The 55,603-nt window shown below is 61.0% G+C and carries 56 protein-coding genes and 2 pseudogenes (1 of these 58 cut by a window edge); 33 read left to right on the forward strand and 25 right to left on the reverse strand.

From position 1 onward, the window contains the following. On the forward strand, positions 1-249 hold a 249-nt coding region (locus BM026_RS27495), incomplete at its 5' end, for a transposase (protein ID WP_139217553.1). 177 nt (positions 250-426) lie between these two features. Here the strand turns inward: BM026_RS27495 and BM026_RS29730 are convergent. Both BM026_RS29730 and BM026_RS29735 read right to left on the reverse strand, forming a co-directional pair. After that, a complete protein-coding gene (locus BM026_RS29730) occupies positions 427-1,290 on the reverse strand; it encodes a methyl-accepting chemotaxis protein (RefSeq protein WP_370636473.1) in 864 nt (287 codons plus the stop codon). Between the two features lie 39 nt (positions 1,291-1,329). Continuing rightward, positions 1,330-2,346 (reverse strand): annotated as a pseudogene (locus BM026_RS29735) (methyl-accepting chemotaxis protein); the annotation flags it as partial. A 265-nt stretch (positions 2,347-2,611) separates the two neighbouring features. Between BM026_RS29735 and BM026_RS27505 the strand changes: the two are divergent. Continuing rightward, positions 2,612-3,229: a BamJ family beta-barrel-assembly machinery protein gene (locus BM026_RS27505; RefSeq protein ID WP_003176055.1), complete on the forward strand. Its 618-nt coding sequence runs from the start codon at positions 2,612-2,614 to the stop codon at positions 3,227-3,229. A 60-nt stretch (positions 3,230-3,289) separates the two neighbouring features. Here BM026_RS27505 and BM026_RS27510 read toward each other — a convergent pair whose 3' ends face one another. The 3 genes from BM026_RS27510 to BM026_RS27520 form a co-directional block, all read right to left on the reverse strand. Then, a complete protein-coding gene (locus tag BM026_RS27510; RefSeq protein ID WP_056858344.1) occupies positions 3,290-3,547 on the reverse strand; it encodes a PA4570 family protein in 258 nt (85 codons plus the stop codon). 161 nt (positions 3,548-3,708) lie between these two features. Then, the gene (locus BM026_RS27515; protein ID WP_024077373.1) at positions 3,709-4,050 is read right to left on the reverse strand and encodes a zinc ribbon domain-containing protein YjdM; all 342 of its coding nucleotides are present in this window, start codon (positions 4,048-4,050) and stop codon (positions 3,709-3,711) included. 114 nt (positions 4,051-4,164) lie between these two features. After that, positions 4,165-5,133, reverse strand: coding sequence for a polyprenyl synthetase family protein (locus tag BM026_RS27520; protein WP_058425717.1), 969 nt, complete (start codon positions 5,131-5,133; stop codon positions 4,165-4,167). A gap of 239 nt (positions 5,134-5,372) precedes the next feature. On the opposite strand from BM026_RS27520, the gene rplU reads away from it, so the two are divergent. The 7 genes from rplU to BM026_RS27555 all read left to right on the forward strand — a co-directional run bounded on the left by rplU (position 5,373) and on the right by BM026_RS27555 (position 10,959). After that, on the forward strand, positions 5,373-5,687 hold the full coding sequence (gene rplU / locus BM026_RS27525; RefSeq protein ID WP_007950961.1) for a 50S ribosomal protein L21: 315 nt from the start codon (positions 5,373-5,375) through the stop codon (positions 5,685-5,687). A gap of 34 nt (positions 5,688-5,721) precedes the next feature. Continuing rightward, positions 5,722-5,979, forward strand: coding sequence for a 50S ribosomal protein L27 (gene rpmA, locus BM026_RS27530; RefSeq protein ID WP_003176049.1), 258 nt, complete (start codon positions 5,722-5,724; stop codon positions 5,977-5,979). A 193-nt stretch (positions 5,980-6,172) separates the two neighbouring features. After that, on the forward strand, positions 6,173-7,396 hold the full coding sequence (cgtA, locus tag BM026_RS27535; RefSeq protein ID WP_010206489.1) for an Obg family GTPase CgtA: 1,224 nt from the start codon (positions 6,173-6,175) through the stop codon (positions 7,394-7,396). 112 nt (positions 7,397-7,508) lie between these two features. Continuing rightward, entirely contained in the window at positions 7,509-8,627 is a 1,119-nt protein-coding gene (proB, locus tag BM026_RS27540) for a glutamate 5-kinase (protein WP_003176047.1), read from the forward strand. 15 nt (positions 8,628-8,642) lie between these two features. Beyond that, positions 8,643-9,107 (forward strand): CreA family protein, encoded by a 465-nt coding sequence (locus BM026_RS27545; RefSeq protein ID WP_015885841.1) that lies wholly within the window; start codon positions 8,643-8,645, stop codon positions 9,105-9,107. 101 nt (positions 9,108-9,208) lie between these two features. Then, the gene (locus BM026_RS27550) at positions 9,209-9,691 is read left to right on the forward strand and encodes a glutathione peroxidase (RefSeq protein ID WP_071489177.1); all 483 of its coding nucleotides are present in this window, start codon (positions 9,209-9,211) and stop codon (positions 9,689-9,691) included. Positions 9,692-9,855: 164 nt separating this feature from the next. Then, complete coding sequence (locus BM026_RS27555) at positions 9,856-10,959, forward strand: NADH:flavin oxidoreductase (RefSeq protein WP_093513852.1); 1,104 nt, start codon at positions 9,856-9,858, stop codon at positions 10,957-10,959. Between the two features lie 335 nt (positions 10,960-11,294). On the opposite strand, the gene BM026_RS27565 is transcribed toward BM026_RS27555, so the two are convergent. After that, entirely contained in the window at positions 11,295-12,473 is a 1,179-nt protein-coding gene (locus tag BM026_RS27565) for a glycosyltransferase family 4 protein (RefSeq protein WP_093513854.1), read from the reverse strand. A gap of 54 nt (positions 12,474-12,527) precedes the next feature. Further along, positions 12,528-13,295 (reverse strand): sulfate transporter CysZ, encoded by a 768-nt coding sequence (gene cysZ, locus BM026_RS27570; protein ID WP_093530771.1) that lies wholly within the window; start codon positions 13,293-13,295, stop codon positions 12,528-12,530. Positions 13,296-13,578: 283 nt separating this feature from the next. Between cysZ and trxB the strand changes: the two genes are divergently transcribed. Further along, positions 13,579-14,541 carry a thioredoxin-disulfide reductase gene (gene trxB / locus BM026_RS27580; RefSeq protein ID WP_016976180.1) on the forward strand — a complete coding sequence of 321 codons (963 nt, stop codon included), beginning with the start codon at positions 13,579-13,581 and terminating at the stop codon, positions 14,539-14,541. A gap of 63 nt (positions 14,542-14,604) precedes the next feature. Here the strand turns inward: trxB and BM026_RS27585 are convergent, their stop codons facing one another. The 6 genes from BM026_RS27585 to BM026_RS27610 are packed head-to-tail and all read right to left on the reverse strand — an operon-like array spanning position 14,605 to position 17,542. Beyond that, the gene (locus tag BM026_RS27585) at positions 14,605-14,946 is read right to left on the reverse strand and encodes a HopJ type III effector protein (protein ID WP_093530774.1); all 342 of its coding nucleotides are present in this window, start codon (positions 14,944-14,946) and stop codon (positions 14,605-14,607) included. After that, a complete protein-coding gene (locus BM026_RS27590) occupies positions 14,939-15,235 on the reverse strand; it encodes a DUF1244 domain-containing protein (RefSeq protein WP_092249369.1) in 297 nt (98 codons plus the stop codon). The genes BM026_RS27585 and BM026_RS27590 overlap by 8 nt, the downstream gene beginning before the upstream one ends. A 23-nt stretch (positions 15,236-15,258) precedes the next feature. Continuing rightward, on the reverse strand, positions 15,259-15,630 hold the full coding sequence (gene folX / locus BM026_RS27595) for a dihydroneopterin triphosphate 2'-epimerase (RefSeq protein ID WP_003194073.1): 372 nt from the start codon (positions 15,628-15,630) through the stop codon (positions 15,259-15,261). A 2-nt stretch (positions 15,631-15,632) separates the two neighbouring features. After that, positions 15,633-16,193, reverse strand: a complete 561-nt coding sequence (gene folE / locus BM026_RS27600; RefSeq protein ID WP_024077360.1) for a GTP cyclohydrolase I FolE — start codon at positions 16,191-16,193, stop codon at positions 15,633-15,635. Between the two features lie 20 nt (positions 16,194-16,213). After that, positions 16,214-16,924: a dihydromonapterin reductase gene (folM, locus tag BM026_RS27605; RefSeq protein ID WP_093530776.1), complete on the reverse strand. Its 711-nt coding sequence runs from the start codon at positions 16,922-16,924 to the stop codon at positions 16,214-16,216. A gap of 57 nt (positions 16,925-16,981) precedes the next feature. After that, positions 16,982-17,542 carry an antibiotic biosynthesis monooxygenase gene (locus tag BM026_RS27610; protein ID WP_092249363.1) on the reverse strand — a complete coding sequence of 187 codons (561 nt, stop codon included), beginning with the start codon at positions 17,540-17,542 and terminating at the stop codon, positions 16,982-16,984. 217 nt (positions 17,543-17,759) lie between these two features. Here BM026_RS27610 and BM026_RS27615 point away from each other — a divergent pair, with 217 nt between their 5' ends. Further along, positions 17,760-18,710 carry a MerR family transcriptional regulator gene (locus BM026_RS27615; protein WP_071489187.1) on the forward strand — a complete coding sequence of 317 codons (951 nt, stop codon included), beginning with the start codon at positions 17,760-17,762 and terminating at the stop codon, positions 18,708-18,710. A 4-nt stretch (positions 18,711-18,714) separates the two neighbouring features. Here BM026_RS27615 and BM026_RS27620 read toward each other — a convergent pair whose 3' ends face one another. After that, positions 18,715-19,320: a hypothetical protein gene (locus BM026_RS27620; protein WP_071489188.1), complete on the reverse strand. Its 606-nt coding sequence runs from the start codon at positions 19,318-19,320 to the stop codon at positions 18,715-18,717. A gap of 63 nt (positions 19,321-19,383) precedes the next feature. Beyond that, positions 19,384-19,851, reverse strand: a complete 468-nt coding sequence (locus BM026_RS27625; RefSeq protein WP_071489189.1) for a PAS domain-containing protein — start codon at positions 19,849-19,851, stop codon at positions 19,384-19,386. A 133-nt stretch (positions 19,852-19,984) separates the two neighbouring features. On the opposite strand from BM026_RS27625, the gene BM026_RS27630 reads away from it, so the two are divergent. Next, entirely contained in the window at positions 19,985-20,440 is a 456-nt protein-coding gene (locus tag BM026_RS27630; protein WP_092249360.1) for a flavodoxin, read from the forward strand. Here BM026_RS27630 and BM026_RS27635 read toward each other — a convergent pair. Beyond that, complete coding sequence (locus BM026_RS27635; protein WP_093530778.1) at positions 20,421-21,317, reverse strand: LysR family transcriptional regulator; 897 nt, start codon at positions 21,315-21,317, stop codon at positions 20,421-20,423. The two genes, BM026_RS27630 and BM026_RS27635, sit on opposite strands and share 20 nt — an antisense overlap. 98 nt (positions 21,318-21,415) lie before the next feature. On the opposite strand from BM026_RS27635, the gene BM026_RS27640 reads away from it, so the two are divergent. The 8 genes from BM026_RS27640 to BM026_RS27675 all read left to right on the forward strand — a co-directional run bounded on the left by BM026_RS27640 (position 21,416) and on the right by BM026_RS27675 (position 31,640). After that, a complete protein-coding gene (locus tag BM026_RS27640) occupies positions 21,416-21,787 on the forward strand; it encodes a CidA/LrgA family protein (RefSeq protein ID WP_071489192.1) in 372 nt (123 codons plus the stop codon). Then, entirely contained in the window at positions 21,777-22,463 is a 687-nt protein-coding gene (locus BM026_RS27645; RefSeq protein WP_071489193.1) for an LrgB family protein, read from the forward strand. Before BM026_RS27640 ends, BM026_RS27645 begins: the two co-directional genes overlap by 11 nt. A gap of 149 nt (positions 22,464-22,612) precedes the next feature. Beyond that, complete coding sequence (locus BM026_RS27650; protein ID WP_093513857.1) at positions 22,613-23,395, forward strand: class II aldolase/adducin family protein; 783 nt, start codon at positions 22,613-22,615, stop codon at positions 23,393-23,395. Beyond that, the gene (locus BM026_RS27655; RefSeq protein ID WP_092249352.1) at positions 23,395-24,297 is read left to right on the forward strand and encodes an alpha/beta fold hydrolase; all 903 of its coding nucleotides are present in this window, start codon (positions 23,395-23,397) and stop codon (positions 24,295-24,297) included. Before BM026_RS27650 ends, BM026_RS27655 begins: the two co-directional genes overlap by 1 nt. A gap of 117 nt (positions 24,298-24,414) precedes the next feature. Continuing rightward, complete coding sequence (locus BM026_RS27660; RefSeq protein ID WP_093530780.1) at positions 24,415-25,326, forward strand: SDR family oxidoreductase; 912 nt, start codon at positions 24,415-24,417, stop codon at positions 25,324-25,326. A 482-nt stretch (positions 25,327-25,808) separates the two neighbouring features. Next, positions 25,809-27,599 carry a DUF1302 domain-containing protein gene (locus BM026_RS27665; protein WP_058426769.1) on the forward strand — a complete coding sequence of 597 codons (1,791 nt, stop codon included), beginning with the start codon at positions 25,809-25,811 and terminating at the stop codon, positions 27,597-27,599. Positions 27,600-27,625: 26 nt separating this feature from the next. Further along, positions 27,626-28,984: a DUF1329 domain-containing protein gene (locus BM026_RS27670; RefSeq protein WP_071489197.1), complete on the forward strand. Its 1,359-nt coding sequence runs from the start codon at positions 27,626-27,628 to the stop codon at positions 28,982-28,984. 160 nt (positions 28,985-29,144) lie between these two features. Further along, a complete protein-coding gene (locus tag BM026_RS27675) occupies positions 29,145-31,640 on the forward strand; it encodes a LuxR C-terminal-related transcriptional regulator (protein WP_093530781.1) in 2,496 nt (831 codons plus the stop codon). Here BM026_RS27675 and BM026_RS27680 read toward each other — a convergent pair. Beyond that, on the reverse strand, positions 31,637-32,512 hold the full coding sequence (locus tag BM026_RS27680; protein WP_093128292.1) for a helix-turn-helix domain-containing protein: 876 nt from the start codon (positions 32,510-32,512) through the stop codon (positions 31,637-31,639). The genes BM026_RS27675 and BM026_RS27680 overlap by 4 nt on opposite strands. Positions 32,513-32,650: 138 nt before the next feature. On the opposite strand from BM026_RS27680, the gene BM026_RS27685 reads away from it, so the two are divergent. Beyond that, positions 32,651-33,553 (forward strand): DMT family transporter, encoded by a 903-nt coding sequence (locus BM026_RS27685; protein ID WP_093530783.1) that lies wholly within the window; start codon positions 32,651-32,653, stop codon positions 33,551-33,553. Between the two features lie 111 nt (positions 33,554-33,664). On the opposite strand, the gene norR is transcribed toward BM026_RS27685, so the two are convergent. Further along, the gene (gene norR / locus BM026_RS27690; protein WP_093128297.1) at positions 33,665-35,188 is read right to left on the reverse strand and encodes a nitric oxide reductase transcriptional regulator NorR; all 1,524 of its coding nucleotides are present in this window, start codon (positions 35,186-35,188) and stop codon (positions 33,665-33,667) included. A 147-nt stretch (positions 35,189-35,335) separates the two neighbouring features. Here norR and hmpA point away from each other — a divergent pair, with 147 nt between their 5' ends. From hmpA to BM026_RS27735, 8 genes are all read left to right on the forward strand, one after another. Continuing rightward, positions 35,336-36,517, forward strand: a complete 1,182-nt coding sequence (gene hmpA, locus BM026_RS27695; RefSeq protein WP_093530785.1) for an NO-inducible flavohemoprotein — start codon at positions 35,336-35,338, stop codon at positions 36,515-36,517. Positions 36,518-36,730: 213 nt separating this feature from the next. After that, complete coding sequence (locus BM026_RS27700) at positions 36,731-37,237, forward strand: disulfide bond formation protein B (protein WP_058426762.1); 507 nt, start codon at positions 36,731-36,733, stop codon at positions 37,235-37,237. A 790-nt stretch (positions 37,238-38,027) separates the two neighbouring features. Next, positions 38,028-38,969, forward strand: coding sequence for a ubiquinol oxidase subunit II (cyoA, locus tag BM026_RS27710; RefSeq protein ID WP_071489203.1), 942 nt, complete (start codon positions 38,028-38,030; stop codon positions 38,967-38,969). A 3-nt stretch (positions 38,970-38,972) separates the two neighbouring features. Continuing rightward, positions 38,973-40,991 (forward strand): cytochrome o ubiquinol oxidase subunit I, encoded by a 2,019-nt coding sequence (gene cyoB / locus BM026_RS27715; protein ID WP_071489204.1) that lies wholly within the window; start codon positions 38,973-38,975, stop codon positions 40,989-40,991. A gap of 3 nt (positions 40,992-40,994) precedes the next feature. Then, a complete protein-coding gene (locus tag BM026_RS27720) occupies positions 40,995-41,621 on the forward strand; it encodes a cytochrome o ubiquinol oxidase subunit III (RefSeq protein WP_058426759.1) in 627 nt (208 codons plus the stop codon). Continuing rightward, positions 41,621-41,962 (forward strand): cytochrome o ubiquinol oxidase subunit IV, encoded by a 342-nt coding sequence (gene cyoD, locus BM026_RS27725; protein WP_016979640.1) that lies wholly within the window; start codon positions 41,621-41,623, stop codon positions 41,960-41,962. Before BM026_RS27720 ends, cyoD begins: the two co-directional genes overlap by 1 nt. Before the next feature lie 11 nt (positions 41,963-41,973). After that, on the forward strand, positions 41,974-42,861 hold the full coding sequence (gene cyoE, locus BM026_RS27730) for a heme o synthase (protein WP_003194050.1): 888 nt from the start codon (positions 41,974-41,976) through the stop codon (positions 42,859-42,861). A 144-nt stretch (positions 42,862-43,005) separates the two neighbouring features. After that, positions 43,006-44,091, forward strand: a complete 1,086-nt coding sequence (locus BM026_RS27735; protein ID WP_093530787.1) for a pyoverdine biosynthesis transaminase PtaA — start codon at positions 43,006-43,008, stop codon at positions 44,089-44,091. Between the two features lie 310 nt (positions 44,092-44,401). On the opposite strand, the gene BM026_RS27740 is transcribed toward BM026_RS27735, so the two are convergent. Beyond that, complete coding sequence (locus BM026_RS27740) at positions 44,402-45,121, reverse strand: hypothetical protein (RefSeq protein WP_071489206.1); 720 nt, start codon at positions 45,119-45,121, stop codon at positions 44,402-44,404. Between the two features lie 253 nt (positions 45,122-45,374). Between BM026_RS27740 and BM026_RS29740 the strand changes: the two are divergent. Then, positions 45,375-45,458, forward strand: a pseudogene (locus BM026_RS29740) (hypothetical protein); the annotation flags it as partial. On the opposite strand, the gene BM026_RS27745 reads toward BM026_RS29740, so the two are convergent. Together BM026_RS27745 and BM026_RS27750 are read right to left on the reverse strand one after the other, a co-directional pair. Continuing rightward, positions 45,455-46,702: a 2-aminoadipate transaminase gene (locus BM026_RS27745; protein ID WP_093530789.1), complete on the reverse strand. Its 1,248-nt coding sequence runs from the start codon at positions 46,700-46,702 to the stop codon at positions 45,455-45,457. The pseudogene BM026_RS29740 and the gene BM026_RS27745 sit on opposite strands and share 4 nt — an antisense overlap. 83 nt (positions 46,703-46,785) lie before the next feature. Beyond that, positions 46,786-47,685 (reverse strand): LysR substrate-binding domain-containing protein, encoded by a 900-nt coding sequence (locus tag BM026_RS27750; RefSeq protein WP_071489208.1) that lies wholly within the window; start codon positions 47,683-47,685, stop codon positions 46,786-46,788. Between the two features lie 144 nt (positions 47,686-47,829). On the opposite strand from BM026_RS27750, the gene BM026_RS27755 reads away from it, so the two are divergent. Further along, positions 47,830-48,858: an amino acid ABC transporter substrate-binding protein gene (locus BM026_RS27755; RefSeq protein ID WP_093530791.1), complete on the forward strand. Its 1,029-nt coding sequence runs from the start codon at positions 47,830-47,832 to the stop codon at positions 48,856-48,858. An 11-nt stretch (positions 48,859-48,869) separates the two neighbouring features. Here BM026_RS27755 and BM026_RS27760 read toward each other — a convergent pair whose 3' ends face one another. The 3 genes from BM026_RS27760 to BM026_RS27775 form a co-directional block, all read right to left on the reverse strand. After that, complete coding sequence (locus BM026_RS27760) at positions 48,870-49,883, reverse strand: diguanylate cyclase domain-containing protein (protein WP_256575435.1); 1,014 nt, start codon at positions 49,881-49,883, stop codon at positions 48,870-48,872. Between the two features lie 139 nt (positions 49,884-50,022). Next, entirely contained in the window at positions 50,023-51,912 is a 1,890-nt protein-coding gene (locus BM026_RS27765; RefSeq protein ID WP_093530793.1) for an alkaline phosphatase D family protein, read from the reverse strand. Positions 51,913-52,345: 433 nt separating this feature from the next. Beyond that, positions 52,346-53,143, reverse strand: coding sequence for an MlaA family lipoprotein (locus BM026_RS27775; protein ID WP_093128321.1), 798 nt, complete (start codon positions 53,141-53,143; stop codon positions 52,346-52,348). Positions 53,144-53,309: 166 nt separating this feature from the next. Between BM026_RS27775 and BM026_RS27780 the strand changes: the two genes are divergently transcribed. Then, a complete protein-coding gene (locus BM026_RS27780) occupies positions 53,310-54,020 on the forward strand; it encodes a response regulator (protein WP_093128324.1) in 711 nt (236 codons plus the stop codon). Further along, the gene (locus BM026_RS27785; RefSeq protein WP_093128326.1) at positions 54,017-55,336 is read left to right on the forward strand and encodes an ATP-binding protein; all 1,320 of its coding nucleotides are present in this window, start codon (positions 54,017-54,019) and stop codon (positions 55,334-55,336) included. Before BM026_RS27780 ends, BM026_RS27785 begins: the two co-directional genes overlap by 4 nt. A gap of 62 nt (positions 55,337-55,398) precedes the next feature. Here the strand turns inward: BM026_RS27785 and BM026_RS27790 are convergent, their stop codons facing one another. Next, positions 55,399-55,603, reverse strand: the end of a protein-coding gene (locus BM026_RS27790) for an ATP-binding protein (RefSeq protein ID WP_093128329.1). Its footprint extends 2,039 nt past the window's final position; the window shows 205 of its 2,244 coding nt (coding positions 2,040-2,244); its start codon lies beyond the right edge, outside the window — the gene reads right to left on this strand; the stop codon is at positions 55,399-55,401.

A 55,603-nucleotide genomic window follows, 5' to 3' on the forward strand; every position in this document is an offset into this window, starting at 1 on the left:
TTTGTTTTCCCGGCGGGCATCCGCAAAGTGGTTTACACGACCAATGCCATCGAGAGCATCAATGCCCAGTTACGCAAGATCATCAAGACTCGAGGGCACTTCCCGACCGATGAGGCCGCGACGAAACTGATATGGCTTGGGTTGCGCAACATCACCGCCAACTGGGGTCATGCGGCACACGACTGGAAAGTGGCAATGAATCAATTTGCGATCCTGTACGGAGACCGATTTACCAGACCGAGCTGGTAAAACAAGGGCCTGCCTGACGGCAGGCCCTAACCAGCCCGAACACAAAAAAACTGATACTCCCCTGCGTAGCAGCCCCAAGCATTCACTGCGCTCTCAACTTCAAATCTGCATCAACTTGATCAGGGCCGCTTCGCGCCCCAACGGGAGCAAGCTCCCTCGCCACAGGGACTGCGGTTCTTAAACCCGGAAGTGGCTGACCATCTGCTGCAACTGGCTGCCCAACCGCGCCAGTTCCACACTCGACTTGGCCGTCTCGTCACTCGCCGTAGCGGTCTGCTCCGACACATCACGCACATTCACGATGCTACGGCTGATCTCTTCAGCCACGGCGCTTTGCTGCTCGGCGGCGGCGGCGATCTGCTGGTTCATCGACTGGATATTCGACACCGTACGGGTGATGTTTTCCAGCGACACACCCGCCTTGCGGGTCAGCTCGACACTGCTGTCGGTGAGGCTGCGGCTGTTGTTCATCACATTGGCCACTTGCTGGGTGCCGTTCTGCAAACCGGCGACCAGGCCTTCGATTTCTTCGGTGGATTTTTGCGTGCGCTGGGCCAGGCCACGTACTTCATCGGCCACCACGGCAAAACCACGCCCGGCTTCACCGGCACGCGCTGCTTCGATCGCCGCGTTGAGGGCCAGCAGGTTGGTTTGCTCGGCCACGGCCTTGATCACGTCCATCACACTGCCGATCTTGTTGCTCTCTTGCTGCAGGTGGGTCATGGCGTCGGTGGAGCGCGCGACTTCGGCGGCCAGGCGTTCGATCTGGGCGATGGCCTCGGCGACCACCTTGTCGCCGGCACGGGCTTGACCATCGGCGTCGGCAGCGGCGAGGGAGGCTTGTTCGGCGTTACGCGCGACTTCCTGCACGGTGGCGGTCATTTCGTGCATCGCCGTGGCAACCTGGTCGGTCTCGATTTTCTGGCTGTTCACGCCAGCGCTGGTCTGCTCGGTCACGGCCGACAGCTCTTCGGCGGCGCTGGCGATCTGGGTCACGCCGTCGCGGATGCCGCTGATCAATTCGCGCAGGGTGGTGCCCATGCGCTGGATGCCTTGTTGCAGCACGCCCAGCTCATCGCGACGGGTAATCTGGATATTGTGGCTCAGGTCGCCGGAAGCGATACGTTCCACCACTGCCAGGGTTTCCTGGATCGGGCGCGTGATCTGGCGCGTGATAACCAGCGCGGCAATCACGCCGACCAGCAGGGCCAGCAAGGTGCTGATCAATTGCAGGCTGCGGGCCTGGGCGCTTTCGGCGTCGCGACGGTTCAGCTGAATGTCGTACAGCTTGTCGCTGATGGTCACGATATCGGCGCCTTGGGTGGTCATTTCGGCCCGGGCGGTGACGATGTTGGCATTGGCCGCCTTGTAGTTCTGCACGGCAGTGCGGTAGGCGCCCAGAGCGGTTTCCAGCGAGGTCAGTGCGTTCTGTTGGCTGCTACCGAAAGCGGCGCTGAGGTCTTTCAAGCCGGCGATGGTTTTTTCAATCTGTGCGGCGGCACGGGCTTCGGTGTCCGGGTTGACGTTGCCGGTGTAACCGCGCACTTCGTAACGCGCCAATTGGAATTGCAGCTTGGCGTCGGCCACGGCCTGGAACTGGGCTAGGTGCTCCGCACTGTCAGGCATTTGCTTGACGCTGCTCTCCAGCGCATTGATCTGGGCGTTGGCGATGTCGGCTTTGTCGCCCATCACCTGGCGAGAGGCATTGCCGTTACGGTAGGCCTCGCGCATTTTGGTCAGCGACTGTTGGTAAGCGGTGATGATCGCTTTCTGCTCGTTGAGCAGCTTGAGGTTTTCCGGGCTCTTGAAGCTGTCGAGCAGTTTCTGTTGCTGGGCAGCAAAGGCATCCAGGTTGGTCTGTACGTTCTGGGCCACGGCCTCGTCGCCGTTGGCGAGCATGTATTGCAGGCGCACGATGCGCAGCTTGGTCAGGGACGCGTTGAGCTGGGTGATGTCGCTCATCCAGTTGCTGCGGTCGATCAGGCCGCCCAGGCTGGTCCAGCCGGTGAGGGCCAGGATCGAGGTGAGGACCAGCACCAGGCCGAAGCCCAGGCCGAGTTTGAGGTTGACGCTGATGTTACCGAACCAGCTGTTCATCGAATGCTCCGCAAAAGTGATGTCTGTCTGCTGGGCGGTGTTGTTGTTTGAGCCAGCCAAGATGTGTAGGGCTGTATCGGCGGACGAGTTGGAATCTGAAACTTTTTATTCGTGCATCAACGGGTAACCCCCCCTGACCGACCAACGCAAGCCCGCAGGCATGAGGCGCGGGGTTCATCGTGCATGCCGGTTTTATGCTAGTCTGCGGGCCCTTTTAGTTTTGGATGGCGCAGGAAACTGTGTCGCCCTACAGCGGAGCCTCTTCATGTCCGAAGTTAATCTGTCCACCGACGAAACCCGCGTCAGCTACGGTATCGGCCGTCAGTTGGGCGACCAACTGCGCGACAACCCGCCACCGGGCGTGAGCCTGGATGCAATCCTGGCCGGCCTGACCGACGCCTTCGCCGGCAAGCCAAGCCGTGTTGACCAGGAGCAAATGGCTGCCAGCTTCAAGGTGATCCGCGAAATCATGCAGGCCGAAGCCGCTGCCAAGGCTGAAGCTGCGGCGGGTGCCGGCCTGGCGTTCCTGGCTGAAAACGCCAAGCGTGATGGCATCACCACCCTGGCTTCCGGTCTGCAATTCGAAGTGCTGACCGCCGGTGATGGCGCCAAGCCGACCCGTGAAGACCAAGTGCGTACTCACTACCACGGCACCCTGATCGACGGCACTGTGTTCGACAGTTCCTACGAGCGCGGCCAGCCTGCAGAATTCCCGGTGGGCGGCGTGATCGCCGGCTGGACCGAAGCCCTGCAACTGATGAATGCCGGCAGCAAATGGCGTCTGTACGTGCCGAGCGAACTGGCTTACGGCGCTCAAGGCGTTGGCAGCATCCCGCCGCACAGCGTTCTGGTGTTCGACGTCGAGCTGCTCGACGTTCTGTAAGGCCTGCTGATTACCTGTGGGAGCGAGCCTGCTCGTCCCCACAGTGTTTTGCGGTTGTGCTCATGGATGGAACTTGCCATTGAGCTCCGTGGCCGGGCGCAACGCTCGGGCATAGCAGAACAGAAACAGATTGCGCACCACCTCCTTCAACACCCCAGGTTCACTGGAACTCAGGCCATTGACGTCCAGGTCGCCCTGATCCTGCAGTTCACTCAACGCTTCTTCTTCCAGTACCGCACAGACTTCACCGGTTTCCCGATGCAGGATCCGCAGGTAAGGGTGTGGGCGGTCCAGCCAGGCATCTATCAAATAAGTCATGGGTCGCATCTCCTTGATGGGTTTCAATGAGAATAATTCTTATTCGTAGAATAGCAAGTGCCTATTGGCGATTTCCGGGTTTTTCTGTGTGGATATTGCGAGAGGTCAACGCAGAGGGCGAAACGCCATCCCGCGGCGGGCGCGGGATGGATACAGCGGGTTCAGACTTTACGCACGAACTCGGACTTGAGCTTCATCGGGCCGATGCCGTCGATCTTGCAGTCGATATCGTGGTCGCCGTCACACAGGCGGATGTTCTTGACCTTGGTACCGACCTTGACTACCAGGGAGGTGCCCTTGACCTTGAGGTCCTTGATCACGGTGATGGTGTCGCCGTCCTGCAGGACGTTGCCTACAGAGTCTTTCTTCACGGTTTCATCGCCGGCCGCTTCGGCCTCGCCAGTGGCGGACCACTCATGGGCGCATTCCGGGCAGATCAGCTGGGCGCCATCTTCGTAGGTGTATTCGGAATTGCATTTCGGGCAGGGTGGCAACGTGCTCACTAAAGCTCCTTGAAAGTCAGGATGGCTAAAAGTCGCACATTATATAGGGATTTGTGGTCTTACAGGTTGTATGAAATCTAAATGTGGGAGGAGCGCCTCCCACATGGGCCCGCATCAATGGGTACGGGCGACCGCAAACTCACTCAGTTCAACCAGGGCGTCCCGGTATTCGCTGGCTGGCAGGGCTTCCAGGCACTGGATGGCTCGGGCCACGAAATCACGCGCCAGCTGCGCGGTGTAGTCCAGGGAACCCGACGCTTCGACAGCGGCGCGGATGGCTTCCAGATCTTCGATCCCGCCTTTCTGGATCGCCTTGCGCACCAGGGCGGCCTGTTCCGGCGTGCCTTCGCGCATGGTGTAGATCAGCGGCAGGGTCGGCTTGCCCTCGGCCAGGTCATCACCGACGTTCTTGCCCAGGGTTTCGGCGTCGCCACGGTAGTCGAGCAGGTCGTCCACCAATTGGAACGCCACGCCCAGGTGATCGCCAAAGGTGCGCAGCGCTTCGGCCTGTTCGGCGGTGGCGTTGCACAAGGCTGCGGCGCTGTGGGTGGAGGCTTCGAAGAGCATCGCGGTCTTGCCGCGAATCACTTCCATGTAGGTTTCTTCGGTGGTGCTGGCGTCGCGGACCTTCGACAGTTGCAACACTTCGCCTTCGGCGATGATGCGTGTGGCCTGTGAAAGAATCTTCATCACCGGCATCGAGCCGAGTTCAACCATCATTTCGAACGAGCGCGAGTACAGGAAGTCGCCCACCAATACGCTGGGGGCGTTGCCCCACATGGCATTGGCGGTCTCACGGCCACGGCGCATGCCGGACATGTCGACCACGTCGTCATGCAGCAGGGTGGCGGTGTGCAGGAACTCGATGGTGGCTGCCAGCAGGCGCAGGTCATCGCCTTCACGGCCCAGGGCCTTGCCGCACAGCAACACTAATAAAGGACGCAGGCGCTTACCGCCCGCCGACGTAATATAGTCGCCAATTTTGGAGACCAGCGGCACTTTAGAAGTCAGCTGCTTCTTGATGATGCCGTCGACGGCGCTAAAATCGTCCGCGACCGCGCGGTAGAAAGCTTGGGGTTGCATCAGCGACAGTCGCTCCAGAAGGGTTGCGCGGCATGCTAGGACCCAGGCCCCCGGGTGTCAAGGCGCGATGGACGGCCACTTGCAACACCCCTTTACCTTGCGTACAATCGCGCACCCTGAACTTCCTGGGCAGCACCTGCCTTACGCAATTGCATTCGGGACGTCCATCCCATGCAGCCATGCCAGCCAATACCTCTTCTTATAAAGCGCTGGGTGAGCAGGATTATCGGAGAAATACCATGTCGTACGCAGTAATTGTTACTGGTGGCAAGCAATACAAAGTCGCCCCAGGTGAATACCTGAAGATCGAAAAACTGGAAGTCGCTACCGGCGAATCCGTTACTTTTGATCGCGTTCTGTTGGTCGCCAATGGCGATGACGTGAACATCGGCGCTCCAGTTGTTGCTGGCGCTACCGTTGTGGCTGAAGTGATCTCCCAAGGTCGTCACGATAAAGTCCGCATCATCAAGTTCCGTCGTCGTAAGCACCACATGAAGCGTATGGGCCACCGCCAGTGGTACACCGAGATCAAAATCACCGGTATTCAGGCTTAATTTCAGCCTAATTCCTCACTAGGAGAATTGACTCATGGCACACAAAAAAGCTGGTGGTAGTACCCGTAACGGTCGCGACTCAGAAGCCAAACGCCTTGGCGTTAAGATGTATGGCGGCCAGAAAATCATTCCGGGCAACATCATCGTGCGTCAGCGCGGCACCCAATTCCACGCCGGTTACGGTGTAGGCATGGGTAAAGATCACACCCTCTTCGCGAAAATCGAAGGCGTGATCAAGTTTGAAGTAAAAGGCGCGTTCAACCGCCGTTACGTGAGCGTTGTCGCAGCTTAATTGCGAGATCGCTGGAAAAGCCCTGTCTTGCGACGGGGCTTTTTCGTTTGTGGGGTGAGTCTCTTGCAAAGCTGTTTGTAATGAGCTCAAGCGCTGGTTTTGCGGTCGCTGGTTGAGGTCGCTGCGCTCATTTTTGCAAGAGTCTTATGTCTTGGTTTCTTAAGCTCGTCCAAGCGGCGAGAGGCGTTTTGTTATGAAGTTCGTTGATGAAGTTTCCATCCGAGTAAAAGCAGGCGACGGCGGTAACGGTTGCATGAGTTTCCGTCGCGAAAAATTCATCGAAAATGGTGGCCCCAACGGCGGTGACGGCGGTGACGGCGGTTCCATCTACATGATGGCCGACGAAAACCTCAACACCCTGGTCGACTACCGTTACACCCGGCACTTCGATGCCGAGCGTGGCTCCAACGGCGGCAGCACCGACTGCACCGGTAAAAAAGGCGAAGACCTGGTACTGCGCGTACCGGTCGGCACCACGATCATCGACTCTGCGACCCAGGAAGTGATTGGCGACCTGACCAAGGCTGGCCAGAAGCTGATGGTAGTGCAGGGCGGCTGGCACGGTCTGGGTAACACCCGATTCAAGTCCAGTACCAACCGTGCACCGCGCCAGACCACGCCAGGCAAGCCGGGCGAGCAGCGTGACCTCAAGCTGGAAATGAAGGTGCTCGCCGACGTGGGCCTGCTTGGCCTGCCGAACGCCGGTAAAAGTACCTTCATCCGTTCGGTCTCGGCCGCCAAGCCGAAAGTCGCCGACTACCCGTTCACCACTCTGGTGCCGAACCTGGGCGTGGTCAGCGTCGACCGTTGGAAAAGCTTCGTGATCGCCGACATTCCCGGTCTGATCGAAGGTGCCTCCGATGGCGCAGGCCTGGGCATCCGCTTCCTCAAGCACTTGTCGCGTACCCGTTTGCTGTTGCACCTCGTGGACATGGCGCCGCTGGATGACACCAGTGCACCGGACGCCGCCGAAGTGATCGTCAGCGAACTGACCAAGTTCAGCCCGTCCCTGGCCGAGCGTGATCGTTGGCTGGTGCTGAACAAGTGCGACCAGATTCTCGAAGAAGAGCACGAAGAGCGCGTCAAGGAAATCGTCGATCGCCTGGAGTGGGAAGGTCCGGTCTACGTGATCTCGGCCATTGCCAAAGAAGGCACCGAGCGCCTGACTCGCGACATCATGCGTTATCTCGAAGACCGTGCCGACCGCCTGGCGGCCGACCCGGTATTCAAGGCAGAGCTGGCCGAACTCGACCAGCGCATCGAAGACGAGGCACGTGCTCAGCTGCAGGCTCTGGACGACCAGCGTGCCCTGCGCCGCAGCGGCGTGAAGTCGGTCCATGACATCGGCGACGACGATTGGGACGAAGAAGACGTGGATGATGAAGACGGTCCTGAAATCATTTACGTGCGCGACTGATTCGTTGCGATAAACTTGAACGCCGCTCCTTAATAGAGCGGCGTTTTAGTATCCGGGTTTAACGTTATGGGCCGCGCTGGGTCGCGCAGCCCTCAATCTAAGGTTGAAGATGATGCGGAGCAAAGTGACAGGTGCGCAGCGCTGGGTCGTAAAGATCGGCAGTGCGTTGCTGACGGCGGATGGCAAGGGGCTGGATCGCGCGGCCATGAGCGTCTGGGTCGAGCAGATGGTGGCCTTGCATGAGGCCGGCGTAGAGTTGGTGCTGGTGTCGTCCGGGGCGGTTGCCGCCGGGATGAGCCGCCTCGGCTGGACCGCGCGACCCAGCGCGATGCACGAACTGCAAGCCGCCGCCGCCATCGGCCAGATGGGCCTGGTGCAAGCCTGGGAATCCAGCTTTGCCGAGCACGGTCGCCATACGGCGCAGATCCTGCTGACCCACGACGACCTGTCCGACCGCAAGCGCTACCTCAATGCCCGCAGCACCCTGCGCGCGCTGGTGGAGCTCAAGGTCATCCCGGTGATCAACGAGAACGACACGGTGGTCACCGACGAAATCCGCTTCGGCGACAATGACACCCTGGCCGCCCTGGTGGCCAACCTGGTGGAAGCCGACCTGTTGGTGATCCTCACCGACCGCGACGGCATGTTCGACGCCGACCCGCGTAACAACCCCGACGCCCAGCTGATCTACGAAGCCCGTGCCGATGACCCGGCGCTGGACGCCGTGGCCGGCAGCGTTGGCGGCGCCCTGGGCCGTGGCGGCATGCAGACCAAGCTGCGGGCTGCACGCCTGGCGGCACGTTCCGGTGCGCACACCATCATCGTCGGTGGGCGCATCGAACGTGTGCTGGATCGCCTCAAGGCCGGTGAGCGCATCGGGACGCTGCTGTCGCCGGAACGCGGCATGCTCGCGGCGCGCAAACAGTGGCTGGCCGGTCATCTGCAAACCCGTGGCACCCTGGTGCTGGACGATGGCGCTGTGTCGGCGCTGTCCCAAGGCAACAAGAGCCTGCTGCCGGTGGGCGTCAAGTTGGTGCAGGGCAGCTTCCGCCGTGGCGAGATGGTGGTGTGCGTCGCGCCGGACGGTCGCGAGATCGCCCGGGGCCTGGCCAACTACAGCGCGCTGGAAGCCCAGAAAATTATTGGACAATCCTCCGATGCGATTGTCGGACTCTTGGGTTACATGGCCGAACCGGAACTGGTTCACCGCGATAACCTGATCCTGGTTTAACCAAAGGAATACACCATGCGTGTCATGAAGGGATTGCTCGGCCTGCTGCTGGCCATGCCGTTGCTGGCCTCGGCCGAGGAAATCGGCCAGGTGTCGACGGTGTTCAAGTTTGTCGGGCCCAACGACCGGATCGTCGTCGAAGCCTTTGACGACCCCAAGGTCGACGGCGTGACCTGCTACCTGTCCCGTGCCAAGACCGGCGGCGTGAAAGGCGGCCTGGGCCTGGCCGAAGACCGCGCCGAAGCCTCGATCGCCTGCCGCCAGGTGGGGCCGATCCGCTTCAAGGGCGAGCTCAAGGACGGCGACGAAGTGTTCAAGGAGCGCACCTCGCTGGTGTTCAAGACCATGCAGGTGGTGCGCTTCCTCGACAAGAAGCGCAACACTCTGGTGTACCTGGTCTACAGCGATCGCCTGATCGAAGGCAGCCCGCAGAACGCCGTGACGGCGATTCCGATTTTGCCCTGGCCGACCGCTCAGTAACCTGCAGGCGAGTTTTGCAATCGGCGTCTATGATTGCAGGCTTGCGGGCTGTAATCTCAAAGCGCCGCAATGTGAAGAACATGGGATATCTGGAGTTCGTCATGAGTGCTTTCCACGACCTGAAACTCAAAGCTTTGGACGGACAAGAGCTGCCGCTGGCGCCCTTCAAGGGGCAAGTGGTGCTGGTGGTCAACGTGGCCTCCAAATGTGGCTTGACCCCGCAATATGCGGCACTGGAAAACCTCTACCAGCAATACAAGGACCAGGGGTTTACCGTGCTTGGCCTGCCGTGCAATCAATTTGCTGGCCAGGAGCCAGGGACAGAAGAAGAGATCCAGGAGTTCTGCAGCCTGAACTACGGGGTGACCTTCCCGTTGGGCAGCAAACTTGAGGTCAACGGTCCTGACCGTCACCAGTTGTACCGCCTGCTGGCGGGCGAGGGCGCTGAGTTTCCTGGGGATATCACCTGGAACTTCGAAAAATTCCTGCTGGGCAAGGATGGGCGAGTGCTCGCGCGCTTTTCCCCACGCACTGCACCGGATGACCCGACAATTGTCCAGGCCATCGAAAAAGCCCTCAGCTAAGCGCTGCAGTTGTAATGAGCGGGCTTGTCCCGCGCTGGGCTGCGAAGCAGCCCCGACCGGCCATCACTTTTACCCCTTAATCACCCAGATCAATAGTGCTACCCAGCACGTCGCACTCTCCATATTATCCGCATCATAAATCCCGTCTTCCGTGGAGTGCCCCCATGCCTGTCCAAGCCTTGTTCAAACCGTTCCAGCTCGGCGCATTGCAACTGTCGACCCGCGTCGTCATGGCGCCGATGACCCGCTCGTTCTCGCCGGGTGGCGTGCCCAACTCCAAAGTGATTGAGTACTACCGCCGCCGCGCCGCTGCCGGTGTGGGGCTGATCATCACCGAAGGCACCGTGGTCGGCCATCAGGCCTCCAACGGTTACCCCAATGTCCCGCACTTCTACGGTGAAGCCGCCCTGGCCGGCTGGAAAAAAGTGGTCGACGCGGTACACGCCGAGGGCGGCAAGATCGTCCCGCAACTGTGGCATGTAGGCAGCGTGCGCCGTATCGGCACTGAACCTGACGCCAACGTACCGGCCTACGGCCCGATGGAGAAACTCAAGGATGGCAACGTGGTCGTGCATGGCATGACCCAGCAAGACATCAAGGACGTGATCAACGCCTTCGCCCAAGCCGCCAGGGATGCGCAGCGCATCGGCATGGATGGTGTGGAGATCCACGGCGCCCACGGCTATCTGGTCGATCAGTTCTTCTGGGAAGGCAGCAACCAGCGTACCGACGAATACGGTGGCAGTCTGGCCAACCGCTCGCGCTTTGCCATCGAGCTGATCCAGGCTACCCGTGCTGCCGTCGGCCCGGAATTTCCGATCATCTTCCGCTTCTCCCAATGGAAGCAGCAGGACTACACCGCGCGTCTGGTGCAAACTCCCGAGGCGCTGGGCGAGTTTCTCAAGCCGTTGTCTGAAGCGGGCGTGGATATTTTCCACTGCTCCACTCGGCGTTTCTGGGAGCCGGAATTCGAAGGGTCCGACCTGAACCTGGCTGGCTGGACCCGCCAGCTCACCGGCAAGCCGACCATCACCGTGGGTAGCGTCGGCCTGGATGGTGAGTTCCTGCAGTTCATGGTCAATACCGACAAGGTCGCGCAACCGGCCAGTCTGGAAAAACTGCTGGAGCGTTTGAATAACGACGAGTTTGACCTGGTCGCCGTGGGCCGTGCCCTGTTGGTGGACCCGGATTGGGCGTTGAAGGTGCGCGAAGGTCGCGAGGGCGACATCCTGCCGTTCAGTCGTGAGGCGTTGATGACGCTGGTGTGAGTGGCTGGGCTCCCTGTGATTACACAGGGAGCTTTATGCCGTCGGGCAGTTAGTACTGCGGCCCCTTGTACAGTTCTTTTGTGTGATCGGTTCTGTTCGGGTCTTTATGCCCCGGTTGGCCGTAGGCAGGAGGTTCTGCCCGAGATTTATCCATCCATTGTTGCTGGCGCGCCCATTCGGCGTTTGGCATGTTGACGCCATTACGTACACCCATTCCGTAAGCTGACATGTACCGTACCTCCATTATTGAAAGCCCTGCTCAGATAGCAGGTATCAATAATTGGTGTGCAGCATTAAGCAGTTCCTGATTTAAATATCAGGAAAGACATATTGATTCATCGCACATAAGGCTGTGTAGGAAGCGCGAGACTTTCATCACATGCACCGCGTAACTGATGCTCAAACTGCTCGATAATCGCCGGCCAGCCCTGGCGGCTCGCATGCTGGCGTGCATTCAGACGCATGCGGCGCAGGCTTTCAGCGTCCTCCAGCAGCCAATTGGCGGCCTCGCAAAACGCGTTCTCGTCTCCGGGCATCGCCAGCACGCCGTTGTAGCCGTGGCGGATATGCTGGCTTGCAGCGGCCTGGTCATAAGCCACCACCCCCAATCCTGATGCCATGGCTTCCAACACCACGTTGCCGAATGTTTCGGTGAGGCTGGGGAAGAGGAACACATCGCCCGATGCGTAATGCCGCGCCAGTTCCTCTCCGCGCAAGGTGCCGCAGAAAATCGCCTCCGGCAATTCCTTCTCCAGCGTCGCCCGCTGCGGGCCATCACCCACGATGATGAGTTTCATCTGGCGCAGTGGATAGGTGTCCTGCAAGGTCTCGAAGCAGCGCTTGAGCAACCCCAGGTTTTTCTCCTGCGCCAGTCTGCCCACATAGAGCACGGCGGTTTGCTCACTGTTCAATGCCCAACTTTCCCGCAGCGCATTGTCGCGTTTGGCGGGATGGAACAGTTGGCTGTCCACTCCGCGCGACAACATCCCCAGACGTTCGAAATGCCGGCGCTCCAGCTCCAGGCGCTGGCTGGCGCTGGGCACCAGGGTCAGGGTCGAGCGGTTATGAAACCAGCGCAGATAGTGCGTGACCACCCGGCTCAGCATGCTCAAGCCGTACTGGTTCGAGTACTGCTGGAAGTTGGTGTGAAAGCCGCTGACCACACTGATCCCCAGGCGCCGGGCCGCACGCAGGGCGGACAAGCCCAGGGGCCCTTCCGTGGCGATGTAGAGCACGTCCGGACGCTGACGGGTCCAGCGCCGCAGCAACTTGTGCATCGACGACTGCCCCCACTGCAGGCCAGGATATCCCGGCAGCGGCCAGCCACGGCATAGCAATAACGCGTCGTCGCTGGGACGGCTCTGGTCGACGCCCTGGCGCGGTCGCACCAGTTCGACTTGATGGCCACGCGCCCGCAAACCCTCGCACAGGCGACCAAGGGTATTGGCCACCCCGTTGATCTCTGGCGGGAAGGTTTCGGTGATGAGGGTGATGTGAAGCGAAGCTGTCGTCATGACCCACAGTGTCTCCGTGGGGCATGTCGTCATTGTGTCATCGAGATGATGGATTTATGACTGGGTCACTTTTTGCCGCGCCGCCATCGCCTCGGCCCCTTGTTCGCGTACCCAGAACAGCGTCGCCCCGGCTACTGCCGCCGGCATCATCAGCAGGTTGAGCACCGGCACCAGCAACACCAGGTAAACAATCCCGCCGAAACTCATGCTCTGCCAACGTTTCTGGCGCAGCCAGGCGAGCATCTCGTTCCAGCCCAGCTTGTGGTTGTCGGCCGGGTAGTCGATGTACTGGATCGCCATCATCCACACGCCAAACAGCAACCACAGCGGTGCGGCGACCAGATTGACCACCGGGATGAAAGACAGGATAAACAGGCCGATGGCCCGTGGCAGGAAGTAGCCCAGCTTGCGCATCTCCCGGGCGAGGGTGCGCGGTACCATCGCGATCAGCTCGCCCCAACTGAAGGCTGGGAAGTCATCGGTGCCGCGCACCACCACTTCAACCTTCTCCGAGAGAAAGCCGTTGAAGGGGGCGGCGATGATGTTGGCGAGCATGGTGAAGGTGAAAAACACCATCAACACCACCAGCACCACGAACAATGGCCAGAGCAGGTAGTTCAGGAAACCCAGCCAGCTCGGCAGCGTCGGCATCAGGTGGTCGACCCACAAGCTGAACTGATGACCGGCAAAATAGATCAAGCCGACGAACAGCACCAGGTTGATCGCCAGTGGCAGCAGCACAAACAGACGCAGGCCTGGGCTCAACACCAGTTTGAGGCCTTCGCGCAGGTATTGCGGGCCGGAAAGAGCAGGGGCGGACATGGGGAACTCCGAGCAAAAGGGCGAACGCGCCGACCTTACCGGCTTTACATCGCAGGCGAAAGCCGCGACATCAGCCGTAACAAACCTGTCGATCAGTCGGGCCAACTACATAGTGACCGTCTATGAGCTGGATTGTTATTCCGTATTTCCTTAATCTTGCCCCCCTCGATACGCTGCACCCATTATTTTTCAGGGCCTGCGAGTTCAAGCCTTCCCCAAGTGCTTCGTGGTCCCTTTTTTATTCCAGCCGCCTTGTAGTCCGGGCGGTCGACAGGAGTGAGTCATGTCTGATACCCGTCATTCGCGAGTGATTATTCTCGGTTCCGGCCCTGCCGGTTACAGCGCCGCCGTCTACGCTGCCCGGGCCAACCTCAAGCCGCTGCTGATCACCGGCATGCAGGCGGGCGGTCAATTGACCACCACCACCGAAGTCGACAACTGGCCGGGCGACGTCCACGGCCTGACTGGCCCGGTGCTGATGGAGCGCATGAAAGAACACGCCGAACGCTTTGAAACCGAGATCGTGTTTGATCACATCAACCAGGTCGACTTCTCCAAGAAGCCTTACAGCCTGACCGGCGACAGCGGCGTATACACCTGTGACGCACTGATCATCGCTACTGGCGCCAGCGCTCGCTACCTGGGCCTGCCGTCGGAAGAAGCGTTCATGGGCAAGGGCGTTTCCGCCTGCGCGACCTGTGACGGTTTCTTCTACCGCAACAAACCGGTCGCCGTGGTCGGTGGCGGCAACACCGCCGTGGAAGAGGCGCTGTACCTGGCCAACATCGCCAGCACCGTGACCCTGGTCCACCGCCGCGAGACCTTCCGCGCCGAGAAGATCCTGATCGACAAGCTGCATGCCCGTGTCGCCGAAGGCAAGATCATCCTCAAGCTCAACGCCACTCTGGACGAAGTCCTGGGCGACAACATGGGCGTGACCGGTGCCCGCCTGAAGAACAACGATGGCAGCTTCGACGAGCTGAAAGTCGACGGCGTGTTCATCGCCATCGGCCACACCCCGAACACCTCGCTGTTCGAAGGTGTGCTGGAAGCCAAAGACGGCTACCTGGTGGTGCAGGGCGGCCGTGAAGGCAATGCCACCGCGACCAACATTGAAGGTATCTTCGCCGCCGGTGACGTGGCCGACCACGTCTACCGCCAGGCCATCACCTCCGCCGGCGCCGGTTGCATGGCGGCACTGGATGCCGAGCGTTACCTCGACGGCCTGCAGAACGCTTCGTTCTAACCAACGCCGCACAACAAATGTGGGAGGGGGCAAGCCCCTCCCACATTTTGTTTCAGGTCTGGCTCAGGATTTTCGAGTCAGAGGTTGGGCGGTGAACTTCACACCGGCCAAGCCGTTTGTGATCAATGCACGGATATTGCCGTGATCACTCCCCTCAGGCGTCGCCACCACCGAACGGTAATGCTCACCAAACGCCAGCAGCGCTTCCTGCTCGCTCAGCCCTTCCAGCACTGCCAGGCCCAGCGTCTTGCACGCCCCTTCGTTCTGCCCGGCGGCATTCTCTACCGCGCCATTGGTGAACGCCTGTGGCTGGTACTCGTAACCGGCAGCGACAAACGCCAGGGTATCGGCAAAAACGTGTTCGCCGCTGTTGAGGCTGGCGCGCAGGGTATTCAAATCATTCATGGGGTTTTCCTTTGGCGAACGCCGCCTGTTGATCGGCGCTGGCTTCTTTCTGGTATTGGGTTTTCCACTCGGCGTACGGCATGCCGTACACCACTTCACGGGCGGCATCCAGGCTCAGCTCGATCTGGCGCGTGTCGGCCTCGGCCTTGTACCACTTCGACAAGCAATTGCGGCAGAAACCGGCGAGGTTCATCAGGTCGATGTTCTGCACATCCTTGCGGCTGTCCAGATGTGCCACCAGCCGGCGGAAGGCGGCGGCTTCGAGTTCGAGGCGTTGTTGGTCGTTCATAAGGTTCACGCAAATCTCAGGGGTTAACGGCTGGCCGCCAGGGTAATCGAAACCGACTCGGCAAAACGCAACGCATGGGGCTTGTCCACTTCCACTTCGGCGTACAGCACCGACTCATTGCTCATCACCAGGTCCAGCAACTCCTGGGTCAGGCGCTCCAGCAGGGCAAAACGATTGCCTTCGACATGGGCGATGATCGCCTTGGTGATGGTGCGGTAGTTCAGCGCGTGGTCGATGTCGTTGTCGCGCACGGCTTCCTGGGCGGCGTACAGGATGGTCAGGTTGATCAGCACATCCTGCTTGTTGAGGATTTCGTCCTCGTTGATGCCGATGAAGGTGCGCAGGCACAGGTCCTTGACCCGGATGCGCGCCATGCCTGGTTGAAGTTGTGGCATTGCTACTTGCTCCGTCCGATCAGTTGCAGGAACTCCATGCGCGTGGTGTTCGACTCGCGGAACGCGCCGAGCATCACCGAGGTGTTCATGGTTGAATTCTGTTTTTCCACACCGCGCATCATCATGCACATGTGCTTGGCTTCGATGACCACGGCCACGCCGGCGGCCTGGGTCACTTCCTGGATGGCGTCGGCGATTTGCCGTGTGAGGTTTTCCTGGATCTGCAGGCGGCGGGCGAACATGTCGACGATGCGCGCCAGCTTCGACAGGCCCAGCACCTTGCCGGTCGGGATATAGGCGACGTGGGCTTTGCCGATAAAGGGCAGCAGGTGGTGCTCGCACAGCGAGTACAACTCGATGTCCTTGAGGATCACCATCTCGTCATTGTCAGAGGCAAACAGCGCGCCGTTGACGATTTCTTCCAGGTTCTGCTCGTAGCCATGACACAGGTATTGCATGGCCTTGGCGGCACGCTTGGGGGTATCGAGCAGGCCTTCGCGCTCGGGGTCTTCGCCCAAGCCCTTGAGGATCTCGCGGTAATGGTGGGGCAGGGATAAGGTCATACAACATCCTCAAAAGCGGCTTACTTGATATGCCGCCCGCCGTTGACGGTCAGGGTGGTACCGGTGACATAAAGGTTATCCAGCAGGTAACGCACGCTCTGGTAGATCACCTCGGGCCCGGGCTCGATGCCCAGTGCGGACTTGGCCAGTACCTTGGCGCGGTAGGCGTCGTCGTCGCCGTCGTTGAACATCACCATCGCCGGGGCGATGCCGTTGACCTTGATCGACGGCGCCAATTGCGCGGCAAACGACAACGTCAGGCTGTCGAGCCCGGCCTTGGTGGCGCAATAGGCGATGTGCTGGCGGCTGCCCTTGCGCACCACGTCGTCGCTGATGTGCACGATGTCGGCCGGTGTCGAGCGTTGCAGCAAGGGTGAACAATGCAGGTTGATCAGGTACGGCGCAAGCATGTGCACGCTGAACATGTCGGTAAACGCGCGACTTTCGTCGTCGGGGGATTCCGCTATCCAGGCAGAGGCGTTATGGATAACCGCACGCAGGCTCTGGGTATGGGTGTTCAGCTCAGCGATAAACGCCAGGATACCGGCCTCGCTGGAGAAGTCGGCAAACACTGCGATCGCCCCACGCTCGCGCAAGGCCTGCACGCCGGGCCGTTCGCTGCGGTAGCTGAAAATCACCGGGTGGCCGTCGTCCAGCAAACGCTGGGCGCAATGCAGGCCGACACGCTGGCCGGCGCCGGTGATCAGGATCGGGGCGTTCGTTGCAGTCATGGGAGGCTCGAGTCGCTGGCAGGTTGAAACTATACCAGCGACCGAGCACCCCTGTATTCACGCCGCGGCTTCGGTAGCCTTGCGCGGTGTAGGGGCAGGATGCAGCCAGTTTGCCAACAGGTGGGTCGACAGTGGGATGAACCAGTAGACCATCAGTGGCGTCAGCGCCATGGTACTGACCAGCACGCGCGGTGCCAGGTCCAGTTCGCTCAGCAGTGGGTTCAGGACAAAGTTGAACAGCAGCGACACCGGGAAAAACGCCAGCCAGATCGCCACAGCCTGCTTCCAGCGAGGTGGGCGCGCGCCCACGGCGCCGAACCAGCCATCGATGCCACGTACGCGATGCTCCGACGGGTCGGCAAACAAGTCGCTGCCACGGCTCAGCCACGCACTGCGCGACGCGGAAAACTCCCAGGCATGCAGGGTCTTCTCATCGGCAAAGCGGAAAATGATCTGGAATTCATCATCGTTGGGCGGCGGTGCCAGGACGCCTGAGCCCAGGTAGCCGGGAAAGTCCGTGGCCAATTGCTCGCCTTCGCGCAGCCAGGCCATCAGTTCTTCATAGCGACCCTTGGCCACGCGACGCGCAACCATCAGGGTGACGGGAGAGGTAGACATTGTGTATCTCCAAATAGTGGGCGCTCGTGACCGGGTAGGTACGACACCAGGTGCAGCTGCGGGGTGATGCGGCTGCGCCTTGAAAAAGCAGGCAAGGATTATTCCTGTTTTGCTGAAATACGCCAGACACTTCTGTCGGTTCGCCCCGTGGCTTGAATCGTTCAACCGAATAAGCGTTAAATAGGATCCAAATCGACACGGATGTTCTTGACCTCTGATGCCCGAAACTATTGCTCCGCAGCGCGAAACGACCCTTGACCGCGTCGCTGTTTCCGATGATCTATTGCCGATTCGAGAAGTCGCTCGGCTGACGGGCGTCAACCCGGTCACCCTGCGTGCCTGGGAAAGACGCTACGGCCTCATCCAACCGGTCCGCACCGAAAGTGGGCACCGGTTGTATTCGCGCACCGATATCGACACCGTGCACCGTATTCTCGACTGGATCGAACGTGGCGTCGCCGTGAGCAAAGTGGGCAGGCTGCTTGCGCGCGATGAGCGCATCGGCGAACCCGGCCTGGCTGGCGGGGACAGCGTGGAGCGGGCCCAATGGCACGGGCAACTGCGCAGTGCAATCAGCGCGTTCGATGATCGCCAACTGGATCGGCTGTACGGGCAGATATTTTCCGCCTACCCACTCGCCGTGGCGTTCCAGGATATTCTCATGCCGCTCTGGCAGGAACTGTTGCGTCATCAAGGCCGCTTCGGCGAGGCCAGCGAATGGCTGTTCTTCGATAACTTCCTGCGTTCGCGTACGGCGCAACGTCTGCAGGTGATAGCCGCTTCGCCGCTGCCACGGGTGCTGCTGGCGGCCATAGCCGGAGAATGTCGCGAGCTGGAATTGTTGGTCGCAGGCCTGCTGCTGACGGGGGAGAAATTCGCCGTGAAGCTACTGGGAGTAGGCCAGCCACTCGATGAGTTGACCCTGGTCTGTGAAAAGACCCAACCGCAAGCGCTGGTGCTGTTTTCCAACCGCGCCCCCGGCAGCGAACTGCCACTGCGGCTCAAACGCCTGGCGCTGACCCTGGATTGCCCGCTGCTGCTGGCCGGTGACGCCGCGGACTTCGCCCAGGAAAGCCTGCAAGGCTCGTCAATCGGCTGCCTGGGCAACGAAGCACGGTTGATGCAGCGCCGTTTGCTGCAATTCCTGAGCGGTAGCCTGGATACCTGATGTTTCAGGCGTGCACTTCGGGGTGGACCAGGCGGTGCTGGTGCAGGATGAACTGGCGCAGGCGCTCGGTTTCATCGACGTCGTCCTGGCTGAGCCGGTAAGCGAACAGGCCGCGTGCGGTTTCCCGTTCGAACGTTCCGCGCAGCGCAATGCGCTCATAGCCGGAAGGGCTGAACCACAGCGAAAAGGTTTTCGGTGGCTTGAGCCGGCCACGGATCTCCACCAGCACCCCTTTGAACGACACTTCATGCACCCACAACGCGCCCGTGCCGCCCTTGATATTCTCCAGGGCCACCGGCGTTTCGAGCGCCAGGCGCCACGGCCGGATCATCGGCCCATCCTCGAAAATACTCGGCACGCCCAGGCGCAGGTGCACGGCATGAAACTCATCTTCCACCAGGTGCAGCGGGAAGGTGAGTTGCTGATTGTCGAACTGTGCCTGGATGGTGACGTGATCGTGGGCCGCCAGGCGCGTGAGAAGATCGCGAATCTGCGCACCGCCGTTGACTGTCAGGCTCGATGACGCATCCCGCAGGTTCAATTGCGGGTTGTGCTGCATAGTCTGGATAAAATCCAGCTCGTCCTGGGTCAGGAGTGCATCGCGTTGCATGGGCTTGCTCAACGAATGTGGGAAGGCATTAAAACGCCATTATCCTCTTAATGACCGTTATTTCTAATCTTTGTTAGATCCACTGGTCGCCTTGAGTGCCGCCAGTTCGGCCTTGAGTTCGGCCACTTGCGCCTCCAGTTGAGCCACGCGCTGCTGGGCTTTGACCTGGACGCTCACATCTTTTTGCACGCCGACGCAATAAGTCTGTTTATCCGCCGGGTTGTAGACCGTCGACAGCGACAGCTCATTCCAGAAATGCGTGCCGTTCTTGCGGTAGTTGCGCAGGACTTCACGGCAGTGGGTGCCCGCGGCGAGGGCTTCGCGAATGGCGATCAGGGCGGGTTGGTCGCGGTCACCGGATTGCAGGAAGCGGCAATCCTGGTAGAGGATTTCGTCGCGGGTGTAGCCGGTCAGGCGCTCGAAGGCGGGATTGACGTAGATCAGTGGCAAGTCCTTGCCTTCCCGTTCAGCGATGACGATACCGTCATTCGAGGCGTCGATGACCATTTGCATCAAGTGAGCATTAATCATGCGGGGGATCCATCCATTTGGGTGCTGCAAGTCTAAGGCACCGCGCTCCATTTTCCACCCGGTATGGCGATTTTTGTAGCGGCGTTCAAGCTGTTAATATCCCACGCTTTCGCTCAACTACAGGATCAGATTGATGAAAGTCGCCATCCTTTCCGGCTCGGTCTACGGCACCGCTGAAGAAGTCGCTCGTCACGCTGCCGATATCCTCAACGCGGCCGGTTTCGAGGCCTGGCACAACCCTCGCGCCAGCCTGGCCGACGTGCAGGCGTTTGCGCCGGACGCATTTCTGGCGGTGACGTCCACCACCGGCATGGGCGAATTGCCCGACAATCTCCAACCCCTGTACTCGACGATTCGCGACCAACTGCCCGCCGCCTGGCGCGGGCTGCCCGGCGCGGTGATCGGCCTGGGAGACGCCAGCTATGGCGACACCTTCTGCGGCGGTGGCGAGCAGATGCGCGAGCTGTTTGGCGAACTGGGCGTGCGTGAAGTGCTGCCGATGCTGCGCCTGGATGCCAGCGAAAGTGTGACCCCGGAAGCCGACGCCGAGCCGTGGCTGGCTGAACTGGTCACTGCACTGCGCGCTTGACCGGAAACTCACGCAGCAACGCCAGCCAGGCCTGGGCGGCTTTCGACAGGTAGGCGCCCTCACGCCAGATAAAGGCAATGTCCCAGCGCAGGTAGTCGGGCGCCTTGAGCGTCAGGCGCACCACCCCGGGTCGCACCAGCCCACGGGCGACCACGCTGGGCAGCAGCACCACACCCTGGCCGGCGGCGACCAATGCGGCGAGGAAGTCCGCCTGGCCGCTGCGACCGATTTCCTTCGGCGTAAAACCCAACTGTTCACACGCCTGCAGCAGGCGGTCGTTGAGCACGAAGCTGCGCTGGTACATCAGGAACGGCGTGTCGGCGAGTTCCTCCAGGCGTACCTGGGCGTTTTCCGCCAGGGGATGATCAATCGGCAACAGCGCGTCCAGGGGCTCATCGCAGAACGCTTGCCAGGCAAACGCCGGGTCGCTGGGTCTGAGGCTGCCCCCCACTTCCAGTTCACCGCTCAGGATGGCTTGCTCGATATTGCGACTGCCGCCCTCCAGCAATTGGATGGTCACGTTCGGGTAACGCCGGCGGTATTCGGCGAACAGTCCGGCAAACAACGTATCCCCGGCCAATAACGGCAGGCCCAGGCGCAGTTCGCCTCGGGTCAACTGGTGCATATCGTCCAGCTCGCTGAGCAACTCGTTTTGCAGGCGCAGCATGGCTTCGGCGCGTTGCAGGACGACTCGGCCGGCGGCGGTCAGGCGGATCTGCGAGCCGATTCGGTCGAGCAGTGGCGTGCCCAGGCTCTGCTCCAATTGCGCAACCTGTTTGCTGACGGCGGACTGGCTGATATGCAGGGTTTTGCCGGCCTGGGTAAAGCCATCCCGGTGAACCACTTCGACGAAGCTGCGCAGCTGTTTGAATTCCATGTGCGAAATTCCAGTTTGGAATAACTGGCAGTCTAACAATTCGCTGTGGGGATGGGGCATGCCTCTTTAAAATGAAGGCCTGCGAGGACCCAAAGCCCATGAAACGTTTCACCCGTCTGTTGATTGAACTGGTCGTGCTACTGGCCATTTACCTGTTCGGCTGCCAACTGGCGATGTGGTTGGCCTGGCCGATTCCCGGCGGTGTGGTGGGCCTGGGCCTGTTGTTGATGGCCTTCGCCAGCGGCCTGGTCAAACCGGCGGCCCTGCAATTGGGTGCCGGCGTGCTGATGGCCGAGATGCTGCTGTTCTTCATTCCGGCGCTGATGAGCCTGCTCGACTACGGCGGCCTGCTGCGCAATGAGGGATGGCGCATCCTGCTGGTCATCGGCTTGAGCACGTTGGCCGTGATGCTGGTGACCGCATTCACGGTGGAACTGGTGTGCCGCTGGAGGCTGCGCCATGAAGCTTGAACTGATGCCGGTGTTCTGGCTCGCCTTGACCTTGGGCACCTATATTTTCAGTCGCTGGATCTACCGTCGCACCGGGCGTTACCTGTTGTCGCCGCTGATCCTGGTGCCCGTGCTGTTGCTGGCGGTGGCCGTACCGATGAACACGGCCTACGCCGAATACTCTGCCGACACCCACTGGCTGATGCTGGTACTCGGCCCCGTCACCGTGGCGTTCGCCGTGCCGATCTGGCAGCAGCGGCGGTTGCTGGCGCGTTACTGGTCGGCATTGTTGCTGGGGATGGTGGCCGGCAGCGTGGCGTCCATCGCCACCTCATTCGGCCTGGCCAAAGCGTTGGCCCTGGACAGCTCGGTGACGATGTCCCTGGTGCCACGCTCCATCACCACGCCGTTCGCCATGCCGGTGTCCTCTGACCTGGGTGGCGTGCCGGAATTGACGGCGGTGTTCGTAATGTTCACCGGCGTATTCGGTGCGATGCTCGGCGGCGTGCTGCTCAAGTGGTTGCCCCTGCGTACGCCGCTGGCGCGCGGTGCGCTGTTTGGCGTGGGCGCCCACGGTGCGGGCGTGAGCCGGGCCCATGAAGTGGGCGGCGAAGAGGGCTCGGTGGCAGGCCTGGTGATGGTCCTGACCGGCCTGCTCAACCTGTTTGCCGCGCCTTTATTGGCGGCACTTCTCTGACGTCGGTTGCGCGGATTTAAACTATTCTCAAAGCTGACCCGTACGGTCATCAAGCTGGCTGCCAAGGCAACTACGGCGGCCAGGGCGTCTGACTAGACTGGCCCATCACTCAAAAAATAATAAGAAAGTGCGCCAAGGAGGTCGTTGCCGTGAGCCTAGCCCCCGTTCCATCGCCACAGAATGTCAAAGATCAGGTCAGCGCCGCCGAGTGGCAGACCCGCGTCGACCTGGCAGCCTGCTACCGCCTGGTGGCGATGCACGGCTGGGATGACCTGATCTTCACCCATATTTCGGCCAAGGTGCCGGGCACCGACGACTTCCTGATCAACCCCTACGGGCTGATGTTTCACGAGATCACCGCGTCGAGCCTGGTCAAGGTCGACCAGGCCGGCAACAAGCTGATGGACAGCCCCTACGAGATCAACCCGGCGGGCTACACCATCCACAGCGCCATCCATGAAGTGCGCCACGACGTGACGTGCGTCCTGCACACCCACACTGCCGCCGGTGTGGCGGTGGCGGCGCAGAAGCAGGGTGTCTTGCCGATCAGCCAGCAATCGATCTTCGTGCTGTCGAGCCTGGCTTATCACGCCTACGAAGGGGTGGCGCTGAACCACGAAGAGAAGGCCCGGTTGCAGGCCGATCTTGGCCAAAATAGTTTCCTGATGCTGCACAACCACGGTCTGCTGACCTGCGGCAGCACCATCGCCGATACGTTTCTGATGATGTTTACCTTCCAGCGCGCCTGCGATATCCAGGTGTTGGCGCAAAGTGGCGGCGCGCAATTGATCCCCATCGGGCCACAGATCCTCGCCGGTGCCAAGGCGATGGTGGCAGCTGTCACAAAGAGTGCTCAAGGTATGGGGGGCGCGCTGGCGTGGCCGGCGTTGCTGCGTAAATTGGACAGCCTCGATCCCGGGTATAAAACCTGATGCCTCTTGCCGAGATCCCGCTGAGTGTCTGGCGCAAACGCAGCCAGACGTTCGACTTCAACGGCCGCACTATCCGCTACTGGGTGGCGGGGCAGGGTGAGCCGTTGCTGTTGATCCATGGCTTTCCCACTGCCAGTTGGGACTGGCATTACCTGTGGCAGCCCCTGGCCCAACGCAACCTGGTGATCGCCTGCGACATGCTCGGTTTCGGCGATTCGGCCAAACCCCTCGACCACGGTTATTGCCTGCTGGAACAGGCGGATCTGCAACAGGCGTTGCTCGAGCACCTGCGCGTGGACCAGCCGGTGCACGTGCTCGCCCACGACTACGGCGACAGCGTCGCGCAGGAACTGCTGGCCCGGCACTACGAAGGTCGCTTTCACATGGCCAGCTGTGTGTTTCTCAACGGCGGGTTGTTCCCGGAAACCCACCGTCCGGCGCTGGTGCAAAAGCTGCTGCTCAGCCCGCTGGGCTGGATGATCGGTCGTGCCTTTGGGCGCAATGCCCTGGCGGACAGTTTCAACCAGATCTTCGGGCCTGACACTCGCCCCAGCGAGAGTGCCCTGGATGATTTCTGGAGCCTGATCGACTCTCATGAAGGCACGCGCATCCTGCACAAACTCATTGCCTACATCCCCCAGCGACGGCGTCTGCGCGATCGCTGGGTCGATGCGATGCAACAGGCTGAAGTGCCGCTGCGGGTGATCGATGGCGAAATCGACCCGATCTCTGGCGCCCACATGGTGGCGCGTTACCGCGAGCTGGTGCCCCACGCCGACACAGTGCTGCTGGCCAATATCGGCCATTACCCGCAGATCGAGGCGCCGGTGCAGGTGCTCAAGCATTACCTGGCGTTTCGTGAGCGGATCGGGCGACCGACTTCGCGAATCGCCTATTCCTGAGCTGACGACTATCCCTGCGCCTTATCGAGCACCATTCAGCCCTGGCCGGCTTTATTGTGACCTGCGCCCCCGTGCCTGACACTCGACCCATTCCCATCGTCGCCATTGGAGTTCGGTATGAGTGAGTCAGTGCAGTTCCAGGATAAGGTCGTGATCGTCACCGGCGCCGGCGGCGGATTGGGCCGGGCCCATGCGCTGCTGTTCGCCAGGCACGGTGCCAAAGTACTGGTCAACGATCTCGGCGGTTCCACCCAAGGTGAGGGCGCCAATGCGTCGGCGGCCGATCGGGTGGTGGCCGAGATTCGCGAAGCGGGCGGTATCGCCGAGGCCAACCACGACTCTGTCACCGACGGTGACAAGATCGTGCAGAGCGCCCTCGATGCGTTCGGGCGTATCGATGTGGTGGTCAACAACGCCGGGATCCTGCGCGACAAGACGTTCCACAAAATGGAGGACAGCGACTGGGACCTGGTTTATCGGGTGCATGTCGAAGGCGCCTACAAAGTCACCCGCGCTGCCTGGCCCCATCTGCGTGAGCAAGGGTATGGCCGGGTGATCTTCACCGCGTCCACCTCGGGTATCTACGGCAACTTCGGCCAGTCCAACTACGGCATGGCCAAGCTCGGCCTGTATGGGCTGACCCGCACCCTGGCGCTGGAAGGGCGCAAGAACAACATCCTGGTCAATGCCATCGCCCCCACCGGCGGCACCCGCATGACCGAAGGCCTGATCCCGCCGCAAGTGTTCGAGCGCCTCAAGCCGGAGCTGGTCAGCCCGCTGGTGGTGTACCTGGGCAGCGAGGCATGCCAGGAAACCTCGGGGTTGTTTGAAGTGGGCGGCGGTTGGATCGGCAAGACCCGCTGGGAACGCAGCCTGGGCGTTGGCTTTGATCCGGAGGCGGGGTTTTCGCCCGAAGACGTGGCTGCGCACTGGCAGCAGATCTGTGACTTCGAAGGCGCCGTTCACCCCAAGGACAACATCGAGGCGTTGAAGGAAATGATGGCCAACTTGCAGAAATACAGCCTGTGATCGTTGCTTGAAAAAGCTTTAATCCTGCGGGGCGCTGATGGCGCCCCATTTTATTCAGGGCAAAAAAAAGCCGCTGCAAACGCAGCGGCTGAAGTCAGACGTTGGATCAAGGAGCGACAAATCAACGTCAGTGAACACCGGTAACAGATTGAAAGCAGGCCTCAATCCATTTGAATCTGGCTTTTCTTCCGGTCGGGGAAGCGGGCCGTCTGCCCTGAAAGCCCGGTAAGAATAGTCGTTTGTAACAGGATGAGTAATGCCGGTTCGTGACAAGGACTGTTACCAAAACAGCAATAGTTGGGCTGCGCGTCATCCATTCTCCTGATAACCCCTTATCCACCCGCTGCATGCCCGCGCCCAAACCCCGGCCAGAGCGCCTTGTCATCCTTTCGAGCGACAACACGAATCCCTCCTTGGTGCGCTTATCGCTCCTGAGACGCGGCAGTAGGGTGGGGCCTTCTGTCACTCACCGGGGAAGACGCATGACAAGAACAACAATGCGCGCCATCTTCAGGCCACAGGCGCTGGCCGCTGCGGTTGCGTTGGGGTGCTGTGCCCAGGCACAGGCTGTTTCGTTCAACATTGGCGAGATCGAAGGGCAATTCGATTCTTCGCTGTCGGTGGGCGCGAGCTGGGGCATGCGCGACGCCGACAAGAAGCTGGTGGGCACCGTCAACGGCGGTACTGGCCAGGCGTCTACCGGCGATGACGGACGCCTGAACTTCAAGAAGGGCGAGACCTTCTCCAAGATCTTCAAGGGTATTCACGACCTGGAGCTCAAGTACGGTGACAGCGGCGTCTTCGTGCGCGGCAAGTACTGGTACGACTTCGAGTTGCAGGACGAAGACCGCGAGTTCAAGCAGATCAGCAATCACCATCGTGACGAGGGCGCGCGTTCTTCGGGCTATGAATTGCTCGATGCCTTCGTTTATCACAACTACTCCATCGGCGATCAACCGGGCAACGTGCGCCTCGGCAAGCAAGTGGTCAGCTGGGGTGAGAGCACCTTTATCGGTAACTCTATCAACAGCATCAACCCCATCGACGTTTCGGCTTTCCGTCGCCCTGGTGCAGAGATCAAGGAAGGGCTGATCCCGGTGAACATGCTGTTCGCCTCCCAAAGCCTGACCAACCAACTGACAGTGGAAGGCTTCTACCAGCTCAACTGGGAAAACACCGTGCTGGATAACTGCGGCACCTTCTTTGGTGGGGATGTGGCGGCCCATGGCTGTAATGACAACTACACGGTGGGCAACCCGGCGATTGCGCCGTTGCAGCCCGTCGCCGCCGCGTTCGGGCAAGGCTTTCAAGTGACCCGTGAAGGGGTGATCGTACAGCGTGCACAGGATCGTGACGCCCGTGACAGTGGCCAATTCGGTACGGCGTTGCGTTGGTTGGGGGATGACACCGAATACGGCCTGTACTTCATGAACTACCACAGCCGCACACCGACGGTGGGCACCATCACCAACAATACGAGCCTGGCCCGGCTCGGTGCGATCGCCGGTGCAGCCAATGGCATCGCGCCCGGCTCCGGCGCAGGCCTGGTCCAGAGCCTGATGCTCGGTCGTGGCCAGTACTACCTGGACTACCCGGAAGATATCCGCCTGTTCGGTGCGAGCTTCTCCACCACCTTGCCCACCGGCACGGCGTGGACCGGCGAGATCAGCTATCGCCCCAATGCCCCGGTGCAACTCAACACCACTGACCTGACCCTGGCCCTGATCAACCCGGTCGCCGGGCAACTGGCCTCGCCGATCCGCAGCAACTTCGGTGACGACAACAAAGGCTACCGGCGCAAGGAAATCACCCAGATCCAAAGCACCATGACCCAGTTCTTCGACCAGGTGCTGGGCGCCGAACGCCTGACCCTGGTGGGCGAAGCGGCCTACGTGCACGTCGGCGGGCTGGAAGACAAATCCAAGCTGCGTTATGGCCGCGACTCGGTGTACGGCGCCTATGGCTTCCAGGGTGACACCGACGGTTTTGTCACGGCCAACTCCTGGGGGTACCGCGCCCGGGCGATCCTTGACTACAACAACGCCATTGCCGGGGTGAACCTCAAGCCCAACCTGTCCTGGTCCCATGACGTGGCGGGCTACGGCCCCAACGGCTTGTTCAACAAAGGCGCCAAGGCCATCAGCGTCGGCGTGGATGCGGATTACCGCAGCACCTACACCGCCAGCCTCAGCTACACCGACTTCTTCGGCGGCGACTACAACACTCTCACCGACCGCGACTTCATCGCCCTCAGCTTCGGCGCGAACTTCTGATCTGGCTTAAGGAAGGACAAGACTCTATGCGTAAGATAATTGCGGTAATGGCCCTCAGCCTGTTGGCGGCCCACGTCATGGCGGCGGTGTCGCCGGAAGAGGCGGCCAAGCTCGGCACCACCCTGACCCCGGTGGGCGCCGAAAAAGCCGGCAATGCCGATGGCTCGATCCCGGCCTGGACCGGCGGCATCCCGAAAAACGCCGGCGCAGTGGACAGCAAGGGCTTCCTGGCCGATCCGTTCGCCAGTGAAAAACCGTTGTTCGTGATCACCGCAGCCACCGTCGACAAATACAAGGACAAGCTTTCCGACGGCCAGGTGGCGATGTTCAAGCGCTACCCCGAGACCTACAAGATCCCGGTGTACCCGACTCACCGCACGGTCAACCTGCCGCCGGAGATCTACGAGTCGATCAAGCGCAGCGCGTTGAACGTCAAGCCGATCAACGACGGCAATGGCCTCGAAGGGTTCACCGGCAACCGCTACTACGCGTTCCCGATTCCGAAGAACGGCGTGGAGGTGTTGTGGAACCACATCACCCGTTACCACGGCGGCAACCTGCGCCGCATCATCACCCAGGCCACCCCGCAGACCAACGGCAGCTACACGCCGATCCGCTTCGAGGAAGAGGTGGCGGTGCCGCAACTGATCCCCGACATGGACCCGGCGAAGGCGGCCAACGTACTGACCTTCTTCAAGCAGTCGGTGACGGCGCCGGCGCGCCTGGCGGGCAACGTACTGCTGGTGCATGAAACCCTCGACCAGGTGAAGGAGCCACGCCTGGCGTGGATCTACAATGCCGGCCAGCGTCGCGTGCGCCGGGCGCCGCAAGTGGCGTACGACGGGCCGGGCACCGCCTCCGACGGCCTGCGCACCTCGGACAACTTCGACATGTTCTCCGGCGCGCCGGACCGCTACGACTGGAAGCTGGTGGGCAAGAAGGAGATGTACATCCCCTACAACAGCTACAAGCTGGACCAGCCGACGCTCAAGTACGACGACATCATCAAGGCCGGCCACATCAACCAGGACCTGACCCGTTATGAGCTGCACCGCGTGTGGGAAGTGGTCGGCACGGTCAAGCCGAGTGAGCGGCACATCTACGCCAAGCGCCACATGTACATCGACGAAGACAGCTGGCAGGTGGCGCTGGTGGATCACTACGACGGCCGTGGCCAACTGTGGCGGGTCGCCGAAGGCCATGCGCAGTTCTACTACGACCACCAGACCCCGGCCTACACCGTGGAAACCCTGTACGACATCATCGCCGGGCGCTACATCGCGCTGGGCATGAAGAACGAGGAGAAGAGCAGCTTCGTGTTCGGGTTCAATGCCAAGGCGGCGGATTACACCCCGGCTGCGCTGAGGGCCGAAGGCGTTCGCTGATCCCGATGTGAAATCAAAATGTGGGAGGGGGAAAGCCTCTCCCACATTGGGTTTTATGCATGGCTGGAAATCACCCCGCTGAATACTTCTTCAACAACCACCAACCACAGGACTAGGGTAGGCGTCACGTTGCATAACAATAAGAACGCAGGATGCAGCAATGACCGCCATGACACGCTGCCTGGACCGTCCTGGATTCATGCCTCGGCTGTCCGCCCACCATCTGTTGCGCCCACGCCTGGCCGAGCCTTTGCTCGCCGCGCCGGTCAGGGTCAAGTTGCTGTGCGCCCCCGGCGGCAGTGGCAAGAGTGCGTTGCTGGCCGAATGCGCGTTACAGGCGCCCGCGGAATGCCAGGTGTACTGGTTGCCGCTCAATGGCGTCGCCCTGAGCCCCCTCGACCTTTGCCGGCGCCTGGCGCAAAACCTCGGCTTGGCGTTCACTGACGAAGCCACGCTGCTGTCGGATCTTGGCCGCTGGCCAACATCGGCATGGGTGTTCCTCGATGATTTCTGCCGCTTGCCCACCCCAGAAACCGATGCCTTGCTCGACCGCCTGCTCACGGCAAGCAGCCCCTCGTTGACCTGGTGGCTGGGGGCGCGGCGCCGTCCAGCCTGCAACTGGCCGCGCCTGCTGCTCGACGATGAGTTGCTGGAGGGCGGCACTGAGTTGGCGTTCACCCTTGAAGAAATTCAGCAACTGCTCCCGCTGGGGCAGTCACCGGACAGCGTGTTTCAGTTCAGCGCCGGCTGGTGTGCCGGCGTGCGCATTGCGTTGCTGGGGGACGGCCATCCGCAGAAAACCTTGCTCGATTATTTGCAGCACGAACTGTTCAGCACTTTGCCGCCCGAGCTGACGGAAGCCTGGCGCGTGCTGGCACACATGCCACGCTTTAATCCGGGATTGTGCGAGCACTTGTTCGGCTTTGGCGACGGTGACCACTACCTGCGCGAGCTGCAGGCCCTCGGCGCCTTTATCCAGCCTTGGGAAGATACCGAGTGGTTGCAGGTTTTCCCGCCGCTTGCCCGGCTGATACGCGATGACCCCTGGCCGGCCAAGCGTTCCTGGCATCGGCGTGCCTGCCAGTGGTTCACCGCCGAACAGGACTGGCAGGCCGCGTTCGAGCACGCGCTGCTGGCCGAAGAATACGAGGTGGCGGTCAGCCTGCTACAGCACTTCAGTTTCGAAGACCTGTTCCGCCAGCAGAACGCCGTATTGCTGCTGCGCTTGCATGAAGAGCATGGTGAAGAGTTGATGCTCGGCTCGGCGCAACTGGTGGGGCTGGTGACGGCGGCGTTGCTGTTCGCCGGGCGCTTCGACCAGGCCGCGCAATGCATCGACCAGTTGGCACGGTTTGCGCCGCAACCGACGGCGGTGCAACAACGCTACCTGCTGGCGCGCTGGCAGGCGCAGTGGGGTTGGCTGCTGCACTTGGGCGGCGATGCCGAGCGCTCCCGCGAACATTTCCTCGAAGCGCTGCAAGCCTTGCCCGACAGCGCCTGGACGTCGCGGCTGATGTGCCTGTCGGGCCTCACCCAGCAAGCGTTGCTGCGCGGCGAACTGGACGTGGCCCAGGCGCTGAGCCGCGAAGCGTTATGCCTGGCCCGCGCCCATGGATCGTTGCTGCTCGAGGCCTTGCTTGAGCTGGATCACGCGCAGTTGCTGGAGCAGCGCGGCGCCCCGTATCGCGCGCAGAGCCTGCTGGAGAATGTGCAGGCGATGTTGCTCAAGCAACGCCTGAAAGCCGGGCCGCTGGTGGGGCGTATCGCCCTGCGACGCGGGCACCTGGCGCTGCGTCAGGGCCAGGACAGCCTGGCTGCCGAGTGCTTCGAGAGCGGCATGAAGATGTGCCTGCACAGCCAGGACAAGCGCGTGCTCTACGGGTTTCTCGGCCTGGCCCTGCTGGCCGCCAACCGTGGTGACTACGCCGGGGCCTTTGTGCAACTGCGCGAGGCCGAACGCTTGATGCAACAGCGCCAGGTCCCCGACACGGTGTACCGCGCGGTGCTGCTGTTGGTCAGCGGGCATTTCTGGTTGCAGCAGGGGCGCGCCGAGTTGACGGTGGAAGCGGTGCGTCGTGTGCTTCGCCACTTTCGTGGTCCCCAGGCCAAACAGGCGCCGCCGGCCACCCTGGAACTGATCCCGCGCCTGGAATACTTGCTGGTGCTGGCGGAAGTGAAGCTGGGCTGCGCCGAGCAACCGGTGGCGCGTATGACGGCTTTGCTGGAGGCGGCCCATCAACGCGGCATGCTCTGCCTGGAAACCGAATTGCACCTGGTACTGGGTGAGGTCGCCTGGCAAGTCGGCGACCCAGGTCAGGCGCGCCGCTCGCTGCAAACCGGGCTTGAGCTGGCGGCGCGCTGCCAGGTGCAGCAGGCGATTCGCGAACTGCGGTTGCGCTCGCCGGGGTTGCTCAGTGAGTTGGGCATGGAGCCCCAGGCCGCCGTGTCGGGCACGGCGGAGAATCCCCTGAGCCAACGCGAGCTGGAAGTGCTGCAGTTGATCGCCCTGGGCAACTCCAACCTGGAAATCGCCGACCGCCTGTTTATCTCCCTGCACACCGTCAAGACCCATGCGCGGCGCATCCACAGCAAGCTGGGGGTGGAGCGGCGTACGCAAGCGGTGGCCAAGGCCAAGACCCTGGGGTTGATGACCTAGGCGCTGAAGGCCTGGCGATATTCGCCGGGGGTGGCACCCATGGCCTGGCGGAAGCGATGGGTGAAGTGGCTGGCGCTGGAGAAACCGCAGATCAACGCGACTTCACTCAAGGGCAGGGCGCCGCTGCGCAGCAGCGCCTGGGCGCGGGTCAGGCGGCGCGCCAGCAGGTACTGATGGGGCGGCAGGCCGAAGCTCTGGCGGAACATCCGCGCGAAATGGTATTCCGAGAGTGCGCACAGGCCGGCCAGTTGGCCCAGGCTGATCGGGTCTTCCAGGTGCTGGTCGATGTACTCCACCAACAGCCGCCGCTGGTACGCCGCCAGCCCGCCTTTAAGGCGCAGCCCGTCGCGTGCGCCCACTTGGCTGAGCAGCGTGTGGCTGAGCATTTCATGGGCCAGGCTGCTGGTCAGCAGGCGCTCGGCGGGTTCTTGCCAGTTCAGCGCAATCAGCTGGTGAAAGCGTCGCGCCTGGCCGGCATCTTCCAGAAAGGTGCTTTCGCGCAATTGCAGGGCGCGCGGTTCGCGGTCGAGCAGGGTAACGCAACCGAGAGCGAATTGCTCCGGGCTGAAATACACGTGGGCCAGGCGGATCTCGCCGTTGATCACCCAGGCTGACTGGTGTTCGGCGGGCAGGATGCACAGTTTGTCGGGGCCGCCCTTGGTGCCGGGTTGGTCGCGCCGAAACGTGCCGGTGCCGCCGCCGATGTAGCAGGATAACGTGTGATGGCTGGGGGCCTGGTAGTCCTGCGAGTCGTGATGGTTGCTCCACAGCGCCGCAGACAAGCCGTCACCGAGCTCGGCGCAGGCTTCGAGGCGTGCGTTGGGCGAACGGTTAAGCGCTTGGAAGACTTGCAGGGATTCCAGATCTGGCATGGTTCGTACTCTCCGACGCCTTGCATCCTACTCCGCAGGGTTATTGCTGTGATCCCATTGGCCGACAAAAGCGCAAGATTGTGCAAGAGCGCATCCCAGGCCGGCGGCCACACTGTGGCTCAACCGATGGAGCCCGCTATGAACCTTTCTCTGTATTTACTCACCGTGCTGATCTGGGGCACCACCTGGATCGCCCTCAAATGGCAGTTGGGCGTGGTGGCGATTCCTGTGTCCATCGTCTATCGCTTCGCCCTGGCGGCGTTGGTGCTGTTTGCGCTGTTGCTGGTGAGCCGCAGGTTGCAGGTGATGAACCGACGCGGGCACCTGATCTGTCTGGCCCAGGGGCTGTGCCTGTTTTGCGTGAACTTCATGTGCTTCCTCACGGCCAGCCAATGGATCCCCAGCGGGTTGGTGGCGGTGGTGTTTTCCACGGCCACGCTGTGGAACGCGCTGAACGCCCGGGTGTTTTTTGGCCAGCGGGTGGCGCGCAATGTGTTGATGGGCGGCGGCCTCGGTCTGGCGGGGTTGGGCCTGCTGTTCTGGCCGGAGCTGGTGGGGCACACCGCCAGCCCGCAGACCTTGCTTGGCCTGGGCTTGGCGTTGCTGGGGACGATGTGCTTCTCGGCCGGCAATATGCTGTCCAGCCTGCAGCAGAAGGCCGGGCTCAAGCCGCTGACTACCAATGCCTGGGGGATGGCCTATGGATCGGCGATGCTGGCGGCTTACTGCGCGGTGCGCGGGATTCCCTTCGAGATGGACTGGAGTGCGCGCTACATCGGTGCGCTGGGGTACCTGGTGATTCCAGGTTCGGTGATCGGCTTTACCGCGTACCTGACGCTGGTCGGGCGCATGGGGCCGGAACGTGCGGCCTATTGCACCGTGCTGTTCCCGGTGGTGGCGCTGAATGTGTCGGCGTTTGCCGAGGGGTATCAGTGGACCGCACCGGCGTTGGCGGGGTTGGTGCTGGTGATGCTGGGTAATGTGCTGGTGTTTCGTAAGCCCAAGCCAGCGAGCCCGGCCTCCAAGGCAAAGGCAATCTAAAAATGTGGGAGGGGGCTTGCCCCCGATAGCGGTGTGACAGCCAGCCCATCCAGCACTGATCCCCTGCCATCGGGGGCAAGCCCCCTCCCACATGTGAACCAGTTGCCTGGGTTATTTGAGGCCCAGGCGCTTGGCCATCCGCCCGAGGTTGGCACGGTCCAGGCCCAGTTCGCGGGCGGCACTGGCCCAGTTGTGCTGGTGGCGTTCCAGGCAGGCGCTGATGATCTGGCGCTGAAAGTGTTCGGTGGCCTGGCGCAGGTCGCCGGTCACCGGGGCGACCGCCTCGGAGGATTCTTCAACCAGCGGTGCGCTGACATCGGGCAGGTCCAGGTCCTGGGCGTTCAGGCTGAGAATCTTCGGACGCTCGCGACAGTTACCCAGCGCCTTGAGTGCGCTGCGTCCGATCAAGTGTTCCAGCTCCCGCACATTGCCCGGCCAGTTATAGGCCAACAGTGCCGCCTGGGCATCGCTGGTCAGGCGCAGGCTGCCCAGGCCCATGCGCGAGCGGTTCTGCTCCAGGAAGAAACCGGCCAGCAGCAACACATCGCGTCCGCGCTCACGCAGCGCCGGGACCTGCAGCGGGTACACACTGAGGCGGTGGTAGAAGTCGGCGCGGTAGCGACCGTTGCGTACCTCGTCGGCCAGGTCGCGGTTGGTGGCGGCGATCAGGCGCACATCGACCTGGTGTTCCTTGTCCGAGCCCAGGCGTTGCAGCTGGCCGCTTTGCAAAACGCGCAGCAGCTTGGCCTGTACGGTCAGTGACAGTTCGCCCACTTCATCCAGGAACAGCGTGCCGCCGTTGGCCAGTTCGAACTTGCCACGACGTTCGTTCAACGCGCCGGTAAAGGCGCCGCGTACGTGGCCGAACAACTCGCTCTCCACCAGGGTTTCCGGCAGGGCGGCGCAGTTGAGGCTGATCAGCGGTTTGTCGGCGCGGGTTGAGGCGGCGTGGATGGCCTGGGCCACCAGCTCCTTGCCCACGCCGGTTTCACCGGTGATCAGCACGGTGAGGTCGCTGCCGCCCACCAGCTTGATTTCCTCGACCAGGCGCTTGTGGGGTTTGCTCTGGCCGATCATTTCCTTGTGCTGTTGGCCGCTGGCCTCGCGGTAGATTTCGGCGCGCAGGACCAAGTGTTCGATACGTTCGGCGACGTTCACGGTGGCGGCAGCGAGACTGGCGAACGCCTGCAGGGCGTCCAGTTCCACGCGTTCGAAACGCTCGGTATCGAGGGCGTCCAGCGTCAGCAGGCCCCAGGGCTGGTCGTCGACGAACAGCGGGCAACCCATGCAATCGTGTACTTCCAGGTGCCCGTGCAAACCATCGACCAGACCGTCGTAGGGGTCGGGTAATTCGCTGTCGCTGTCAAAGCGCGTGGGGCCGGGGCTGCCGAGCAGCACGGCAAAGCGCGGGTGCTCGCTGACCTTGAAGCGCCGACCCAGGGTGTCGGCGCTGAGCCCGTCCACCGCCAGCGGCACCAGCCACTCGCCGTCCAGGCGCAACAGCGCGGCGGCGTCGCAGGGCAACAGGGCGCGCATGGCTTGCAGCAGGCGGCGGTAACGTTCGCCCTCGGGCAGTTCGCGGGACAGGTCGGCGACCAGGGGCAGCAGGGTGGTGAGCAGCGATTGCGCAGTCATAATGACTCCTTGTAGTCCTAATGACTATAATCTGTAGGAGGTCATACTGACTACATATTAATTAACTCATTGAAAATAAACGGATTCTTTGTTGGCACGAATACTGAGTAGATAAGGACAATCAGTAAAGAAGCCCAGGAGGCTCCCATGCTTAGTGCCCAAGACCGTGCCATCGTCAAATCCACCGTGCCCCTGCTGGAAAGCGGCGGTGAAGCGCTGATCACCCATTTCTACCGCATGATGCTGTCCGAGTACCCGGAAGTCCGCCCGCTGTTCAACCAGGCTCACCAGGCCAGCGGCGACCAGCCCCGTGCCCTGGCCAATGGCGTGTTGATGTACGCGCGACATATCGACCAGCTCGACCAGTTGGGCGACCTGGTGGCCAAGATCATCAACAAGCACGTGGCCCTGCAGATCCTGCCGGAGCATTACCCGATCGTCGGTGCCTGCCTGCTGCGTGCGATTTGCGAAGTGCTGGGCAGCGAGATTGCCACCCCTGAAGTCATGAGTGCCTGGGGCGCGGCCTACGGCCAACTGGCGGATATCCTGATCGGCGCCGAAGCTGCGATCTACGCCGAAAAAGCCCAGGCACCCGGTGGCTGGCGGGGGGCGCGGCCGTTTATCGTGGTCAAGCGCGTGGTCGAGAGCGACGAGATCATCTCCTTCTACTTTGCCCCTGTGGACAATGGCCCGATCCTCGCGGCCGCGCCGGGCCAGTACATCGGCATGAAGCTGGTGCTCGACGGTGAGGAAGTGCGCCGCAACTACTCCCTGTCGGCGTTGACCGATAGCGGGATGTATCGCATCAGCGTCAAGCGCGAAGCGGGTGGCCGGGTGTCCAACTACCTGCACGACCAACTGCATGTCGGTGCGACCATCGACCTGTTCACGCCGTCGGGCGAGTTCACCCTGGCGGCCAGCGATAAGCCGCTGGTACTGATCAGCGGCGGGGTAGGGATCACACCCACCCTGCCAATGCTCGAAGCCGCCCTGGCCACCGAGCGCCCGGTGCACTTTATCCACTGTGCACGTAACGGCGGCGTACATGCGTTTCGTGACTGGGTGGACGCCCTGGCGGCGAAGCATCCGCAACTCAAGCGCTTCTACTGCTACACCGAAGACGATGGGGTGAGCCCTGCGGCGGACAAGGTGGGTTTGCTCAGCCAGGAACAACTGGCCGCCTGGCTGCCCGAGCAGCGCGACCTGGACGCCTACTTCCTCGGCCCTAAAGGCTTCATGGTCGCGATCAAGCGCCACCTCAAGGCCCTGGGCGTGCCTGAGCAGCAAAGCCGCTACGAATTCTTTGGCCCGGCTGCGGCGCTGGAATAGGGTTTAGCCGATACACCGGGTCGGCATCATCGCAGTTCAGCCCGGCTCCCACAGGGGATCGCATTCCTCTGTGGGAGCCGGGCTTGCCCGCGATGGCGTCCGCCCCGTCACAACATTTCTCTGGATTAATCCGCTGTTAACCCCCCTCTGTTTAAACGGTGGCCTGTGTGTAAACTTGCGCCCATTGGCACAACCAAACAAAGGGATACGGGGATGAGTGACGAATTGCGTTTAGGCAGGGAGCGGCGCTTTCTGGTGTTGCTGGGCATCATCTGCCTGGCGTTGATCGGCGGTGCGTTGTACATGCAGGTGGTACTCGGCGAGGCGCCATGCCCGCTGTGCATCCTGCAACGCTATGCCTTGCTGTTGATCGCGATCTTCGCGTTCATCGGCGCGGCCATGCGTAAAAAAGGTGCGATCACGCTGTTCGAAGGCCTGGTAGTGCTCAGCGCCCTTGGCGGTGTCGCCGCCGCCGGTCATCACGTGTACACCCAGTTCTTCCCCCAGGTCAGTTGCGGCATCGATGTACTGCAACCGATCGTCGATGACCTGCCGCTGGCCAAGGTGTTCCCCCTGGGCTTCCAGGTCGATGGCTTCTGCAGCACACCGTACCCGCCCGTACTGGGGCTTTCCCTGGCGCAATGGGCATTGGTGGCCTTCGTGCTGACCGTGATCCTGGTACCGCTGGGCATCTATCGCAATCGCCAGCGCAAAGCCTGAATCATTCACTCAAACGCCCCGGCGCTTCTTCATGAAGGCCGGGGCGTTTTTGCGTGTGGGAATTTGTGAACGGAACGTGACGCCGGACAATTTTGGGTGCGCGCAGTGTGCGACATGTTGTCACACGGAAGCCGCCGCAGGACGATTCTGACCCGCCGAACACCCGCTTAAATTTGCATAAAACCGCCAAGATGTGCTGTCAGTTCGTGGTGCTGGGAAGGCCGCGCACCTCGCGCCGCGCCAGGGATTTGGTGATGTCCGAATGCCTTGTTTTATGGGGGGTTGCATCGGTTTGGCAGCCCCTTACACGCGGTAAGGGGGGCGGCAGGCTGCCCTATAACACGGCAATTTTTGTGGTTTTTGTTGAGAATCGAACACGATAAGATCGCGAACCGTTGCAATAATGGTGAAGTATTATTGCTGTAATCGATAAAAATTATTTCTTTATAAGACATGGTTTATACATCGCTAGCTAACTACAATCGCCCGCACTGAATGTCCGGTGCTGTTCAATATTTGAGCACTGGAGCGGTCGAAGGGCAGATGGACGGCCTGTGCGACCCCAAGGTTCCGGCAGCCTTTCAACTATCCGCACCAAATGGAATTGGTCTGTAACAAGGCCTTTAACCACGAAATCGAATAAGAACTCACCGCAGGTCCGTGAAACGTTCCCTTATGACGTGATGGGCAGGCTCTTATTCAATCGAAGAGAAATGCCAACCCTTGGCAGGGTGAAGTGTTGGCGATCAAAACCCAACTGCATTGCGCAAGCTGCTTTAGAGGTCGTGAGATGAGTAAAAACAGGTACCCCCGATTACTAGGCTTTTTGCCGCTGCTTGGCATGATGTTAATGCTGGGAGGCTGCAAGTGGACCTTGATGGACCCGAAAGGACAGATCGGTCTGGATCAACGAAACCTGATCATCACCGCCACCCTGCTGATGCTGCTGGTCGTGGTTCCTGTGATCATCATGACCTTCGCCTTCGCCTGGAAATACCGCGCGTCGAACACCAGCGCGACCTACGCGCCGAAGTGGTCGCACTCCACCAAGATCGAAATCGCGGTGTGGCTGGTCCCGATCCTCATCATCATCGCCCTGGGTTACATCACCTATAAGTCGACCCACGAGCTGGACCCGTACCGTCCGCTGGAGTCCGACGTCAAGCCGATCAACATCGAAGTGGTCGCGCTGGACTGGAAGTGGCTGTTCATCTACCCGGACCTGGGTATCGCCACGGTCAACGAGATCAAGTTCCCCGAGCACACCCCGCTCAACTTCCGGATCACCTCCGACGCCGTGATGAACTCGTTCTTCATCCCTGCCCTGGGTGGCCAGATCTACGCGATGGCAGGCATGCAGACCCGCCTGCACCTGATCGCCAACGAAAAAGCTGAAATGGAAGGCATCTCCGCGAACTACAGCGGCGCTGGCTTCACCGGCATGAAATTCAAAGCGATCTCGACGAGCCAGGAAGATTTCAACGCCTGGGTAGCCGAAGTCAAGGCCGCACCTAAACAGCTTGATCAAGCTGAATACGATGCCCTGACCAAACCGAGCCAGAACAACCCAGTCGCCCTGTACTCCGCGTATGAGCCGAACCTGTTTCAGAAAATCGTCGACAAGTACGAAGGTATGAAGCCAGGCAAGCCGGTCAAGCACGAGAAGAAAGAAGTGGCCGTGGTTGAAGGTTCTGACACGGGCTCGCATTCAACTGCTGGGGCAGAGGAGTAAACGATGTTTGGTAAATTAAGTTGGGATGCGGTCCCGTTCCACGAGCCGATCGTGATGGTGACCATCGCCATGATCGCGCTGGGTGGTCTGGCACTGTTTGCAGCAATCACTTATTTCAAGAAGTGGACCTACCTGTGGACCGAGTGGCTGACGTCCGTCGACCACAAGAAAATCGGCGTCATGTACGTCATCGTTGCCATGGTCATGCTGCTGCGTGGTTTTGCCGACGCCATCATGATGCGTACCCAGTTGGCCATGGCCACCGAGGGTTCGCCTGGCTACCTGCCACCTGAACACTATGACCAGATCTTCACCGCCCACGGTGTGATCATGATCATCTTCATGGCGATGCCATTCTTCACCGGCCTGATGAACCTTGCCTTGCCGCTGCAGATCGGTGCCCGTGACGTTGCCTACCCGTTCCTGAACTCCCTGAGCTTCTGGCTGCTGGTTTCCGGTGTTGTGCTGATCAACGTGTCCCTGGGCGTCGGCGAATTCGCCAAGACCGGTTGGGTTGCGTATCCGCCATTGTCGGGTATCCAGTACAGCCCGGGCGTGGGTGTGGACTACTACATCTGGGCGCTACAGTTATCAGGGCTCGGGACGACATTGACGGGGGTCAACTTCCTGGCCACCGTCCTGAAAATGCGCGCCCCTGGCATGAAACTGATGGACATGCCGATCTTCACCTGGACCTGCACCTGGGCCAACGTCCTGATCGTGGCTTCGTTCCCGATCCTGGCAGCTACCATGGCGCTGCTGTCGCTTGACCGTTACCTGGATTTCCACATTTTCACCAACGAACTTGGTGGCAATCCAATGATGTACGTGAACCTGTTCTGGGCATGGGGTCACCCTGAGGTGTACATCCTGATCCTGCCAGCGTTCGGTATCTTCTCCGAAGTGATCTCGACCTTTACCGGCAAGCGCCTGTTCGGTCACCACTCGATGGTCTACGCATCGGGCGCGATCTCCGTACTGGGCTTCATGGTGTGGCTGCACCACTTCTTCACCATGGGTTCGGGCGCCAGCGTCAACGCCTTCTTCGGCCTGGCGACGATGCTGATTTCCATCCCGACGGGGGTGAAGCTATTCAACTGGCTGTTCACCATCTACCACGGCCGTCTGCGTATCACCAGCCAGGTTCTGTGGACCCTGGGCTTCATGGTGACTTTCGCCATCGGCGGCATGACCGGCGTACTGCTGGCCATCCCGGGTGCTGACTTCGTCCTGCACAACAGCCTGTTCGTGATCGCTCACTTCCACAACGTGATCATCGGCGGTGCGGTATTCGGTTACATCGCTGGTTTCAGCTTCTACTTCCCGAAAGCGTTCGGCTTCAAGCTGCACGAAGGTTGGGGCAAGGCTGCATTCTGGTTCTGGATCTCGGGCTTCTTCGTCGCGTTCATGCCGCTCTACGCCTTGGGCTTCATGGGCATGACCCGTCGTCTGAACGCCACTACCAACCCTGAGTGGGTGCCGTACCTGTACGTCGCCATGTTCGGTGCGGTGATGATCGCCGTGGGTATCGCCTGCCAGCTGATCCAGCTGTACGTGAGTATCCGTGACCGTAAGCAGAACGCTTGCGAATCCGGCGACCCATGGAATGGCCACACCCTGGAATGGTCGACTTCGTCGCCACCGCCGTTCTACAACTTCGCCGTGATCCCTACCGCGAACACCATTGATGCGTTCACCGAAGCCAAGGAAGACGGTACTGCGTACCAGCGTCCGAAGCACTACGAACCGATCCACATGCCAAACAACACCGCCACTGGCGTGGTGATGGGCGCGTTGTTGACCGTGTTCGGTTTCGCGATGATCTGGCACATCTGGTGGCTGGCAATCGTGAGCCTGGTGGGCACTATCGGTTACTTCATCATTCACGCTGCCCGTGATGATCAAGGCTACATGGTGCCGGTCGAGACGATCGAGCGCATCGAAGCCGAGCAGCACGCTCGCCTGGTAGCCGAGAAGAAGATCCCGGCCAACCGTGTTGAAACCTCGTTGGAACAGGCTTAAACCATGTCGAACTTAGTGACCAATGCTGGACACGCCCATGTCGATGACCATGGGCACGATGACCATCACCACGACTCGGGGCCGATGACCGTTTTCGGTTTCTGGCTCTACCTGATGACCGACTGCATCTTGTTTGCGTCGATCTTCGCGGTGTACGCGGTACTGGTAAACAACGTAGCGGGTGGCCCGTCGGGCCACGACATCTTCGAACTGCCTTACGTGCTCGGCGAAACCGCCTTGCTGTTGTTCAGTTCGATCACCTACGGCTTCGCCATGTTGGCCTTCTACAAGGGCAACAAGAAAGGCGTACTGAGCTGGCTGGCCCTGACCTTCCTGTTCGGCCTGGGCTTCATCGGCATGGAGATCAACGAGTTCCACCTGCTGATCTCCGAAGGCTACGGCCCGCACCGTTCCGGCTTCCTGTCCGCGTTCTTCACGCTGGTAGGCACCCACGGTCTGCACGTGTCTGCCGGCCTGCTGTGGATGGCGGTGATGATGTATCAGGTCAATAAGCACGGCCTGACCAACACCAACAAGACTCGCCTGACCTGCCTGAGCCTGTTCTGGCACTTCCTGGACGTGGTCTGGATCTGCGTCTTCACCGTTGTTTACCTGATGGGGACTCTGTAATGGCTAATGCACACTCCCATGACCATGACAGCCATGATGCAAGCCACGGCAGCGTCAAGTCGTACGCCATCGGCTTCATCCTGTCGGTAATCCTGACGCTCATCCCGTTCGGTCTGGTGATGTACCCGACCCTGCCGAAGTCGATCACCTTGATGATCGTGCTGGCATTCGCGGTGATTCAGGTTCTGGTGCACCTGGTGTACTTCCTGCACCTGGACCGTTCCAAGGAGCAGCGCGACAACGTGGTTGCGTTCGTGTTCGCAGGGATCGTAATCGTACTGCTGGTTGGCCTGTCGATATGGATCATGTTCAGCATCCATACGTTCATGATGGCGAAGTGAGGTAAGACCCGATGTCGCTTAAGCACTTTATCCAAATCACCAAACCGGGGATCATTTTCGGTAACGTGCTTTCTGTGGCGGGCGGTTTCTTCCTGGCCTCCAAGGGACATGTCGATCTGGCCATCTTCCTGGCTGCAATGATCGGCACGTCCCTGGTGGTAGCTTCCGGATGTGTGTTCAACAACTGCATCGACCGTGACATCGATATCAAGATGGAGCGCACCAAGAATCGTGTGCTGGTCCAGGGCCTCATCTCCCTGAAACTGGCACTGATCTATGCGACCGTCCTGGGTGTTGCCGGTGTGGCGTTGTTGTACAAGGTGGCCAACCCGCTGGCGGCGCTGTTTGCCGTGATCGGTTTTGTCATCTACGTCGGCCTCTACAGCCTGTACCTCAAGCGCAAGTCGGTTCACGGCACGCTGGTGGGCAGTCTGTCGGGGGCGATGCCGCCGGTGATTGGTTATGTGGCTGTAACCAATAGCTTCGACATGGCCGCGCTGACGCTACTGGTGATGTTCAGCCTGTGGCAGATGCCGCATTCCTACGCCATCGCGATTTTCCGCTTCAACGACTACCTGGCTGCTTCGATTCCGGTATTGCCGGTAAAACGGGGTATCCAGGTCGCCAAGAAACACATCCTGCTGTACATCCTGGCCTTCCTCGTGGCGACCTTGATGTTGACCTTCAGTGGCTACGCCGGCATGAGCTACCTTGCCGTTGCCGCCGCCATGGGCATGTACTGGTTGTACATGGCCTGGACCGGCTACAAGGCGGTGGATGACACCGTCTGGGCGCGCAAGCTGTTCGTGTTCTCGATCTTCACCATCACCGCGCTGAGCGTGATGATGTCCCTGGATTTCCAAGTGCCGAAAGAGCTGCTGCTGACCTACGCTCACTGAGTGGTCCTGCAGTGAAAAAGCCCCGCCTTCGAGAGAAGCGCGGGGCTTTTTCTTGGACGGGGTTTAAATCCCCGGCTGCGTTTATCGTCATACCCCTCAGTACGTGCTGTGCGAATCCATCACCCGCCTACAAGGAGTAGCCCTATGGTCAGCGTAAGTCGTCGGTCCCTTCTCGCCCTGGGCGCCGCCCTGCCTCTGCTGGGGCGCCTCGATTGGGCGGTTGCCAGCCCGCCGCCGACCAAGACTGACAAGGTGCTGCTCAACTACAACGAAAGCCCCTATGGGCCCTCTCAGGTCGCCCGCGAAGCCATGCAGAAGGGAATCGCCACAGCCGGGCGTTATCCCTACAAACACATGTACGCCCTGGCCGGGCTGTTTGCCCAGCAGCAGGGGATTGCCGAAGAACAGGTGGCGGTATTTGCCGGCTCCATGGCTGCACTGCGCTATGCAGTGCTGGCATTCACCAGCGAGACCCGCGGTCTGGTGATGGCTACGCCATCCTACGAAGTGCCACGCCAGGCGGCGCAGGCGAACAAGGCCTCGGTCAAGGAAGTCAGCCTCAACGCCGACCACGGCCATGACATCCCGGCCATGCTCGCCGCCGACCCCCAGGCCGGTATGCTTTACCTGTGCAACCCCAACAACCCGACCGGCACCGTGACGCCCACCGACGCCATCCGCCAGGCCTTGGCACACAAACCCGAAGGCAGCGTGTTGGTGGTGGACGAGGCCTATATCGACTTCGCCGACACGCCCAGCGTGGTCAGTTGGGTCAAGGACCACGATGACCTGCTGGTGCTGCGCACCTTCTCGAAAATCTACGGCATGGCCGGTGCCCGCCTGGGACTGGTGGTCGGTCATCCGGCGCTGCTGGAACGCCTGGCCGTGTTTGGCGGTGACAACGTCCCGGCGGGCAGCACGTTGCTGGGCGGCCTCGCCAGCCTGGAGGACGTGAAGCTGTTGCCGCAACGCAAAGCCCTCAACAATCAACTGCGTGATGAGACCGTGGCGTGGTTGAAAGGCCGGGGTTTCACCTGCACCGCGTCACAGGCCAACTGCTTCATGATCGACGTGAAGCAACCGGCGGAGCAGGTGATCGAAAAGCTGGCGGCGCAAGGTGTGATGATCGGCCGGGTGTTTGAAAGCTGGCCGCAGTGGGTACGGGTGACGGTGGGGGACAAGCAGGATATGGCGCGGTTTCGCGAGGTGTTTGCGCAGCAGGTCAGTTGACGCGACGCCGAACACATGTGGGAGCTACTGTCTTGATGACCATAACTTGGCATCCCTTTCAAGGTCTTTGAAAAACCGACCCTATCTGGCTGATACCACTCCATTAAGGGCGATCACTGCAACTGTGGCGAGCGGGCTTGCCCCGCGTTGGGTTGCGAAGCGACCCTTGAAGGAGGAATGCGGTGAGTCAGGCATTCTTCGGCCGCGGGTTTCAGGGCTGCTTCGCAGCCCAACGCGGGACAAGCCCGCTCGCCACAGAGTACTTATCGCCTGTTCTACCTAAAGACCTTGAAAGGGTTGGGATTAAGGGTTACTGCTGCGCGATGCTGTACCCATCAAACGCCGTCTGCTGCTGCAACGCAGTAATCACGCTCTTGCGGTTCAAAGGCTGTTCGGCGCCGGCGTTATCCACAAAGCTCTCGACTTCCAGCTCCGCTTCATCCCCTTCACCCACAAAGCTGAAGCCCAGGAACTCGAACGCCTCACGGTCAACGTTCAGTTTCGAGCGCGGCGTGCGCAGCGGCAGGGTGACGCTGATGCCATCCTTGCTGATCACAAACACTTCGGCTTCTTTCTTCGGGCGGGATGCCTTGCTCTTGCCGGCGCTCGGGTTGCTGATGGCCTGGTGGCTCTGGTTCAGCACTTTCAACGCCAGGCCGTAGACCAGCTCCTGGAACTCGGGGTCGTCCTTGAAGCAGGACAGGATGCGGCTGATGGAGAACTGGCTGCTCAGGTTTTCCAGGGCGGCATTGTCGGCGGCCTCGGCGTCCTTGAGCTGTTTGAGCTGACCCATCAGGTCGTAGGCCTTGTCGTCGTCGAAGGCATCGTGGGCCTGACGGATGGCCACGCGCAGTTCGCGGATCTGGTCGCTTTCCTTGGAGGTGTGGAACGCGTCCAGCACCATCTCGCTGATGATCTTGGCGGCGGGCAGATGCTGTGAAAGATTGATGGCGTTTTCGTATTCGGCTTTGGCGTGCAAGGCGACGACGGATTCTTCGGTGGCAGATTGTTCGGTGTAAGAATCGGACATTGAAATTTCACTACTTCAGTAAACGAGGACAAAAAAGCGTCGGGCATTTTCAGGGGGGAGGGAGGTCAGGTCAAGGCAGCACACTGCCTTTGAGGTTCCGCTGATCCATATCAAGTGGCTGCTTGGGGAATTTCGCGACAACAAGCCTGGGGCTTGGCTGGCCCTGGTGATCTGCCTGATGACGCATAAAAACAATTGCACACCTGAACCGAGGAGACCACTCCAGGTCAGGTTTTAAAGAAATATTGCGATGTTCTCGGGTCAACCGCGCCCGGACTTCCCCGACACGGTCAAGGACTGGCCGAACGGCGGCAGGCCCGTGGATGCGCGCTACTAGTCCAACTGCTTGAGGCAGGCCTCAAGGATATCCAGGCCTTCCTCCAGTACTACGGGTTCGATGGTCAGCGGCGCAAGCAAACGGATGATGTGCCGCGACTTGCCGCTGGGCATCAGCAACAACCCGGCGCCCCGCGCCAGGCCCAATAGTTGAGCGAGCTGTTGCGGTGCGGGTGTGCCGTCGGCGTTGGCCAACTCGATGCCGCGCATAGCACCGACACCGGTCAGGCGGCCCAGGTATGGCAAGCCTTGCGCGCGCCAGCTCTCATAGCGGCTGACGATGGCGTGTTGCTGCTGTGCGCCCCAGGCGTGCAGGTGTTCGTCGGTCATCGCATCCAGCGTGGCCAAGGCCGCCGCACACGCGATGGGGTTGCCGGAATAGGTCCCACCCAAACCGCCTTTGGGCAGGTTGTCCATCAGCGCCTTGCGCCCGACCACGGCGCCCAGCGGCACTCCACCGGCGATGCTTTTGCCGAGCAGGATCAAGTCCGGTTCGATACTCAGCCGCGAAAAGGCAAAGCGCTGGCCGGTACGGCCAAAGCCTGACTGGATTTCATCGGCAATCAGCAGGATGTCGTGTTCATCGCAAAAGCGTCGCAGCGCCTGGGCAAACTCAACGTCCAGCGCAAGAAAACCGCCTTCGCCCTGCACCGGCTCGATGATGAAACAGGCCACATCGTTGACATCGATTTCCACGCTGAACAGGCGCTCCATGGCCTTCAACGCCTCGGCGCAGCTCACGCCGTTGTCGGCACTCGGGTAGGGCAGGTGATACACCGGACCCGGCAGCACACCGACCTTCTGTTTGTAGGGCGCTACCTTGCCGTTGAGGTTGAGCGTGGCCAGGGTGCGGCCGTGGAAGGCGCCGTCGAAGGCGATCACCGCCGTGCGGCCAGTGGCGCCGCGTACGATCTTCAGGGCGTTTTCCGCGGCTTCCGCACCGCTGTTGGTGAGCATGCCGCTGACTGGGTAGGTCACCGGGATGAATGTGGTCAGCCGCGCCATCAGTTCGATGTAGGGTGTGTGCGGGGCGGCGTTGAACGCGTAGTGAGTCAACCGGGTGGCTTGGTCACGAATCGCCTCGACCACGCCCGGGTGGCAATGACCGAGGTTGAGCACACCGATGCCGCCGACAAAATCGATGTAGCGTTTGCCCGTGGTGTCCCAGACTTCGGCGTTCTTACCGTGGCTGAGGCTGATGGGGTGAACGATGGAAATCGACTGGCTGATGGTTTCGTGGCTCATGAATCGCAGACTCGGCAGTGACGGGCGTCTTTTTATCTAAGCCGGGCACCTACCCTCGTCGCAAACGAAATAAAGTCGCCGGGTCATGACTGAAAATCGCGATGTGCGCCTACATAGTCGACCATCCAGCTCAGGAAAGCCTTCACCTTGGGAATCTCGCCGGCATGTTCGGCATGGGCGATAAAGTGCGCGCCGCTGCTGGGCATCGCATAGTCCCATGGAATCATCAGGCTGCCCTGGGCCAGTTCTTCGGCCACCAGGTACTGCGGCACCAACGCGACGCCGTAGCCCGATTGCGCCGCACGAATGCACATGTAGAACGTGTCGAAGCGCGGCCCGTGGTAGCTGTTCTGCGAGTGCAGGCCCTGCTCCAGGAACCACTCATGCCAGGCCTCCGGGCGCGAGGTGCATTGCAGCAGGGTGTGACGTGACGAAGCATCACTGCCTTCGGCGACAAAACCCGGCGCACACACCGGCACCACCGCCTCACGGAACAGCTCGATGCAGGTCGCTCCCGGCCATGAACCCTGGCCGAAGAAAAACGCGATATCTGCCTTCGCCTGCAACACATCGAACGGCTCCAGCTCGTTGCGCACGTCCAGGTGGATGTTCGGATGCTTCGCTGCAAAATCCTTGAGCTTGGGCACCAGCCAGCGGTCGCCGAAGGTCGGCTGGGTGGCGATGCGCAGCACTTCGGTCTCGCCGCCGTAGGTGAGGATGTAGCGGCTGGAGATGTCCACCTGTGTGAGGATTTTGTGCACTTCTGCCAGGTACAGCGACCCGGCCGGCGACAGGTACAAACGCTGGCGCACCCGGTCGAACAGGTTGTGGCAGAGCATCTCTTCCAACTGCGCGACCTGTTTGCTCACCGCACTCTGGGTCAGGTGCAGCTCTTCGGCGGCACGGGTAAAGCTCAAGTGGCGGGCGGCTGCCTCGAAGCATTGCAGGGCAGTCATCGAAGGGGTCAAGCGTTTTGAAATCATGCACTTCATTCCAAATCGGAAGGAGCCTTTGCCTAAAGGTCGTTTGTGGCAGCGGCGCAAAGCCGTTGATACTGCCCGGCAGCACTATAAACCGGCGCGGGCTGTACGACGCCGAATAATAAGGAATGACAGGGAGAGCCTTGCATGAACCCACTCAAAACCACCTTGGCCGTGATCGGCGCCACCGCTGCATTGGGCCTGGCGAGCAGCGCGCAGGCGGGCGTGACCCTGGACGCCATCCAGAAGAAAGGCTTCATCCAGTGCGGTGTCAGCGACGGCCTGCCGGGTTTTGGCGTACCGGACAGCACGGGCAAGATGACCGGCATCGATGTGGACGTGTGCCATGCGGTGGCGGCGGCGGTCTTCGGCGACGCATCGAAAGTGAAGTTCACCCAGTTGACCGCCAAGGAGCGCTTCACCGCACTGCAATCCGGTGAAATCGACCTGATCTCGCGCAACACCACCTGGACCAGCTCCCGCGATTCGGGCATGGGCCTGGTGTTCACCGGCGTGACCTACTACGACGGCATCGGCTTTCTGGTGAACAACAAACTGGGCGTTACCGGCGCCAGGCAGTTGGACGGCGCGACCGTGTGTATCCAGGCCGGCACCACCACCGAGCTGAACGTCTCGGATTACTTCCGCACCCACGGCATGAAGTACACGCCGATCACCTTCGACACCGCCGACGAAAGCGCCAAGGGCCTGGAAGCCGGGCGCTGCGACGTGCTGACCACCGACCAGTCGGGCCTGTACGCCCAGCGCATCAAGATGGCCCACCCGGACGAGTTCGTGGTGTTGCCGGAAGTGATCTCCAAGGAACCTTTGGGGCCGCTGGTGCGTAAAGGCGATGATGAGTGGTTCAGCATCGTCAAGTGGACCTTGTTCGCCATGCTCAATGCCGAGGAAATGGGCATCACCTCGCAGAACGTCGAGCAGCAGGCCAAGAGCAGCAAGAACCCGGATGTTGCCCGGTTGCTGGGAGCTGATGGCGAGTACGGCAAGGACCTCAAGCTGCGCAAGGATTGGGTGGTGCAGATCGTCAAGCAGGTGGGTAATTACGGCGAGGTGTTCGAGCGCAACATCGGCCAGGGCAGCGTGCTGAAGATCAAGCGCGGGCTCAATGCGCTATGGAACAACGGCGGCATCCAGTACGCACCGCCGGTTCGATAGCACGGGGGCTGTTATTCAGATACTCCATCTTTTCCCGCCGCTTTGGCGCGGTACAACGCCTGGTCGGCACGCGCCATCAGCGCGGCGGGGGACTCATCCTGTTCGCGCTCGGCTACACCCAGGCTCAAGGTGACTCTGAAGTCGCCGCCGTGCGAGCTGTGTTTCAATTGCTGGCGGATGCTTTTTGCCAGTGCCTTCGCACTGTCCAGCGAGGTCTTGGGCAGGACCAGCACAAACTCGTCGCCGCCCCATCGGGCCAACAGATCCCCACGGCGAATACAGCGTTGCAGGCATTCCACTACCTGCACCAGCGTCTGATCGCCCACGCCATGACCGAAACGGTCATTGATCGGCTTGAAGTCATCGATATCCATCGCGATCAGCGTCAGCGGCAGGCGAAAGCGTTGGGCGCGCTCGCATTCTTCCAGCAGCACTTTCTCCAGGCGGTAGCGGTTGGCGACCAGGGTCAGGGCATCCCGTTCGGCCAGCGAGCGGTTTTCATCCAGCTGTAGCTGCAACTGCTGGTTGACCCGCGACAGCTCGCGTGTGCGCTCGGCCACCAGCGCCTCAAGGGATTGATTGCGTCTTTCCAACTGTTCGACGGAGCATTTTCGCAGATGAATGTTGCGATGGGCGCCCACCATCCTTGCGACCGAGCCGTCGGCGTTACGCGCAATCACGTAGCCACGGTCTTCGATCCACAAGTAGCTGCCGTCTTTTTTGCGACAGCGGTACTCGGCCTGGTAGTAAGGGGCACGCCGGTGGATGTAATCGTCAAACAACTTCATCACTTGGGCATAGTCGTCCGGGTGAATTACGCTTTCCCAGGTGAATACACTGTTCTCCAGCGCGTGGCGGGGATAACCCAGCATTTCGTACCAGCCTGGGTTGCGGTAGACGAACCCGGTGTTGGCGTTCCAGTCCCAGATCCCATCGCTGACCAACTCCAGCACGGTGTGCAGCATGTCGGCGTTGAAGTGAGAGAAGTCCTGTTTCAACGGGTTGGTGTCGGAGTTATCGACCATGTGCGCATTCCTTGCCTGAGCAGACCTCAAGGCCTGCCGTTGTTGACGCCGATACTCCGTGGCTGGCGCTACTGTACAACGGGGCCTGGGTGCTTTGAATAGGGCAGATGTACGGCTAAAGGTTGATGGCTAATGGCTATTAATCAGGTGCCATCATCTCCGTCCGCCCCTTCCCATCCGCGTTGTGCTGGTAGATCGTTTCAGGCTGGCCTTGCTCGTTGAAAAACACCTGGCCGATCCCCGCCGAATTCCACAACCGCTCGCCGGCTTCGGCGTGCTCGGGAATATGCGGCACCACCTGCATACTGCGACGGCGCGTGAACCCGTTGAGGGGCGAGCGGGGTGAGTAGAGCCAACGGTTGAGCCGGTCAAACCATTCCAGCAGGCGTGGGGGGAATTCATTCTTGATGCCACTGCTGGTGATCTGCCAGATCCTGGGGCCCGCGTTGCGATGGCGGATCAGCACTTCGTAGACGAATGAATAGTGAACGTCACCTGAAAGGATCACGTAGTTACCCGGTGTACGCGAGTGGCGAAAGATATTGAGGATCACCTGGGCAGCGCCACGGTGGGCCATCCAGTTTTCCGCATCCACCAGCAACGGGTGGCCGCACCAGCTGAAAATCTTCTGGACCGTCTCGATCAACTTCACGCCAAAGATGGGGGCGGGGGAAACAATAATGGCCGAAGGATGGTCGAGCAGTTCCTGTTGCAGCTCACTCAGCGCCTCCCAGTCCAGCAGGCCGGACGGTTGCTTGAGGGTGAACTCGCTGCGCCACCGGCGCGTGCGGGTGTCGAGCACCACCAGGGCCGGGGTAGTGGGTAGCACGTAGTGCCATTGCTGGAAGTTGAGCAGCGCTTGGATCAAATCATCCTGGGCGGCGGCTTGCAGGTGGTTGGCCTGGGGCTGGCAGGTGAGCGACTGGGTTTGGCTGACCAGTTCGTTGAACGCATCCGGCTGGTTGCCCCAGCCCTGGCAGAGCAGGTAGGCCAGCAGAGCGTTACCGATGATGCGTTTGGAGAACGGGTGGCCGTAGGCGGTGGCTTCCCATTGGGCGCTGAGGTTCCAGTCGTCGGTGATGTCGTGATCGTCAAAGATCATCAAGGTGGACAGGTGCGCGAACACCCGGGCGACGCCTGGCAGGCCATTGCGGAATCGCTCGAGTTGCACGTGTTCGCGGAGGTAGCGCGGCTGTTCTTCTGTGCTCAGTTGCGGCGCTTCAGGCGCGATCAGTTCCCACGGCGTCGGCGACCATACCAGCAGGTACATCGCGATGACTTCAGCGAAGGTCACCAAGTGATTGTCGGCAGTGCTGCTGGTGAAGATCGGCTTTTTCACACCGCCAAAGAAGCGTTCACGCAGGGTTTCGTTGCTGTCCAGTGCCGGCAGCAGGTCGGCGCGATGGTAGTAGCTGGCACGATGCCTGTAGAGGCTGGCGCTGTCATCGATCACGGCACCCTCAAGGTATTCATCGAACAGGCCCAGGCGTGCGATCAATGCATGTATGGCGCGCAACATCGGCCCGGCCACATCGTCGGCGTACACCTGGTCACCGCTCATCATCAGCAGGGCCGGGCGCTCGGCGGCATTGGTGGCATCGGCCAGCAGGCGGTCGACACACAGCAGGCCTTCATCGGCGCTGTGGTGGGGTTTGCGGCATGAGCCGTGTACCAACTGATGGATACGGCTGTGCAAAGCAAAGCTTGGGTATTGGGCGTTGGCGTACAGCAGGTGTGGCGCCCAGTCGGCGATGCCGGTGTTGTCGAACAGCAGGTCGTAACGGATCGTCATGTCCTGGGGCAGGGCATCGTCCAGCGGTACATCGATCAAGTGGATAAAAGCATGGCGCCCCACAGGAACGACCTGGCAATGATCCAGGTTGATCTCCAGGGTTTGGGCGGGCAGATGCAACTGCAGGGTCAGTTGCAAGGCTCGACTGCCCACCAGCCACAGTACCAGGCGCCGGGGTTCGAGGCGGCGCAGCAGTGGGCCGGCCAATACGGCGGGCAGTTTATCGAGGTGCGGCATGCAGGTAATGGTTCCACGCTGGGTTTAACCGGCAAGGTTAGCCCAGTGAATGTCATGGTTTTGTTAAGCAGGAGTACGAAGGGCCGTGCACTGCCCTTCGAATCAATGCAGGTTAGGGCAACCTGCCCTGCCCCAGGGAGTCTATCCCACCTCCGCTTTTGCGACGGTCGTTGGCGGCCGTGCTCCCAGGATCGGCGGCGTTCAGTTGCGAGTGTGTGACGTCAATGCTGCGCTTCCTGCGCTGGGGCTCTGCATCATCCTGCTGCAGTGGGGGGTAAAAGCTGCCCAGTGTGTGATTGATTGCGCTTGGCATGGATGTTTCCTTATAGCGTTTAGAGGATGACTTCGCCTGTTGCAGCGAAGTGAGGCCAAACATAATGACGGCATAGCGAGTAGGCTATAAACCCACTGCTGCAAGAGATTACATGGTTGGCTACCGCGCTCTGAAGTCATCCGAAGCGCTGTTCGCACAACTGTCCAGCGCAGGAGATGTCGCGCCTGCCTGGCCCTCGCGCACAAAAGCCGCCCGATTTTCCGCCACTACATTACGCAACGCGCTGTAGTAATCCGGCAGTTTCTGCAGGCTGTCGGTGAGCGGTAACAATGATGCACGGGTATCGACCGTGCCGCCCACCAGGCTGATGGTGCCCAGGGTTTGCACGGTATCGCTGTCGCCCAGTGGCGAAACCAGGAAGCTCAAGACCTTGCCCGCCGCATCCCGGCTATTGCTGGTGCCCAGCAACGGCAGTTCGACAATCGGCCCATTGCCGATTCCCCACACGCCGAACGTCTGGCCGAAGTCGGCTGTATGGCGCGAGATGCCCAGGCGGTCCGACACATCGAACAGCCCCACCACGCCCACCGTCGTGTTCACGGCGAAACGCCCCAGGGTATTGACCGAGCGTCGCGGGTTGCCTTGCATGAGGTCGTTGATAAACACCGCCGGCTCGCCGAAGTTGCTCGCAAAGTTATGCACACCCTGCTGGAAAAAATCCGGCAGGTCACGGTAACCACGTGCTATCGGCGCCAGGGCGTAGTTATCCACAATACGGTTGAACGCAAACACGCCACGGTTGACTGGCTCGGCCGGGTCATACACCGGGTAATTCACCTGCGCACAGCGAGCAGGTGGCGCCACCTGGGTTGGGCTTGCGCAGCCCGTCAGGTAAGACACTGTCAGCAACAGCACGGCCTGGCGGGCCAGATGCCGGGGGTAGGTCAACGAGCGCATGGGCACAGCCTCCGCAAAAAAGGGAGGCCGATCCTGGCAGTGCAACCTTGCGCAAAGATGTCTGGTTTATTGCGGCGTTGACGCTTTATTGCACGATTGAAATATATGACGGACCGCGCCGAATGGTTTTAGATAGCGCCTCGAACCCACCCAGTGAAGACCGTCGGTGAGCAACTTGTTGATTGTGGACGATGACCTTGAAGTCCTCGCCCTGCTGAAGAAATTTTTCCTGCAACACGGCTATGGGATCGAGACGGCTGCCAGTGGCGCCGAGTTGTGGGCGGCCATGGAGCGCCAGCCGGCTGACCTGATCATCCTCGACCTGATGCTGCCCGGTGATAACGGCCTGCTGCTGTGCCAGCGCCTGCGCCAGCAATATGCGACGCCGGTGATCATGCTCACTGCCATGGGCGAACTCAGCGACCGTGTGGTAGGCCTGGAAATGGGCGCAGACGACTACTTGAGCAAACCATTCGATGCTCGCGAATTGCTGGCGCGGGTGCGCGCGGTCTTGCGTCGGGCGGGCGAAACGCGACTGCCTATGGGGGAGGTGGCACGCCCCCGGATCCACTTTGCCGGCTGGCAGTTGGACCTCACACGCCGCGAATTGCGTTCGCCCGACCAGGTGATGATCCCGTTGTCGTCCGGCGAGTTCGACCTGCTGCTGGTGTTCACCGAACACCCCCAGCGCGTGCTGACCCGTGAGCAGTTGTTGAACCTGGCGCGAGGCCACAGCCACGACGCTTTTGACCGCAGCATCGACGTGCAAGTGAGCCGCCTGCGTCGCAAGCTGGAATTCGATACCAAACGCCCGGCGATGATCCGCACGGTGCGCAATGGCGGCTACCAATTCACCGTCAGCGTGACCCGTTCATGAGTCGCCGCCCACGCGACACCGTGGCGCGCTGGATCGCCCTGACGGTGCTGGTCGCGATGTTCACCGCATTGGCGTTCAACGCCCTGTTCGTGCAACTGGCGGGGGTTTGGGCACGGCCGCCGCTCACCGAGACCGGGCTGCTGGAAAAGATCGCCGTGGTGGTGCGTGTGATCGAAGCGTCGGAGCCGGCGCAACGACCGCGTCTGGCCGAGGTCATGGCTGATGACGCGTTCAGCGTGAGGTGGTCGGCGCAGCGAACCGCCTTTGATCTACCCGTGCTGAATGACCCGGATTTCCAATCGGGAGAACAGGCCTTCGAGCACCTGCTGGACGGCCCGATCCGTCCCATGGAAGCCTATGAACCGTCTGACTGGCCCGACGGCAATGGCCACTACCTGCTGCTGATGCAACTGGCCGATCAGTCCTGGCTGATGTTTACCGCGCCTGCCCGCAGTTGGGGCCTGGACGAGGGCGCACGCAGTGTGATCGTGGTGTTAATGGTGCTGATCTCCACCGCACTGGTCACCCTGGTGGCCACTCGGCGACTGGCGCGGCCGCTGCAGGACTTTGCCCAGGGCGTGCGGCGCTTTGGTGCAGACTTTCGCGCACCGCCCATCGAGCCGGTGGGGCCCCATGAAATCCGCCAGGCGATCCTTGCGTTCAACAGCATGCAGGCGCAATTACGCCACTTCATCCAGGACCGCACGCAAATGCTCGCGGCCATCTCCCACGACCTGCGCGCACCGCTGACGCGCCTGCGCCTGCGCGGGGAATTCATCGAAGATGCCGACCAGCAGCAGCGGCTGTTTCGCGACGTCGATGAAATGCAGGCCATGATCAACACCGCCCTGGAATTCTTCCGCGATGACGCCCGGCTGGAGCAGGCTACGCAACTGGACCTGGCCGAGTTGCTGCAAACCCTGATCGACGACTACCGCGACCAGGCGATCGACATCACCTTTCGCGGCCCGCCACGCCTGGTGTACTTCGGCCGGCCCCTGGGCCTCAAGCGGGTGATCACCAACCTCGTGGACAACGCGATCCACTATGGCATCGCGCCGGAGATCGAGTTGCAGCACACACAGGACGAGGTCGTGATTCGCGTGCTGGATCGCGGGCCGGGCATTGCGGCCGAATATCGGGAGGAGGTGTTCCTGCCGTTCTATCGCCTGGAAGGCTCACGCAACAAAAGCACGGGCGGTGTCGGCTTGGGACTCTCGACCGCTCGGGCGATTGTGCTGGAACATGGCGGCACCGTGACCCTGGCTGAGCGCCAGGGCGGAGGGCTGGAAGCGGTGGTGGTGTTGCCCGTTTAAACATGGCTTGTGGCAAGCCCGCTCACCACAAAAGTCTCGACCTTCACAGTCGGGACGTTCAGTCAGGTATGCGAGTCGTCGATCACCTTCGGCACCGTAAACCGGAACTCACTTCCCCGACCCACTTCACTTTCGGCAACGATCTTGCCGCCATGGGCCTGGACGATGCCTTGGGTGATGTACAGCCCCAACCCGCTGCCGGTCGGGTTGTTTTCCGTCTGGGTCCAGTAGCGATCGAACACGTACGGCAGTTGTTCCGGCGCAATG

The organism is Pseudomonas sp. NFPP24 (assembly GCF_900112095.1).
Classification (GTDB): domain Bacteria; phylum Pseudomonadota; class Gammaproteobacteria; order Pseudomonadales; family Pseudomonadaceae; genus Aquipseudomonas; species Aquipseudomonas extremorientalis.

What these genes read in the sequence shown, in the direction of transcription:
- BM026_RS27760 (WP_256575435.1), bottom strand. Translation starts at nt 49,883, where the DNA reads ATGGTCGATAACTCCGACACCAACCCGTTGAAACAGGACTTCTCTCAC.
- cgtA (WP_010206489.1), top strand. Translation starts at nt 6,173, where the DNA reads ATGAAGTTCGTTGATGAAGTTTCCATCCGAGTAAAAGCAGGCGACGGC.
- BM026_RS27700 (WP_058426762.1), top strand. Translation starts at nt 36,731, where the DNA reads ATGAGTGACGAATTGCGTTTAGGCAGGGAGCGGCGCTTTCTGGTGTTG.
- BM026_RS27620 (WP_071489188.1), bottom strand. Translation starts at nt 19,320, where the DNA reads ATGCAACGCGATGCACTCCTGACCCAGGACGAGCTGGATTTTATCCAG.
- BM026_RS27590 (WP_092249369.1), bottom strand. Translation starts at nt 15,235, where the DNA reads ATGAACGACCAACAACGCCTCGAACTCGAAGCCGCCGCCTTCCGCCGG.
- BM026_RS27750 (WP_071489208.1), bottom strand. Translation starts at nt 47,685, where the DNA reads ATGATTTCAAAACGCTTGACCCCTTCGATGACTGCCCTGCAATGCTTC.
- hmpA (WP_093530785.1), top strand. Translation starts at nt 35,336, where the DNA reads ATGCTTAGTGCCCAAGACCGTGCCATCGTCAAATCCACCGTGCCCCTG.
- folX (WP_003194073.1), bottom strand. Translation starts at nt 15,630, where the DNA reads ATGCCACAACTTCAACCAGGCATGGCGCGCATCCGGGTCAAGGACCTG.
- BM026_RS27625 (WP_071489189.1), bottom strand. Translation starts at nt 19,851, where the DNA reads ATGATTAATGCTCACTTGATGCAAATGGTCATCGACGCCTCGAATGAC.
- BM026_RS27775 (WP_093128321.1), bottom strand. Translation starts at nt 53,143, where the DNA reads ATGCGCTCGTTGACCTACCCCCGGCATCTGGCCCGCCAGGCCGTGCTG.
- rplU (WP_007950961.1), top strand. Translation starts at nt 5,373, where the DNA reads ATGTCGTACGCAGTAATTGTTACTGGTGGCAAGCAATACAAAGTCGCC.
- BM026_RS27555 (WP_093513852.1), top strand. Translation starts at nt 9,856, where the DNA reads ATGCCTGTCCAAGCCTTGTTCAAACCGTTCCAGCTCGGCGCATTGCAA.
- BM026_RS27645 (WP_071489193.1), top strand. Translation starts at nt 21,777, where the DNA reads ATGAAGCTTGAACTGATGCCGGTGTTCTGGCTCGCCTTGACCTTGGGC.
- BM026_RS27745 (WP_093530789.1), bottom strand. Translation starts at nt 46,702, where the DNA reads ATGAGCCACGAAACCATCAGCCAGTCGATTTCCATCGTTCACCCCATC.
- cysZ (WP_093530771.1), bottom strand. Translation starts at nt 13,295, where the DNA reads ATGTCCGCCCCTGCTCTTTCCGGCCCGCAATACCTGCGCGAAGGCCTC.
- BM026_RS27785 (WP_093128326.1), top strand. Translation starts at nt 54,017, where the DNA reads ATGAGTCGCCGCCCACGCGACACCGTGGCGCGCTGGATCGCCCTGACG.
- folE (WP_024077360.1), bottom strand. Translation starts at nt 16,193, where the DNA reads ATGACCTTATCCCTGCCCCACCATTACCGCGAGATCCTCAAGGGCTTG.
- norR (WP_093128297.1), bottom strand. Translation starts at nt 35,188, where the DNA reads ATGACTGCGCAATCGCTGCTCACCACCCTGCTGCCCCTGGTCGCCGAC.
- BM026_RS27565 (WP_093513854.1), bottom strand. Translation starts at nt 12,473, where the DNA reads ATGACGACAGCTTCGCTTCACATCACCCTCATCACCGAAACCTTCCCG.
- BM026_RS27520 (WP_058425717.1), bottom strand. Translation starts at nt 5,133, where the DNA reads ATGCAACCCCAAGCTTTCTACCGCGCGGTCGCGGACGATTTTAGCGCC.
- BM026_RS27505 (WP_003176055.1), top strand. Translation starts at nt 2,612, where the DNA reads ATGTCCGAAGTTAATCTGTCCACCGACGAAACCCGCGTCAGCTACGGT.
- BM026_RS27680 (WP_093128292.1), bottom strand. Translation starts at nt 32,512, where the DNA reads ATGCCAGATCTGGAATCCCTGCAAGTCTTCCAAGCGCTTAACCGTTCG.
- BM026_RS27735 (WP_093530787.1), top strand. Translation starts at nt 43,006, where the DNA reads ATGGTCAGCGTAAGTCGTCGGTCCCTTCTCGCCCTGGGCGCCGCCCTG.
- BM026_RS27550 (WP_071489177.1), top strand. Translation starts at nt 9,209, where the DNA reads ATGAGTGCTTTCCACGACCTGAAACTCAAAGCTTTGGACGGACAAGAG.
- cyoE (WP_003194050.1), top strand. Translation starts at nt 41,974, where the DNA reads ATGTCGCTTAAGCACTTTATCCAAATCACCAAACCGGGGATCATTTTC.
- BM026_RS27615 (WP_071489187.1), top strand. Translation starts at nt 17,760, where the DNA reads ATGCCCGAAACTATTGCTCCGCAGCGCGAAACGACCCTTGACCGCGTC.
- BM026_RS27685 (WP_093530783.1), top strand. Translation starts at nt 32,651, where the DNA reads ATGAACCTTTCTCTGTATTTACTCACCGTGCTGATCTGGGGCACCACC.
- cyoD (WP_016979640.1), top strand. Translation starts at nt 41,621, where the DNA reads ATGGCTAATGCACACTCCCATGACCATGACAGCCATGATGCAAGCCAC.
- BM026_RS27610 (WP_092249363.1), bottom strand. Translation starts at nt 17,542, where the DNA reads ATGTCTACCTCTCCCGTCACCCTGATGGTTGCGCGTCGCGTGGCCAAG.
- BM026_RS27585 (WP_093530774.1), bottom strand. Translation starts at nt 14,946, where the DNA reads ATGAATGATTTGAATACCCTGCGCGCCAGCCTCAACAGCGGCGAACAC.
- BM026_RS27740 (WP_071489206.1), bottom strand. Translation starts at nt 45,121, where the DNA reads ATGTCCGATTCTTACACCGAACAATCTGCCACCGAAGAATCCGTCGTC.
- trxB (WP_016976180.1), top strand. Translation starts at nt 13,579, where the DNA reads ATGTCTGATACCCGTCATTCGCGAGTGATTATTCTCGGTTCCGGCCCT.
- BM026_RS27675 (WP_093530781.1), top strand. Translation starts at nt 29,145, where the DNA reads ATGACCGCCATGACACGCTGCCTGGACCGTCCTGGATTCATGCCTCGG.
- BM026_RS27640 (WP_071489192.1), top strand. Translation starts at nt 21,416, where the DNA reads ATGAAACGTTTCACCCGTCTGTTGATTGAACTGGTCGTGCTACTGGCC.
- BM026_RS27510 (WP_056858344.1), bottom strand. Translation starts at nt 3,547, where the DNA reads ATGACTTATTTGATAGATGCCTGGCTGGACCGCCCACACCCTTACCTG.
- BM026_RS27635 (WP_093530778.1), bottom strand. Translation starts at nt 21,317, where the DNA reads ATGGAATTCAAACAGCTGCGCAGCTTCGTCGAAGTGGTTCACCGGGAT.
- BM026_RS27545 (WP_015885841.1), top strand. Translation starts at nt 8,643, where the DNA reads ATGCGTGTCATGAAGGGATTGCTCGGCCTGCTGCTGGCCATGCCGTTG.
- proB (WP_003176047.1), top strand. Translation starts at nt 7,509, where the DNA reads ATGCGGAGCAAAGTGACAGGTGCGCAGCGCTGGGTCGTAAAGATCGGC.
- BM026_RS27630 (WP_092249360.1), top strand. Translation starts at nt 19,985, where the DNA reads ATGAAAGTCGCCATCCTTTCCGGCTCGGTCTACGGCACCGCTGAAGAA.
- BM026_RS27670 (WP_071489197.1), top strand. Translation starts at nt 27,626, where the DNA reads ATGCGTAAGATAATTGCGGTAATGGCCCTCAGCCTGTTGGCGGCCCAC.
- BM026_RS27660 (WP_093530780.1), top strand. Translation starts at nt 24,415, where the DNA reads ATGAGTGAGTCAGTGCAGTTCCAGGATAAGGTCGTGATCGTCACCGGC.
- BM026_RS27665 (WP_058426769.1), top strand. Translation starts at nt 25,809, where the DNA reads ATGACAAGAACAACAATGCGCGCCATCTTCAGGCCACAGGCGCTGGCC.
- cyoB (WP_071489204.1), top strand. Translation starts at nt 38,973, where the DNA reads ATGTTTGGTAAATTAAGTTGGGATGCGGTCCCGTTCCACGAGCCGATC.
- BM026_RS27765 (WP_093530793.1), bottom strand. Translation starts at nt 51,912, where the DNA reads ATGCCGCACCTCGATAAACTGCCCGCCGTATTGGCCGGCCCACTGCTG.
- BM026_RS27755 (WP_093530791.1), top strand. Translation starts at nt 47,830, where the DNA reads ATGAACCCACTCAAAACCACCTTGGCCGTGATCGGCGCCACCGCTGCA.
- rpmA (WP_003176049.1), top strand. Translation starts at nt 5,722, where the DNA reads ATGGCACACAAAAAAGCTGGTGGTAGTACCCGTAACGGTCGCGACTCA.
- cyoA (WP_071489203.1), top strand. Translation starts at nt 38,028, where the DNA reads ATGAGTAAAAACAGGTACCCCCGATTACTAGGCTTTTTGCCGCTGCTT.
- BM026_RS27655 (WP_092249352.1), top strand. Translation starts at nt 23,395, where the DNA reads ATGCCTCTTGCCGAGATCCCGCTGAGTGTCTGGCGCAAACGCAGCCAG.
- BM026_RS29730 (WP_370636473.1), bottom strand. Translation starts at nt 1,290, where the DNA reads ATGGGCACCACCCTGCGCGAATTGATCAGCGGCATCCGCGACGGCGTG.
- BM026_RS27720 (WP_058426759.1), top strand. Translation starts at nt 40,995, where the DNA reads ATGTCGAACTTAGTGACCAATGCTGGACACGCCCATGTCGATGACCAT.
- folM (WP_093530776.1), bottom strand. Translation starts at nt 16,924, where the DNA reads ATGACTGCAACGAACGCCCCGATCCTGATCACCGGCGCCGGCCAGCGT.